The 57,671-nt window shown below is 42.8% G+C and carries 52 protein-coding genes and 1 other RNA gene (2 of these 53 cut by a window edge); 26 read left to right on the top strand and 27 right to left on the bottom strand.

All coding sequences use genetic code 11. The features are described from left to right. The 3 genes from I6E61_RS06485 to I6E61_RS06475 form a co-directional block, all read right to left on the bottom strand. On the bottom strand, positions 1-1,490 hold the beginning of the coding sequence (locus I6E61_RS06485) for an efflux RND transporter permease subunit (protein WP_197131762.1). The gene continues 1,759 nt to the left of window position 1, outside the view; the window shows 1,490 of its 3,249 coding nt (coding positions 1-1,490); it begins with the start codon at positions 1,488-1,490; its stop codon lies beyond the left edge, outside the window. A gap of 35 nt (positions 1,491-1,525) precedes the next feature. Beyond that, positions 1,526-2,926, bottom strand: coding sequence for an efflux RND transporter periplasmic adaptor subunit (locus I6E61_RS06480; RefSeq protein WP_197131759.1), 1,401 nt, complete (start codon positions 2,924-2,926; stop codon positions 1,526-1,528). An 850-nt stretch (positions 2,927-3,776) separates the two neighbouring features. Beyond that, on the bottom strand, positions 3,777-4,802 hold the full coding sequence (locus I6E61_RS06475; RefSeq protein WP_197131756.1) for a polyprenyl synthetase family protein: 1,026 nt from the start codon (positions 4,800-4,802) through the stop codon (positions 3,777-3,779). A gap of 570 nt (positions 4,803-5,372) precedes the next feature. On the opposite strand from I6E61_RS06475, the gene rplU reads away from it, so the two are divergent. The 3 genes from rplU (at position 5,373) to lolA (ending at position 7,104) form a co-directional block, all read left to right on the top strand. Beyond that, positions 5,373-5,684, top strand: a complete 312-nt coding sequence (gene rplU / locus I6E61_RS06470) for a 50S ribosomal protein L21 (protein WP_057761012.1) — start codon at positions 5,373-5,375, stop codon at positions 5,682-5,684. Positions 5,685-5,775: 91 nt separating this feature from the next. Continuing rightward, a complete protein-coding gene (gene rpmA / locus I6E61_RS06465) occupies positions 5,776-6,033 on the top strand; it encodes a 50S ribosomal protein L27 (RefSeq protein ID WP_021813611.1) in 258 nt (85 codons plus the stop codon). Between the two features lie 387 nt (positions 6,034-6,420). Next, complete coding sequence (gene lolA, locus I6E61_RS06460; protein ID WP_227685707.1) at positions 6,421-7,104, top strand: outer membrane lipoprotein chaperone LolA; 684 nt, start codon at positions 6,421-6,423, stop codon at positions 7,102-7,104. Positions 7,105-7,242: 138 nt separating this feature from the next. Here lolA and scpB read toward each other — a convergent pair whose 3' ends face one another. From scpB to mrdA, 8 genes are all read right to left on the bottom strand, one after another. Further along, complete coding sequence (scpB, locus tag I6E61_RS06455; protein WP_227685706.1) at positions 7,243-7,890, bottom strand: SMC-Scp complex subunit ScpB; 648 nt, start codon at positions 7,888-7,890, stop codon at positions 7,243-7,245. A 153-nt stretch (positions 7,891-8,043) separates the two neighbouring features. After that, positions 8,044-8,883, bottom strand: a complete 840-nt coding sequence (locus I6E61_RS06450; protein ID WP_197132078.1) for a ScpA family protein — start codon at positions 8,881-8,883, stop codon at positions 8,044-8,046. Positions 8,884-8,911: 28 nt separating this feature from the next. After that, positions 8,912-9,997, bottom strand: coding sequence for a tryptophan--tRNA ligase (locus I6E61_RS06445; RefSeq protein WP_197131739.1), 1,086 nt, complete (start codon positions 9,995-9,997; stop codon positions 8,912-8,914). A 124-nt stretch (positions 9,998-10,121) separates the two neighbouring features. Next, on the bottom strand, positions 10,122-11,162 hold the full coding sequence (locus I6E61_RS06440) for a lipid A biosynthesis acyltransferase (RefSeq protein WP_227685720.1): 1,041 nt from the start codon (positions 11,160-11,162) through the stop codon (positions 10,122-10,124). 373 nt (positions 11,163-11,535) lie between these two features. After that, the gene (gene rpsI / locus I6E61_RS06435) at positions 11,536-11,922 is read right to left on the bottom strand and encodes a 30S ribosomal protein S9 (protein ID WP_110922597.1); all 387 of its coding nucleotides are present in this window, start codon (positions 11,920-11,922) and stop codon (positions 11,536-11,538) included. 10 nt (positions 11,923-11,932) lie between these two features. Beyond that, positions 11,933-12,361: a 50S ribosomal protein L13 gene (gene rplM, locus I6E61_RS06430; RefSeq protein WP_010199223.1), complete on the bottom strand. Its 429-nt coding sequence runs from the start codon at positions 12,359-12,361 to the stop codon at positions 11,933-11,935. Between the two features lie 253 nt (positions 12,362-12,614). Next, a complete protein-coding gene (gene rsmD, locus I6E61_RS06425) occupies positions 12,615-13,304 on the bottom strand; it encodes a 16S rRNA (guanine(966)-N(2))-methyltransferase RsmD (RefSeq protein WP_197131734.1) in 690 nt (229 codons plus the stop codon). A gap of 24 nt (positions 13,305-13,328) precedes the next feature. Further along, a complete protein-coding gene (mrdA, locus tag I6E61_RS06420) occupies positions 13,329-15,302 on the bottom strand; it encodes a penicillin-binding protein 2 (RefSeq protein WP_197131717.1) in 1,974 nt (657 codons plus the stop codon). 479 nt (positions 15,303-15,781) lie between these two features. Between mrdA and I6E61_RS06415 the strand changes: the two genes are divergently transcribed. The 6 genes from I6E61_RS06415 to adk all read left to right on the top strand — a co-directional run bounded on the left by I6E61_RS06415 (position 15,782) and on the right by adk (position 22,747). Continuing rightward, positions 15,782-17,113: a hypothetical protein gene (locus I6E61_RS06415; RefSeq protein WP_197131697.1), complete on the top strand. Its 1,332-nt coding sequence runs from the start codon at positions 15,782-15,784 to the stop codon at positions 17,111-17,113. Positions 17,114-17,346: 233 nt separating this feature from the next. Further along, entirely contained in the window at positions 17,347-19,377 is a 2,031-nt protein-coding gene (locus I6E61_RS06410; RefSeq protein WP_197131694.1) for a heme lyase CcmF/NrfE family subunit, read from the top strand. Continuing rightward, the gene (locus I6E61_RS06405; protein ID WP_197131691.1) at positions 19,377-20,036 is read left to right on the top strand and encodes a DsbE family thiol:disulfide interchange protein; all 660 of its coding nucleotides are present in this window, start codon (positions 19,377-19,379) and stop codon (positions 20,034-20,036) included. Before I6E61_RS06410 ends, I6E61_RS06405 begins: the two co-directional genes overlap by 1 nt. Beyond that, the gene (locus tag I6E61_RS06400; protein WP_197131688.1) at positions 20,033-20,596 is read left to right on the top strand and encodes a cytochrome c-type biogenesis protein; all 564 of its coding nucleotides are present in this window, start codon (positions 20,033-20,035) and stop codon (positions 20,594-20,596) included. Before I6E61_RS06405 ends, I6E61_RS06400 begins: the two co-directional genes overlap by 4 nt. Beyond that, positions 20,593-21,873 (top strand): c-type cytochrome biogenesis protein CcmI, encoded by a 1,281-nt coding sequence (ccmI, locus tag I6E61_RS06395; RefSeq protein WP_197131685.1) that lies wholly within the window; start codon positions 20,593-20,595, stop codon positions 21,871-21,873. Before I6E61_RS06400 ends, ccmI begins: the two co-directional genes overlap by 4 nt. Before the next feature lie 217 nt (positions 21,874-22,090). Further along, complete coding sequence (adk, locus tag I6E61_RS06390; protein WP_194197188.1) at positions 22,091-22,747, top strand: adenylate kinase; 657 nt, start codon at positions 22,091-22,093, stop codon at positions 22,745-22,747. Between the two features lie 196 nt (positions 22,748-22,943). Here the strand turns inward: adk and secB are convergent, their stop codons facing one another. The 4 genes from secB to rsgA form a co-directional block, all read right to left on the bottom strand. Continuing rightward, a complete protein-coding gene (gene secB, locus I6E61_RS06385; protein WP_197131660.1) occupies positions 22,944-23,396 on the bottom strand; it encodes a protein-export chaperone SecB in 453 nt (150 codons plus the stop codon). Positions 23,397-23,578: 182 nt separating this feature from the next. After that, positions 23,579-23,842: a glutaredoxin 3 gene (gene grxC / locus I6E61_RS06380; protein ID WP_197131657.1), complete on the bottom strand. Its 264-nt coding sequence runs from the start codon at positions 23,840-23,842 to the stop codon at positions 23,579-23,581. Between the two features lie 272 nt (positions 23,843-24,114). Next, positions 24,115-24,570: a rhodanese-like domain-containing protein gene (locus tag I6E61_RS06375; protein WP_197131638.1), complete on the bottom strand. Its 456-nt coding sequence runs from the start codon at positions 24,568-24,570 to the stop codon at positions 24,115-24,117. A 142-nt stretch (positions 24,571-24,712) separates the two neighbouring features. Continuing rightward, entirely contained in the window at positions 24,713-25,816 is a 1,104-nt protein-coding gene (gene rsgA / locus I6E61_RS06370; RefSeq protein ID WP_197131635.1) for a ribosome small subunit-dependent GTPase A, read from the bottom strand. A 227-nt stretch (positions 25,817-26,043) separates the two neighbouring features. Between rsgA and orn the strand changes: the two genes are divergently transcribed. Further along, positions 26,044-26,631, top strand: a complete 588-nt coding sequence (gene orn / locus I6E61_RS06365; protein ID WP_197099964.1) for an oligoribonuclease — start codon at positions 26,044-26,046, stop codon at positions 26,629-26,631. 106 nt (positions 26,632-26,737) lie between these two features. Here the strand turns inward: orn and I6E61_RS06360 are convergent, their stop codons facing one another. Both I6E61_RS06360 and I6E61_RS06355 read right to left on the bottom strand, forming a co-directional pair. Continuing rightward, positions 26,738-27,592: a UDP-2,3-diacylglucosamine diphosphatase gene (locus I6E61_RS06360; protein WP_197131610.1), complete on the bottom strand. Its 855-nt coding sequence runs from the start codon at positions 27,590-27,592 to the stop codon at positions 26,738-26,740. A gap of 102 nt (positions 27,593-27,694) precedes the next feature. After that, positions 27,695-28,210, bottom strand: coding sequence for a peptidylprolyl isomerase (locus I6E61_RS06355; protein WP_110922612.1), 516 nt, complete (start codon positions 28,208-28,210; stop codon positions 27,695-27,697). Between the two features lie 273 nt (positions 28,211-28,483). Between I6E61_RS06355 and I6E61_RS06350 the strand changes: the two genes are divergently transcribed. From I6E61_RS06350 to I6E61_RS06330, 5 genes are all read left to right on the top strand, one after another. Next, positions 28,484-30,223, top strand: a complete 1,740-nt coding sequence (locus I6E61_RS06350; protein ID WP_197131607.1) for a glutamine--tRNA ligase/YqeY domain fusion protein — start codon at positions 28,484-28,486, stop codon at positions 30,221-30,223. Between the two features lie 145 nt (positions 30,224-30,368). Further along, on the top strand, positions 30,369-31,139 hold the full coding sequence (locus I6E61_RS06345) for a phospholipase D family protein (RefSeq protein WP_197131604.1): 771 nt from the start codon (positions 30,369-30,371) through the stop codon (positions 31,137-31,139). A gap of 240 nt (positions 31,140-31,379) precedes the next feature. Next, positions 31,380-32,018, top strand: coding sequence for a peroxiredoxin (locus I6E61_RS06340; RefSeq protein ID WP_197131602.1), 639 nt, complete (start codon positions 31,380-31,382; stop codon positions 32,016-32,018). Positions 32,019-32,355: 337 nt separating this feature from the next. Beyond that, complete coding sequence (locus tag I6E61_RS06335; RefSeq protein ID WP_197131599.1) at positions 32,356-33,018, top strand: glutathione S-transferase family protein; 663 nt, start codon at positions 32,356-32,358, stop codon at positions 33,016-33,018. Between the two features lie 333 nt (positions 33,019-33,351). Then, complete coding sequence (locus I6E61_RS06330; protein WP_197131596.1) at positions 33,352-34,335, top strand: META domain-containing protein; 984 nt, start codon at positions 33,352-33,354, stop codon at positions 34,333-34,335. A gap of 99 nt (positions 34,336-34,434) precedes the next feature. Here the strand turns inward: I6E61_RS06330 and ruvC are convergent, their stop codons facing one another. Further along, entirely contained in the window at positions 34,435-35,019 is a 585-nt protein-coding gene (ruvC, locus tag I6E61_RS06325; protein ID WP_045446965.1) for a crossover junction endodeoxyribonuclease RuvC, read from the bottom strand. 259 nt (positions 35,020-35,278) lie between these two features. Between ruvC and I6E61_RS06320 the strand changes: the two genes are divergently transcribed. Continuing rightward, positions 35,279-35,902 carry an FxsA family protein gene (locus tag I6E61_RS06320; RefSeq protein ID WP_194197198.1) on the top strand — a complete coding sequence of 208 codons (624 nt, stop codon included), beginning with the start codon at positions 35,279-35,281 and terminating at the stop codon, positions 35,900-35,902. A 124-nt stretch (positions 35,903-36,026) separates the two neighbouring features. On the opposite strand, the gene ssrS is transcribed toward I6E61_RS06320, so the two are convergent. Then, a non-coding RNA gene (gene ssrS / locus I6E61_RS06315) (6S RNA) lies at positions 36,027-36,222 on the bottom strand. 244 nt (positions 36,223-36,466) lie between these two features. Here ssrS and gpmI point away from each other — a divergent pair. Together gpmI and I6E61_RS06305 are read left to right on the top strand one after the other, a co-directional pair. Next, entirely contained in the window at positions 36,467-38,125 is a 1,659-nt protein-coding gene (gene gpmI, locus I6E61_RS06310; protein ID WP_197131593.1) for a 2,3-bisphosphoglycerate-independent phosphoglycerate mutase, read from the top strand. 201 nt (positions 38,126-38,326) lie between these two features. After that, positions 38,327-39,823, top strand: a complete 1,497-nt coding sequence (locus I6E61_RS06305) for a S41 family peptidase (protein WP_197131590.1) — start codon at positions 38,327-38,329, stop codon at positions 39,821-39,823. Positions 39,824-39,993: 170 nt separating this feature from the next. Here I6E61_RS06305 and I6E61_RS06300 read toward each other — a convergent pair whose 3' ends face one another. The 3 genes from I6E61_RS06300 to I6E61_RS06290 all read right to left on the bottom strand — a co-directional run bounded on the left by I6E61_RS06300 (position 39,994) and on the right by I6E61_RS06290 (position 44,312). Further along, positions 39,994-41,658 (bottom strand): sigma-54 dependent transcriptional regulator, encoded by a 1,665-nt coding sequence (locus I6E61_RS06300; RefSeq protein ID WP_197131587.1) that lies wholly within the window; start codon positions 41,656-41,658, stop codon positions 39,994-39,996. 263 nt (positions 41,659-41,921) lie between these two features. Beyond that, positions 41,922-43,640 carry a PAS domain-containing sensor histidine kinase gene (locus I6E61_RS06295; protein WP_197131584.1) on the bottom strand — a complete coding sequence of 573 codons (1,719 nt, stop codon included), beginning with the start codon at positions 43,638-43,640 and terminating at the stop codon, positions 41,922-41,924. Positions 43,641-43,676: 36 nt separating this feature from the next. Further along, positions 43,677-44,312: a response regulator gene (locus tag I6E61_RS06290; RefSeq protein ID WP_197131581.1), complete on the bottom strand. Its 636-nt coding sequence runs from the start codon at positions 44,310-44,312 to the stop codon at positions 43,677-43,679. A gap of 412 nt (positions 44,313-44,724) precedes the next feature. Between I6E61_RS06290 and I6E61_RS06285 the strand changes: the two genes are divergently transcribed. Continuing rightward, positions 44,725-45,786, top strand: a complete 1,062-nt coding sequence (locus I6E61_RS06285) for a serine hydrolase (protein WP_194197204.1) — start codon at positions 44,725-44,727, stop codon at positions 45,784-45,786. An 81-nt stretch (positions 45,787-45,867) separates the two neighbouring features. Next, on the top strand, positions 45,868-46,536 hold the full coding sequence (locus I6E61_RS06280; RefSeq protein WP_197131577.1) for a thiamine phosphate synthase: 669 nt from the start codon (positions 45,868-45,870) through the stop codon (positions 46,534-46,536). Positions 46,537-46,564: 28 nt separating this feature from the next. Here the strand turns inward: I6E61_RS06280 and I6E61_RS06275 are convergent, their stop codons facing one another. After that, positions 46,565-46,894 (bottom strand): TraR/DksA C4-type zinc finger protein, encoded by a 330-nt coding sequence (locus I6E61_RS06275; RefSeq protein WP_197131575.1) that lies wholly within the window; start codon positions 46,892-46,894, stop codon positions 46,565-46,567. 392 nt (positions 46,895-47,286) lie between these two features. On the opposite strand from I6E61_RS06275, the gene I6E61_RS06270 reads away from it, so the two are divergent. The 5 genes from I6E61_RS06270 (at position 47,287) to ruvB (ending at position 52,485) form a co-directional block, all read left to right on the top strand. Further along, positions 47,287-48,489 carry a phosphoglycerate kinase gene (locus tag I6E61_RS06270; protein ID WP_197131572.1) on the top strand — a complete coding sequence of 401 codons (1,203 nt, stop codon included), beginning with the start codon at positions 47,287-47,289 and terminating at the stop codon, positions 48,487-48,489. A 256-nt stretch (positions 48,490-48,745) separates the two neighbouring features. After that, entirely contained in the window at positions 48,746-49,111 is a 366-nt protein-coding gene (locus I6E61_RS06265; RefSeq protein WP_197131570.1) for a hypothetical protein, read from the top strand. A gap of 458 nt (positions 49,112-49,569) precedes the next feature. Further along, positions 49,570-50,607, top strand: a complete 1,038-nt coding sequence (fba, locus tag I6E61_RS06260; RefSeq protein ID WP_197131567.1) for a class II fructose-bisphosphate aldolase — start codon at positions 49,570-49,572, stop codon at positions 50,605-50,607. Positions 50,608-50,705: 98 nt separating this feature from the next. Continuing rightward, positions 50,706-51,329, top strand: coding sequence for a Holliday junction branch migration protein RuvA (ruvA, locus tag I6E61_RS06255; protein WP_197132064.1), 624 nt, complete (start codon positions 50,706-50,708; stop codon positions 51,327-51,329). 175 nt (positions 51,330-51,504) lie between these two features. Beyond that, a complete protein-coding gene (gene ruvB, locus I6E61_RS06250) occupies positions 51,505-52,485 on the top strand; it encodes a Holliday junction branch migration DNA helicase RuvB (RefSeq protein WP_197132062.1) in 981 nt (326 codons plus the stop codon). Between the two features lie 114 nt (positions 52,486-52,599). On the opposite strand, the gene I6E61_RS06245 is transcribed toward ruvB, so the two are convergent. The 4 genes from I6E61_RS06245 to I6E61_RS06230 all read right to left on the bottom strand — a co-directional run bounded on the left by I6E61_RS06245 (position 52,600) and on the right by I6E61_RS06230 (position 57,046). Beyond that, positions 52,600-54,261, bottom strand: coding sequence for an AarF/ABC1/UbiB kinase family protein (locus tag I6E61_RS06245; protein ID WP_197131564.1), 1,662 nt, complete (start codon positions 54,259-54,261; stop codon positions 52,600-52,602). 52 nt (positions 54,262-54,313) lie between these two features. After that, entirely contained in the window at positions 54,314-55,018 is a 705-nt protein-coding gene (locus I6E61_RS06240; protein WP_197131561.1) for an SCP2 domain-containing protein, read from the bottom strand. A 101-nt stretch (positions 55,019-55,119) separates the two neighbouring features. Further along, positions 55,120-55,995, bottom strand: a complete 876-nt coding sequence (ubiE, locus tag I6E61_RS06235; RefSeq protein ID WP_197132060.1) for a bifunctional demethylmenaquinone methyltransferase/2-methoxy-6-polyprenyl-1,4-benzoquinol methylase UbiE — start codon at positions 55,993-55,995, stop codon at positions 55,120-55,122. A gap of 337 nt (positions 55,996-56,332) precedes the next feature. Then, positions 56,333-57,046, bottom strand: coding sequence for a hypothetical protein (locus I6E61_RS06230; protein ID WP_197131558.1), 714 nt, complete (start codon positions 57,044-57,046; stop codon positions 56,333-56,335). Between the two features lie 237 nt (positions 57,047-57,283). Here I6E61_RS06230 and I6E61_RS06225 point away from each other — a divergent pair, with 237 nt between their 5' ends. After that, positions 57,284-57,671: the 5' portion of an ATPase gene (locus I6E61_RS06225; RefSeq protein ID WP_197131556.1), read on the top strand. The gene runs 1,295 nt beyond the window's last position; 388 of the gene's 1,683 nt are visible here — the first part of the coding sequence; its start codon is at positions 57,284-57,286; its stop codon lies off the right edge, out of view.

The following is a 57,671-nucleotide window of genomic DNA, read 5'->3' as shown; positions in this document are numbered from 1 at the left end:
GTCACACACAAGGCAGGGGTAAAGATAAGGGCAACTAAAGCCGATAGTACCATGCTGGTAATCAAGGTAATGGAGAACTGACGATAGATAGCACCAGTGGAGCCACTAAAGAACGCCATAGGTACAAATACTGCTGATAGAATCAGAGCAATACCGACAACAATCTTACTAATTTCACCCATCGATTGAACGGTAGCATCTTTGACAGAAATGTCAGGATCTTCTTCCATAATCCGTTCGACGTTCTCTACGACTACGATGGCATCATCGACCAGTAGTCCGATAGACAGTACCATCGCAAACATGGTCAGAACGTTAATACTAAAACCTGCGATATACAGCACACACAAGGTACCGAGAAGTACCACAGGTACTGCCAGTGTCGGAATAATCGTTGCACGCCAGTTCTGTAAGAAAATGAACATGACGATAAATACAAGCACAATAGCTTCGATGAGCGTATGTACTACTTGTTCAATAGACAACCGAACGAATGGTGTCGTGTCATAAGGAGTAACTGTGGTTAGGCCAGCAGGAAAGTTTTGTTCCAACTCAGCCATACGAGCACCAAGTGCTTCGCGCGTATCAAGTGCGTTAGCGCCACCTGCCAAGGATATACCCATACCAGCGGCTTCTTGACCGTTAAATAGTGAGTTAACACTGTAGTCTTGACTTCCAATCTCAACATCTGCCACATCGCTTAAGCGTACTTGCGCGCCTGAGGTATCCGTTTTCAATAATATGTTTCTAAACTCATCAGGGGTCTGTAGGTAGCTTTGTACCGTTACAGTGGCGTTGATAACCTGTTGCTCAGTGTCAGCGGGCGCTTGACCTAACTGGCCTGCAGAGACTTGCGCATTTTGCGCACCGACGGCAGTAATGACATCAGAAGGCATCAAGTTATAGCTACGTAAGCGTGCAGGGTCTAGCCAGATACGCATCGCGTAAGTAGAACCAAATACACGAACTTCACCAACACCTTCGACACGGCTGATCTGATCAACGATGTTTGAGTTAATGTAATCGGCGATATCACGGCGATCCATACTGCCATCTTCAGAGATGAATGCTTGCACCATCAAAAAGCTGCTAGAGGATTTGTTGACCGTGACACCTTGACGCTGAACGGATTCAGGTAGTGAGCTTGTTGCCGCTTGAAGCTTGTTCTGTACCTGTACCTGAGCGGTATCAGAGTCAGTACCAGTTTCAAAGGTGAGCGTCACTGATGCGCTACCGTTTGACGAGCTGGTTGATGACATATACATCAAACCATCAAGACCTTTCATTTTTTGTTCAATGATCTGAACCACTGAGTCTTCAACGGTTTGTGCACTGGCACCAGGGTAACTGGTGCTAACTGTAACAGTCGGCGGTGCAATACGTGGGTACTGTTCGATCGGTAGATTAATGACCGATATCACCCCGATGAGCATGACTAAAATAGCCAATACCCATGCAAAAATAGGGCGATTAATAAAAAAACGTGACATAGTATATCCCTAAGTCTTCCTATCTTTGAATGGAATTAGTTAGCTGCATCTTCCGCAGGTTTCTTGGCCGTGTTGCTCTCAGCAGGTTTCTTAGTTTCTGTTGCTGCTTGCTGTGGTGTCTTGGCCGAAGTACTAGCAGGAGTGCTATTTCCAGTCGGTGCTGGCGTAGCGTTTTCTAAAGGCTTGGCAACGACTTCTTGATCAGGCTTGACTTTTGAGCCACCGATCACCACCAGTTTTTCACCTTCTTTAAGACCATCAGTCACTACCCAGTTGCCGTTATAAGTACCATTAACTGTGATAGGGCGTACTTTGATTTTGTTGTTTTCATCAACGATATAAACCTGGGTCTCACCTTTAACAGAGCGTGTGACAGCACTTTGAGGTACCAGTACCGCATTGTTGATCACACTCTGGGTCAAGCGCGCGCTGACATACATGCCTGGTAGCAGAATATTGTTACTATTCGGGAATATAGCACGTAGGGTGACAGCACCTGTTGACTCATCAACTTTTGCTTCAGACAAGGCCAACTCGCCACTGACGGGATAAACCGTACCATCTTCTAATACCAACTCAACTGTATTCAGTCCAGTTTGGGCCTTGCCAGCAGAAATCTGTTGACGCAGTTTAAGTAGCTCAGATGAAGACTGACTGATATCAACATAGATAGGATCTAGGCGTGACACTGTTACTAAAGGATCAGTTTGACTTGCACTGACCAATGCACCAGCAGTAAAGCTTGAGCGATCGCTACGACCTGATATGGGCGAACGTACTATCGTACGACTATAGTCTAGAGCACTGGCTTCTAGACCTGCTTTTGCACTGGAGATACTTGCCTTTGAGCTTGCTGCACTGGCCTTGGATTGCGCGATAGCAGCCCGTGAACTATTTACCGATGCTTCGGCTGTACGTACGGCTGTTACTGCTTGATCATATTCCTGCTTAGAGATAGCATTGATATCAATCAAACCTTGCAATCGCTGTAAGTCGCTTTGTGCCTGTGCCAACGATGCTTGGCTACTAACTAAGGCAGCTTCACTGCTGGCCGTATTTGCCAACGCTGTTTGATAGTTGGCCTCTGCTTGTTGTACAGCTGCTCGACCACTCGTCACAGAAGACGCATAGTTGTCTGTATTGATACGATAAAGTGGCTGACCTTTTTTGACGGTACTTCCTTCACGGAACAGTATTTCGTCAATGACTCCATTAACCTGTGGACGGACATCTGCAGTCTGATAGGCTGAAGTGCGACCAGAAAAGGTTTGTACTTGTGGTACGGTTTCAAAGGTTACAGTCTGTACGTTGACGACGGAGGGTGGCATTTGCTGCTGAGCGGCATCACCAGCGGCATCCTCGTTACTGTTACAGCCCACCAGTACAGCTCCAGATAGTACAGCTGCTATTACAAGCGCAAGATAAGAGTGCTTCATCAATGTCCTCGTCAATAATATAATTGCGGTATAAATAAAAGAGTAATAATCAGTAGTAGCGTTCGAGATATTGTTGTTTGTTCTATAGTCATTCCACTATAAAAGTATTACAGCATTAACCTCGCTTAAAATATCACGTATACACCTACGCTCGGTTGCCTTGTACTACTTTTAAATTGAATCGACTGTATGACAGTCAATGCTAAGCGTTGTGAATAATAGACATAGGTTTCACAACATTGATTGTTTAATAAATATAAAGATGGCTACTGCTATTAAATATATAATTAAATAGTTAGATTTAGCCAATAAACATAGTCTGCTATTATAAACTAAAGGGTTAACCCTACAGTCAAGCTAATAAAAATAGATCTTTTACAAAAGAAAGCTACATTTGTTCTTATGAACTTTATAAACATTGAAGGGGTAAGCATCACAAGAGATAACGTTTATCAAAGCGTAACGTTGTGACAGCGCAAGACAGTGTTGTTTTTTTGTTATAGAGGCTGCTTTTATATACATATCTGAGATTATGCTTAAAAAATGTTGCGCAGACAGCAAAAAGGTGGTTTTAGCAATACCTAAAAACATCTTTAACCTGAGCGAAGGTGCATGAGGCGTCACTCAAAGTTTTTTGACCAAACGTTGTCCAACCATCAACACAATTCTTACACGATTATAGTACTGCGAGGATTTATAAAACTTAAAGAAAGGTAACGATTTAGCTGAGATATTGGTTATTAAGCGACAGCTTTTTGGGTCGTTAGCTTCCTATTTATTAGTCACTAAAAAATGCTGCTCAAAAATGAGTCGTCTTAACACCTTGATAGTGCAGACGACTCACATTTGATTATACTAATCGTGCGCTCGCGAGTTCTGTCAATTGATACAATCCTGTACGATAGCGATTGTCAGGCAGCGTACTTAGAGCGTCTTGAGCCAGTTTGGTTTCTTCCAGCGCGCGCTGCTTGCAGTAGTCTAGAGCGCCTGAACGACGTACCAATTCAATAAGTTGCTCAGCGTTCGGTGTCTTACCTGTCTGCACAGCAATACGCAGCTGCTCATAGCCTTCAGCGTCGCTATTTTTTAGCAGTTCAAGCGCTTTGATAGTTGGTAGAGTTGGTTTGCCTTCAGCAAGATCATCGCCGAGGTTTTTGCCCATCACTTCACTATCACCACTGTAATCAAGCACGTCATCGATGATTTGGAACGCATTGCCGAAGTGCTGACCAAAATCACCCAATGCCTGCATATATTCTGTCTTGTCTTGCAAGATAGCAGCACCTTGGGTCGCCATCATAAACAGACGCGAGGTTTTACCGTCGATAATACGCAAGTAGTCATCTTCTGTAGCGGCAGGGTTGTGCTGATGTTGTAACTGCAACACTTCTCCTTCAGCGATATCACATGTGCCGTCTGAGAACACTTGCAACAATGGTAAGCTTTGAAAGCCGACCAACAGGTTAAAGGCACGGGCAATCAGATAGTCGCCGACCAGTACGGCTGTGGCATTATCCCATGTGGCATTGGCGGTTGGCTTGCCACGACGCTGACCTGACTCATCAATGACATCATCATGAACGAGCGTAGCGGTGTGCAGCATCTCGGTGATGGCTGCTAAATGCATGGCTTTTTCTGATGGATTGTCATTGAACATGCGTGCACACAACAACGTAATCAGCGGGCGCATACGTTTACCGCCAGCATTAATCACGTGCTGCGAGACGCTCATTACCAATTGAACTTTGGAATTAAGACTACCGAATACTTGCTTGTCCATAATCTCAAAATCATCAGCCACGATACTTTGGATATCAGCATAGTTAGGTGTTGATTGAGCCATTGAATCTGTATTATTTGAAGGGGTGATGGTCATAATAAATAGTCATATTAATAAGAGTAGAAAGAGTTTTTAGCCTTGATGCTTTTTAACCTTGAGCCTATAGCAGGCAAGGCATTTTTCTATAATAGCATAGCTGTGTCTTTAAATTGTTGGTTAAAGCATTTAGGGCATAGAGCGATTATATTTTATACAATACTTATGGTATATAGCTATTAGCATAAAATGCTAGAACCAGTCTAAATGATACCTATATAAAGTCGCCTGTCTTTGCTGTGCTTTTATAGGCAAGCATGAGTGATAAAGGGCTATAAGTAACTGATTATATAAGTTATAATAGCGCCTGTTAGGCATAAACTGTTATCCATCATTGTTATGTTAGCTGTTTTTTATTGAGTAGCCTCTCAGATGCGTTCACAATCAACAGCTTATATAGTAATAACGGATAGGGTTATTAGTGTAACCACCTTACAAAAACAAGATGAGCGGCTTGCTTTTATGAGCAAAAAGCCGTAAAATCTTGCCTTTAATTTTTCCCTGTCGTGTTCGTCGTAAAAGCGTTGGTATAACATCAGCCACGGCACACGGGTTAAACGGAGTCATACAATGTACGCAGTAATCAAAACTGGTGGTAAACAGCACCGTGTAGTCGTCGATGAATTGCTTAAAGTTGAATTGCTAAAAGCAGAAAAAGGCGAAACAATCAAATTTGAAGACGTGTTAATGGTTGTTGACGGCGATAACGTCAAAATCGGTCAGCCTGTCGTTGACGGCGCTAGCGTAGAAGTTGAAGTTGTTGAGCATGGTCGCGGCGAAAAAATCCGTATCATCAAGCACAACCGTCGTAAGCATTATCACAAAGAACAAGGTCACCGCCAATGGTACACCTTGTTAAAAATCAAAGCCATTAATGCCTAATTACCCATTTAGCAATTATTGCTAAACAGCGCACTAAATGCTTAAGAGTTATCGCATCAGCGGTAAGTCAAATTAACAAGGAGATTTTCTCATGGCACATAAAAAAGCTGCCGGTTCGAGCCGTAACGGTCGTGATTCAAACCCAAAAATGCTAGGCGTAAAAATCTTTGGTGGCCAAGCTATCACAGCTGGTAACATCATCGTTCGTCAACGTGGTACAGAATTCCACGCAGGCGAAGGCGTTGGCATGGGTCGTGACCATACTTTATTTGCACTGAATGACGGTGTTGTAAAGTTTGCGACCAAAGGTAAATTTAACCGTCGTTATGTGACGGTTGAAAACGCATAATTTGCGTATCTAAGTTATTTCATTTTTGAATGAAATAACTAGATGACTAAAAAGCTCCTATTGCCTTATGGTAATAGGGGCTTTTTTTTATACGTATTCATTGTGATTAAAGCTTGCTAGAAGTAGTAAAAAACAATAAAAAAAACCGCTCATATTATTAAATAGTGTGAAATCAATGTAGTTACAAGCGTGTATGGCAGGCGTAGTAATGATTGCAAATCATGACTAGGCGCGCAATAAAAAAACTGGCACACTGTTGTCATTGTTTATGGGCACCAGTTCTATATTGGTCAGATAAGCACTTATAGAAAACAAAAATTTTAATGAGATGTTTTATTTTAAAGCGACAATTTTAAAGCGATTATGCTTTTTTAGAGAGGATTAATGATGAATTTATCAATGAACAAATCAATCAAACAAAAAATGATGAACGGTGCTCTAGCGGGTGTATTAACGACATCACTTGGCGTGGCAGCTCCTATGATTGCGATGACCCAAACTGCGACGGCAGCACCTGCAGATAACTTAACTGCTGCTAAGCGTTTGAACACCCTGTTGACCAATACTAAGAGTATGACGGCCAACTTTACTCAAACGACTAAAGGCGCAAACAGTGGTACGTTTAGCGGCTCTATGAGCGTTCAACGTCCGAACAATTTCCGCTGGGAAACGAAGTCACCATCACAGCAGATAATTGTTGCCAACGGTAGTTCAATGTGGGTTTATGACAAAGATTTGGAGCAAGCGACCAAGCAAAACGTCGATAGCCAAGTAGGTAACACTCCAGCACTATTGCTATCAGGTGATCCGAGCAAAATTGATCAGAACTTCAAAATCACTCAGCCATACTCTAATAAAAACTACTATGTGCTCTATCCAAAATCAGACAGTGCTAGCTTCAAGAGCTTATCAATGAGCTTTAGCGGTGGTAAGCCAGTGATGATGGTACTGAATGATAGCCTTGGTCAGACCACATCGATTAAGTTCAGCAATATTAAACTGAATCCAAGCATCAGTAGCAGTCAGTTTAAATTCACACCACCAGCAGGTGTTGATGTTATCAATCAGTAACAATCAATCACGAAACTATAGTTAGTGATTCAATAAAAAAGGACAAATCTTAAATGATTTGTCCTTTTTTGTGGCAGCGAGTATGGCTATAAGGTTATACCAATATTGTACTTTGAATATCTTTAAAGGTTTGAGGGTCTAAGACATTGCTTTGATAGCATCCATATCTGGCATCGGTGGTAATTCATCTAAATCACTCAATCCAAAGGCATCTAAAAATTGCGGTGTGGTATGTAGCAATGCAGGACGACCTAAAGTCTCTTTATAACCGTCTTCCTTGACCCAACCTTTATCAAAGAGCTGTCTAAGTATGTTGCTCGATAGCGTCACACCGCGTACATACTCGATGTCACTACGGGTGACGGGTTGTTTGTAAGCAATGACACTTAGCGTCTCTAATAACGCTTGGCTGAGGCGCTCCTGACGCTGCGGAAAAACAGTCTGAATGAGGGTGCTATAGTTATCTGCTATTTGTAATCGATAGCCACTAGCAGTCTCGTGTAAGCTGAGCACGCCTGTATCCAATCGTGTTTGTAATAATGCGAGCGCTTGTTTTAGCTCTTTGGTAGACAAAGCCAGATGCTTCTTTAATACAGTGGCAGTTAGAGGCGTTTCTGAAGCATGTAATAGCACTTCGACATCTTTGCTGATACTTTCAAATCTTTGTAGCTGATCATCAGGTAGTGATGAGCGTTCGGCTGCTGATATCGATTGTTGTGTCTTATCGTTTAGTGCCATGTCGTTTGGTACTGTGTCATTTAGTGTTATGTCGTCAATATCTACCATCGAGAGTATGCTCTTTTATAAGTATTGTATTTTTAATATAGGGCAGGTTAAATATAGTTGGTTCAATAGCATCTAGATATAAGGAAAGCGAGTGAAAGTACGACAAGCAGTAGACTAACACCGTAACCAGTTTATAGAGGATTGAATATATTGCTAAGCCAACCACTGCAAGGTCAATGGCCCAATGTGTGAGTCGTTTTCAGAACCACTATCAGCAGTGGGGTTGCTTGCTAAATCAATATCCACGACACCGACCAACTGCCGTTTTATTAGCTCTAATACCGCGACGAAACTGACCACCACACCTATCTTGCCTTGTGCTTTATCCAATAACTCATAAAAAGAGCGTGCACCGTCGGTACTGAGCTGCCGACTGATACTCGCGATACGATCAGCAAGCGGTACAGCATCGACCTTAATATTGTGCATCTGATAGTCGGGCTGTAGTTGCATCTTAAACAAACTATCAATCAATAAATTTGGTGAGTAGTTTGGCAGCTCGGTATTCATGATCTCTTGACTGGGCATACTCACCATGGCCAAAAATACATCGCGCTCAAGACGAACCAAATTGTCTAGGCATTGACTGGCTACCTTAATCTGAGCGTAGGCTTCGAGGCGTTCAATCAATTCTGCCTTTGGGTCGCGCTCATCGGTAGGTGCTTCTGGTTTGGGCAGTAATAGCTCTGTTTTGATGGCAATCAACGTCGATGCCATCAGTAGATAATCACCTGCCAATTCAAAATGCTCAGTATCCAACTCACCAATGTATGCCAGATACTGCTCAGTGATGGGCAGTATTGGCATTTGGGTCAGGTCAACATTGTTCTTTTTGACCAAATACAACAGAAAATCCAATGGTCCAGCAAACTGCTCTAGCCAAATGGCAAAGGCTTGTGGTGGCACGTATAAATCTTCTGGCAAATGTTGTACTGGCGTCTGATAAATACGCAACGACATATCATGAGCATTGCCAGCAGATACCGGTATCATTTCTGGTACGTGGTCTGTATTCAATGTATTACTTAAGCTTGGCAAGTGGACGAATACCAATGGCACGGCGAGTCTTGTCTAGTTGCTTACGGCTATGACGACGTGCTTTTTCTGCGCCCATTTGTAAGATTTCTTCAAGCTCTTTCGGATTGGCCATCAGTTCTTGATAACGCTCACGGAATGGTGCGATTTCATCGTTTATTTTTTCAAACAAGGCTTTTTTTGCATCGCCCCAACCAATACCAGCTGCAAACTTCTCACGCATGTCAGCAATTTCTTCAGGCGTCGCAAAAGCTTTATAAATCTCAAAAATAGCAGAGTCATCAGGATCTTTTGGCTCTTCAGGCAGCTGCGAGTTGGTGACGATTTTCATGATGGCTTTATGCATCTGTTTTTCGGCGCTGACTTGCGGATTAGAGTCACCAAATAGAGGAATGGTATTGCCATAGCTCTTACTCATTTTACGGCCATCAAGTCCAGTCAATAACGGGATATTGTCATCAACGACAGCTGATGGTAGCGTGAATAAGGTTTTGTAACGATGATTAAAAGTACCAGCAATATCACGCGCCATTTCGATATGCTGTATTTGGTCGCGGCCAACAGGCACATGAGTAGCATTGAACATCAATATATCAGCTGCCATGAGCACAGGATAGCCGAATAGCCCCATGTTGATACCTTGATCAGGATCGACGTCTTCTTTGTCCATATTGATATCGACCGCCGCTTTATAAGCGTGAGCACGGTTCATCAAACCTTTGGCACATGAGCAGTTCAATACCCATGCTAGCTCTGGAATTTCAGGCACGTCTGACTGGCGATAGAAGGTCACACGCTCTGGGTCTAGACCACAGGCAATCCAAGTCGCGGCAATCGCTTTGGTTGACTCATGAATGATAGCGGGATCGTAACAGCCAATAATGCCGTGATAATCTGCCAAAAAGAAAAATGCTTCATCGTCACTGTTTTGAATAGCTTGGATGGCTGGACGAATCGCACCAACATAATTACCCAAATGTAGAGTGCCAGTCGGCTTAATACCAGTCAAAACACGCTTTGCAGCTGCTGCCTCAGTAGAGGTTTGATTGTTAGATGTACTATTACTAGTCATAGGAAATCCGTTATTTTGTTCATCAAATTATTATAAATGCGTTGTTATTTATGAGTCGATCATATTGAAAATATTGGCCACAAAGTATAACAAACTTTTCGACTATTTTTCTTTGGAATAACGGCTACTTATAGATATCCGTGCGACCTGTCGGACCGTGTTTGAAGCGCCGATGAAACCACATCCACTGGGTGGGATCGATACGAATGAGTCCTTCTAAGACTTCATTGATCTGAGTGGCATCAGCGACCTCATCATTACTTGGATAGTTATTTATCTCAGGCGTAATCGTCAGATGATAATGCGGGCGTTTACCACTGGGTAAATTGTCCGGCGTTTGACGATAGGTATGTAGTGCCATGAACACTGGCGGATAGGTCTTATCGCCCAATTTAGCCATACGTCGTGAGGCAGTAATAGTGGCTGCTGGTACACCGAAAAATGGCGCCATAACGCCTTGTTTAAGACCATAGTCTTGATCAGGAGAGTACCAGATAACGTGTTTTTCTTTGATAGAGCTGACCAAACTCCGCATATCTCGACTGGAGATTTGCTTACCAAATATATTGGTACGACCGTTATAAATGAACCAATCTAATAAAGGATTGTTTTGCGTACGATACATACAGTCTAAGGCAAAAAACTGGGCACAAAATAAGCCACCCAAATCAAGCATAGTGTAGTGGGCACCAAGCAAGATAACCGGACGGCCCTCATTTTGGGCATTAATGAGATGTTGGAGTCCAGAAATAGAAACCGTACGAGTAAAGACGTTGGGACGAAACCAAGCGCACAAGGTTTCAAACACTCCGATACCCTGATTGACAAAAACTTGCTTGGCCATCAGTTCACGTTCAACTTCTGGCTTTTCTGGAAAGGCCAGCTTGAGGTTAATCAATGTATCCCGCCTGCGTGAGCCTGCTATTTTATAAAGCAAAACACCCAGTTTACGACCTAGCCAAAACTGATAGCGCAATGGTAAGTAAATCAGTGGCAACACCAAAGCGAGCAATAACCAGATACCCCAATATTTAGGCGATAAAAACTGCCATTGAAAGGGTTTCTTATCGGCTTGCGCTGTACGCTTATGGGTTTGCGTAATCGTTGGCGTACCAGCAGGTAGTGCTGGTGACTTAGCCGACGGCTGTATGCTCGGTGAAGGCATGCTGTCTTTTGAAGGTTGCTTACTGGGGTCGTATTGTTCGGGCGCTTTCATAATATCCTTTTGCAGCACTTTTATGGCATCGGGTTATAGCATCTTATAGCATTGTCGCTATTGATGAAAAGTTATTATGATAATGGGGTAGTGGCAACGGGTTTACAAGTTGCTCTTTGGTAAAGTAACTCTATAAAAGTGCTATAGATTGGCGTATCTATAAAATATATAAGATAAAGTTCTATCTAATAAATAGCCATAAAAAAACCTTACAAGCTGCGAACAGCTTGTAAGGTTTTGCAAATCTACTCTTTCATTTAATGCGAATACTGTTGCTCTGAGATAAAGACAACAGTCGCAAAAAAATAAGAGATAGCTTTGATTAACGTTTTGAGAATTGTGGACGTTTACGTGCTTTACGTAGACCCAATTTCTTACGTTCAACTTGACGTGAGTCACGAGTAACAAAGCCAGCTGCTTTTAAAGCAGGTTTCAAAGCTTCGTCAGCTTCGATTAGCGCACGAGTGATGCCGTGGCGGATTGCGCCAGCTTGACCACTAATACCACCGCCTGCAACAGTTACATATAAGTCATATGCGTTAGCAGAGTCTAGTAGCTCTAATGGTTGACGTACTACCATGCGTGAAGTTTCACGGCTGAAGTATTCGTCAAGTGGCTTGCCGTTAACGACAATGCTACCAGTACCTTTTGATAAAAAGACACGAGCAGTAGAAGTCTTACGACGACCAGTTCCGTAATTGCGTTCCATAAGTGTATCCTTAGATGTCTAGTGCTTTAGGTTGCTGTGCTTCATGTGGATGTTCAGTACCCGCATATAGTTTCAGCTTCTTGATCATCGCATAGCCAAGAGGGCCTTTTGGAAGCATACCCTTAACTGCTTTGTGTAGAACATCTTCAGGCTTATGTGCAAGCAATTTACTGAAGTTAGTTTCTTTGATACCACCTGGGTAGCCACTGTGACGATAGTATTTTTTATCTTGTGCTTTTTTACCCGTTACCGTGATTTTGTCAGCATTGATGACAACAATAAAGTCACCAGTATCAACGTGCGGTGTAAAAGAAGGCTTATGCTTGCCACGTAAGCGAGTAGCAATTTGAGTGGCTAAGCGACCAAGGGTTTTGCCGTCAGCATCTACGACATACCAGTCATGGGTCACTTCAGCTGGTTTTGCACTAAGTGTTTTCATGATAAAACCTTAAAATTAGAATTCGTTGAGAGTTTAGCTGGGAACGGGGCTCTCAAAAAACAGACTGCACATTATAAGCAGTAGAGCCTACGCTTGCAAGCTGCATTAGGGTTTATTTTTGCCTTATATACATTTAACTGCAGCGTTTGGCCAGTTTTAAGCGGTTTTAGACATTTTTAGTGGGTATTAAATGATTTCTCAAACAAGACAAATTACATAACCGTAAATGTTATGTTTGGTAATCACCGTGCAATTATGACGATGATAGCCGATAAAGTCCAGCGACAACTTGTCCGACTTTGGTTTGTTTCAAGCATTCAAACGCCACGACCTCTGGGGTTGTCTGCGCTTGAGCGGTTAAATTGTCATTCAAAGTATTTGCCAATTGCTGCAGTTGGCTCTCTAAATCTTTGTCAGCTTCCAAATAAATCAGCGTGTCAGTATTAATTAACGATTGAGTAATTAGCGCGGTCAAAATCGGTTGCCACAGATCTTGAGCATAAGGCGGGTCAATGAACACAATATCAAAAGTTTGCGGGACCACTTGCTGCTGTGTTAAGACTTTCTCTGCTATGCCAGTGATGATTTGATGGCTGTCAGCATCAATGCGCAGTTGTAAAGAACTTTGGCATAGCATGTTGCTTTGCGCAGCATTCATTTCAATGAAAGTGCAATGTGCAGCGCCACGAGATAAAGCTTCGAAGCCTAACACACCACTACCTGCACAGCTATCAAGCACATAAGCGCCATGAATATCAGCCAGTAGCCAATTAAACAATGTCTCGCGTAGGCGATCAGGCGTTGGACGTAAACCCTCTGCATCGATAAAGCTTACAGTGCGGCGTTTAAATTGACCACCAATGATACGCACATCGCCACCAATAGATGCCTTTTTTGCTTTGTGGTTTTTTTTAGTATCGCGGTTACTCATAGACTTTTTCATTCTGTTTTCTCGCTGATCCTCTTTTTATTCAGGCGTTGCTACTTCAGTTTCAGTTTGCTCTTTTAGAGCCTGCTCTTCTTTATCACGCAGGGCATCGCGCAGCGCTTTATCAAATGCCTTTTGACGTTTGATGGCTTTTAACTCATCAGCTGTAGGCGGCAGTATAGGATTGCTTTTGCGTTGTAAGACCCAATAATCAAATAGGGCACGACCGATAGGTGCAGCGACGGTACTACCACCACCACCGTTTTCGACCAATACAGCAAGGGCAATTTGAGGGTCTTCTACTGGTGCAAAGCCGTTAAACCAAGCATGATCCCAGTAGCGTTTGTCTATGGCGGACTTGTCGTAACGTTTGCCTTGTGCAATGGACTTTACCTGCGCGGTACCAGTTTTGCCTGCGATACGGTAACGCGGGGTATAAATACCATGGGCCGTACCGTTTTTTACAGTATTTTCCATTGCATCGTGCATACGAAGCCAATCAGAAGGCTGGCCATTGTATTCAATTTTGCCATCAGGTTTCGTGATGACATTAACGGGGGCTTCACCTTCACTATTTTTTAGTAAGTGCGGCGTAATATGATAGCCCTTATTGGCCGTCATGGCTGTGGCATTGGCTACTTGTAGAGGGGTGGCTAGAAAATACCCTTGACCGATACTGACTGAAATAGTTTCACCGGGTAACCAGCGTCTGTCATAAGTGTCTTTTTTCCATTTTGGCGATGGCATGATACCTGGCTTTTCATTGGGTAAATCGATACCCGTTTGCTCACCAAAACCAAAACGTATCATCCAATCATGTAAGCGCTGTATGCCCATCTCGTAGGCCAGTTTGTAGTAATAAGTATCCACAGACATCATGATTGATTTTTTAAGATCTACCGTGCCATGACCGCCTCGTTTCCAATCACGAAAACGATGTGAGTCACCTGGTAAGCTAAAGTAACCGGGGTCATAAATAGTGGTGTTCCAGTTGCGCAGACCATAATGAATACCGCCCAAGCCTTCAAAAGGTTTAATGGTAGAGCCGGGTGGATACATACCTTGTAAGGCACGATTGTATAATGGCTGATCAAGGTCGTCGCGCAAATCACCATAGTCTCTGAAGGAGATACCTGAGATAAAAGGGTTGGGGTCATAGCTTGGGTTACTGACAAAAGCCAATACATCGCCATTTTTTGGATCGATTGCGACAATCGCGCCACGACGACCATCCAGCTGCTGTTGGGCGATCGTTTGTAGGCCATAGTCCAAGCTCAACGTAATGTCGTTACCTGCTATAGGCGGCTTGGTATCTAACTGACGGACAATATTGCCAAGGGCATCCGTTTCGACTGATTGATAGCCCGGCTGTCCGAGTAAAATATCTTCATAGTAATTTTCGATGCCAATCTTGCCGATGAGGTCAGTACCAGCGTAGCGCTCTTTATCAATACGTTTGCTTTCTTTGTCATTGATACGACCGACATAGCCAATGACGTGTGCGAATAGCTCGTCATAAGGGTAAGAGCGCGTTAGCTTACTCTGAATGCTGACACCACGAAAAAATGGCTTACGCTCACTAAATTGTGCCAATTGTGCGTCAGTCACGTCGATTTTGATCGTGACAGGGTCATTCTTATTTTTGCTCAGGCGCGCCAAGATATCAGTGATGTCTTTTTCTGTTAGATCAAAAATAGGCGCGAGTAGCTGTAATGTACGTTCTGGGTTTTCGACTTCGTTAGGACTTAACATCGCCGTAAATACTGGTTGATTGTCTGCCAATATGACCCCGTTACGATCGTAAATATAACCGCGGCTAGGCGGTGCAGATATCAGCTTGATTCGATTATTATCAGCTTGCGTTGTGTACTTGTCGTGGGCGTAGACTTGTAGGTATCCATAACGCATTATCAATCCGCCCAAGCCAATGAATATTAAAAATCCAAAGACAATAATACGACTGGTAAAAATTCGATTGACCTGATCAGTGTTGGGAGTTATCGGTTTATTCATATAAAGTCAGAGCCCAAACGGTCAGTAAGTCAATTAAAGAGAAATAGATAGGCGGGGTCGTTAACCAAAGTGCGGTGAGCAAAAAGGATAATACAAAGGATTTCAAACACATAAGCGATATGATTTGAAACGATGACACACATAGTCTGTCTATAGATATTCGTTGTCACTTAATCACAAATTATAACAGAACAAATGAGATGACGCAGTACTTCGCTGTTTGTTTTGTCTTTATTATTGCCATATCAATGATAGCTTATACTTCTGTGTTTTTCGTCTGAAGTGAACGATAAAACGTGTCATGTCTAGTCACAACTTGGCTAGGGTCTACGTGTGCTAATGGATAGCAAGTATGCTAAAATCAGGCGGTTTATTTGATAGTTATTATTATGGGTAGAGCGTGTGTTTGTGCAGCGTTCTAATGTGCTAACGGTATGTTATTAGCAACGACAATCAACCTGTCAGGGACAAGATAAGTCATGGACACAACTTCATTGTGGCAGGCGATAGCTGAGCACCCAGAGTTCTTTGCCATGCTAACCATTCCACCGGTAACCGCATTCGTTACCTGGATACATGTGTGGATGGCGCTCAAAATGCTATTTTATCCGGTTAAGTTTTGGGGTATTCGTATTCCTAACTTTCCATTTTTTGGGTTGCCAGGTATTGGCTGGCAAGGTATCGTACCGCGCAAAGCTGGCAAGATATCTGGTGTCATCGTTGATCAGACACTGTCAAAGCTGGGCTCGCTTGATGAGTTTTTTCAGGCGATGGAACCTGAGCAGATGGCAGTATTTATCACCGATACGGTTGATAAAAACCTTGAGGCATTGATTGATGAAATTATGCTGGATCATTCGCCTGCGCTGTGGGGTAATCTGCCTTATGCGTTAAAACGTCGCGTCTATGCCCAAGCACACCAAGAGCTGCCCAATATTATGCAGTCGTTGGTGACAGACTTGACCCATAATGTCGAAGATTTGGTTGATATGCGTAAGATGATCGTCAACACGATGGAGAATGATCGTCGGTTGATGGTCAATATGTTTTTAAAGGTAGGTCAAAAAGAGATCGATTTTATTTGGCATATCAGTGCCTTGATTGGTTTGATTTTCGGTCTTATCCAAATGTTCATATTTTTGGTAGTGCCGCAACATTGGACAGTACCGTTTTTTGCAGCGATTTGGGGCTTTCTCACCAATTGGATTGCTATTTGGATGGTGTTCAATCCGGTCGAGCCACACTATATTCCCTATGTTAAGTTTTTTACTGTACAGAGCCATTTCCCATTTATAAAACCACAGATACCGCGTATTGATCGATACCGTCTACAAGGTGGCTTTATGAAACGTCAGGAGGAAGTCTCTGAGGTTTTTGCTGAGATTGTGGTAAAGGATTTGGTGACGCTTGAAAATATCATGAATGAGATGATGTATGGCGACCGTGCTGTGCAAACGCGTGAGCTGATGAAGTCACATTTATATAAAGTATTAGAGTCACCAGTAATTAGTACGACGTTGCGCGTAGGATTAGGTCGCCGTGAGTATGGTCAACTGAAAAACACGATTATTGATAAGTCCATTGTCGCAACGATGGTGCCGTTGCGCGATCCTGAACTGAATGAGAGCCGAGCCAGTAAGATATTTGGACTGTTTCGTGACCGTATCCGTGCACTGACACCAAATGAGTTTCAAAATCTATTACGTCCTGCTTTTCGTGAAGACGAGATGACGCTAATTGTATTGGGTGGTTTGACGGGATTTTTGGCTGGTTGGCTGCACCTTATCTTAGTATTTTTTCCATCGACTTAACAATAGATTAACTTTTATGTGCTTTATACACATCGCATACAGAGTGGATACAAAAACGTGACAAGTTGGCGCTAATGTACCATGCTGTAAGCGTCTCAAGCTGCAAGGGCTGGTTACGCCAATCATCGCAATCATAAATATAGCAGTCACAAATACTGGATGCTTATAACGTCTTAACATTCTAATCCCTCAAATAAACTATGACCGTATTAAGGTAAACAAGGTTAGACCGTATGTTAATCACAGAATTGGGTTATTTTGCCTTGCTCGCCGCCTTTATGTTGGCGATTTTACAGGTAGTATTACCGACCATCGGCATCATGCGTGACCACGTTGCATGGCAGCGTCTAGCGCCAAGTTTGGCATGGGCACAGTTTGCTGCAATGATCACCTCATTTGCCGCGCTGATGGCAGGCTTTTATTACAATGACTTTAGCCTCGTCTATGTCACTCAACATTCGAATACTCTATTGCCTTGGTACTATAAGTTATCAGCAACGTGGGGTGGGCACGAGGGTTCATTGCTGCTTTGGATGACCATTATGGCCACTTGGTGTGCGCTGGTCTCTTATTTCAGCCGTGGTCTACCATTGTCTATGCGTGCGCGAGTATTGGTGATATTAGCTGGCGTGCAGATGATGATGCTAGCGATGCTTATCTTTACCTCATCGCCGTTTGACCGTACATTGCCTAACTTACCTGTTGATGGTGCAGATCTAAATCCTGTGCTACAAGATTTTGGTTTGATTATTCATCCACCGATGCTTTATATGGGCTATGTGGGTTTAGTCGTGCCATTTGCTTTTTGTATGGCGGCATTGTGGGAAGGTCGTTTAGATGCGGTATGGACACGCTGGTCGCGTCCATGGGCGCTAGCTGCTTGGGGTTTTTTGACCGTTGGTATCGCACTAGGCTCATGGTGGGCTTATTATGAGCTTGGCTGGGGTGGTTGGTGGTTCTGGGATCCAGTAGAGAATGCCTCACTGATGCCATGGTTGGCAGGCACGGCTTTGCTACATTCGCTTGCTGTTACCGAAAAACGCGGTGTGTTCAAAGCATGGACTATCATGCTGGCGATTTTTGCCTTTGCACTTAGTTTACTAGGTACATTCCTTGTACGCTCAGGCGTGATTACCTCCGTGCATTCGTTTGCCGCTGATCCAACTCGTGGTCTTGTCATCTTAGTGATTCTTGGTGTGATTATCGGTGGTGGCTTATTGATGTTTGCTGTACGCGGCTGGCGCTTGACGGTCGAAAGTCAGTATCAGTTAGTTTCACGTGAGTCGTTCTTAGTTATTAATAACGTCATCCTTTTGATTTCAACTTTGGTCGTACTGCTCGGTACGCTATATCCTATTATCGCTGATTCCTTCAATTTAGGACAAGTCTCTGTCGGTCCTCCGTATTTCAATGCGCTATTTGTCCCACTAACTTGGTTGATATTAGTCGCGATGGGTATGGGCTCCAATATTCGCTGGAAAAAAGACAGCCGTCCGTTATTGGGCGCCGGCATGGTGATTGCGGCGAGTAGTGTTGTATTGGCAGCAGTTATTGCATATTTCACTAGCCCGTCTGCGATGCTCAATATTGGCGTCACGTTGGCAGTCAGTTTTTGGGTGCTGTTCTGGATGGTGGTGGATTTCAAAGACAAAACCAAAAATGCCCCGAGCTTTCTTAAGGGACTACGTCAATTACGTCTGAGCTATTGGGGTCAACAGACCGCTCACGTCGGTGTGATTGTGGCGGTGATTGGTATTGCATTTACCAGCACATTAAGTATCGAGCGGGATGTCGCGCTTGGACCAAATGACAGCGTTCATGTCCAAGGTTATGACTTTACCGTCAAAGGCTTCAGTGAAGTAAAAGGCAGTAACTTTGATGCCACACAAGCTGAAGTTGAGATAACCAAAGACGGTCAGGCGGTGACGACATTATATCCTGACAAACGTAATTACATCATCAGCATGATGCCTATGACAGAAGCGGCTATTGATGCCAGTCTAATGCGTGATGTGTACGTAGCACTTGGCGAACCTATCGCAGAGGATAGTAACGAGTGGGCCTTCCGTATTTACGTTAAACCGCTTATCCGTTGGATATGGCTTGGTGCTTTGATTATGGCATTTGGTGCATTGCTCAGCATGTTGGATCACCGTTATCGTATTAAGAAAGCCAAGACGCCTGCGCAAATTGCGGCAAGCAAATCTGGCTTTACGACAGTGGCTGATTTGGATTCGCCAGCAATAAAGATGGGGGATAAGTAATGAGTACATCAAACCATTCCTCTGATCCAAGTCCGAAAAAAGATAAAGCAAGCAGCACAAAAACCATGAACAAAAAACAGCTTAAATTATGGTTTGTTATTCCGTTAATTGTATTCCTTGGTTTTGTCGTCATGCTATATATGCGTTTGGGCAAACCAACGGATATCGTTACCAATACGGCACTTGAGCGCCCAGTACCAACGTTTGAGCTGCCACTGTTATCAGACACTAGCCGCATCATGACCAATGAAAATCTGCCTGACAAGCCGTTTTTGATGAACATTTGGGGCTCTTGGTGTCCAACCTGTATCATTGAGCACCCGTTCTTAATGCAATTAGAAGAGCGCGGTGTCAATCTGGTCGGTGTCAATTACAAAGATGATATTGGCGATGCGTTAGGGTACTTAAACCGAGGTGGTGATCCGTTCTCGATGTCTATTCAAGATTTGTCTGGTCAGTTTGCATTGGACTTGGGCTTGACGGGTGCGCCTGAGACTTTCATCGTCGATGGCGAGGGTATTATTCGTCAGCATATCATTGGTGAGATCAATGAAAGCAATTGGCAAAGTCGTATCACGCCTTGCTTGATGGTACTCAATGAAGCCAATGATAAAAACGTCAGTCCAGAGCTGAGCCAGGTTCAGGAGGCGTGCAAATGATTGCTTATCAAATAAAGAAGGCGACGCTACAGTTAGCAGGTTTTATCATTGCTTGTCTCTTAAGTATGAGCAGTTATGCGGCAATTGAGGTCTATGACTTTGATTCTCCGCAGCAAGAAGCTCAGTATCGTGGTCTCATTGAAGAGTTTCGTTGCCCCAAATGTCAAAACCAGAATCTTGCAGGCTCTGACGCACCGATTGCTCAAGATTTGAAGCAAAAAACCTATGATTTGATAAAAGACGGTCGTAGTGATGGTGAAATTCGCGCTTATATGCAGGAGCGTTATGGCGATTTTATTAGTTATAAGCCGCCTGTACGTCCATCAACGTGGATTTTATGGTTTTTTCCGCCATTATTGCTCATCATTTTGGTCGCAGGTTGGTTCTGGCAAAGCAAACGGCGTCAGCTTGTGGCGAGCGGGGAGAGTGGGGTGACAGTAAATAGTACTGCCACAGCGCTATCTTCTGCCGAAAAAGCTGAACTTGATCGCTTGTTATCACGTGCTGAGAGCAATGATAAGAAAGATCATGACATCACAAGTCTCGAGGACAAAAAATGACCATATTCTCTACTGTGGGCTTATTTATTGCTCTAAGCTTACTTACAGCCTTAATACTTGCTGTGATTACTATCATACCGTGGTTAAGATCGCCTCGTTCACAAGAAAAACAAGTAGACAATCAGCTATTAGATATCAACGTTGCGGTGTTCCGTGAGCGTTTAGCAGAATTAAAAACCGATAAAGATAGTGGCACTATTGACGACAGTCACTATCAGAATCAAAAGCTTGAGCTTGAGCGTCAGCTGTTAGATGCTCAGCGTGAAGTCACACCGATGGTCACACCTGGCATTAAGAGTCGCCTAATTATTATCGTTTGGGTACCTGTGTTGTCGGCTATGGCGTATGTTATGGTCGGCGATCGTACCCCTGTGTTCGAGCTGTGGGCAGCCGAAGACAAGGTCAGCCAAGTGGCTGATGACTTACTAACTGGTAAGATTGATCAGCCACCAGCTTGGGCGATCGAAGATGGTCAGCAGCTCATTAGTGCTATGCAGACCAATGTCTATCGTCATGCCGATGATCCCAATCGCTGGATGCGCCTATCAGAGCTGTTTTTATCATTAGAAGCGACCGATTCGGCACTAGAGGCTTTATCACGTGCTTATCGTTTAACACCGGACAATGAAGAAATCGCGACTACCTATGCACAGATTAGCTTTTTTGCTAATAAAGGCCAGTTAGATGCTAATACTCGTCGAGTGCTAGAAGGCGTATTGGCTAAAAATCCTGCGCACGAAGGTGCGCAAATGCTCATGGCAATGGGTGAGGCACGCAGTAGTAACTTTGATCAAGCACAAGGCTGGATTAGACGTCTACGTGAGAGCATTTCTGCCAAGCCTGGCGACCATACCCAAGCGCTATCGAGTTTGGATGAGTTAAGTGCCAGTGTGAGTGCTCAGAAGCAGCAAGCGTCTGAAGGCGTTGAAGTCAATGTGAAGATCAATGCAAGTCTGTTGCCATTGGTTAAGGCTGACGATGTGCTATTTGTGGCAATACGTGACGTGAATGGTGGTCCGCCATTTGCAGCTAAGCGTTTACCGATTAGTGTCATTAAGCAAGGTGAAGCCAATATTAGCCTAAGTGATTTGGATGCTATGATGCCTGAACGTACGTTGAAGTCTGCTCGAGACGAAAAGGTGCAATTAGCAGTCATCGCACGCATTAGTCATAGCGGCACTGCTAGTGCTGAATCAGGTGACTTGTCAGGCAATCCAGTCGTGATTGGCGCTGAACAAACTGAGGTCAATGTAGACATTAATCAGCAAATACCTTAGTCTGTTTATCTGTTGCTAGCACTTATGATATAAGCGCTGCTGTCCGATATAGCAGCGTGCAACAGTATTATATGAACAGGTAAGTCATCGCAACTTATCACCCCAAATAATTAAAATACTTGAGCTTTGCAGGGCCACAATGTAAGGTAGCCTTGCAAACAACCAATCCCAACGTTGTATTAGTCCCAAAATCCTATTTATTAAGGAGAATCGTATAATGATGCGTATTATTTTGCTAGGTCCACCAGGCGCCGGTAAAGGTACCCAAGCCCAGTTCATTTCGAAAGAATATGATATCCCGCAAATCTCAACTGGCGATATGCTGCGTGCAGCAATTAAAGAGGGTAGCGAGCTCGGCAAAAAAGCCAAAGATATCATGAATGCTGGTGGCTTGGTTTCTGATGACCTTATCATTAACCTAGTGAAAGAACGTATCGCTAAGCCTGATTGTGTCAACGGTTGTATCTTTGATGGTTTCCCACGTACGATTCCACAAGCTCAAGCGCTTGCAGATGCTGACGTTGCGATTAACCATGTGGTTGAAATCAGCGTTCCTGATGATGAAATCGTCAACCGTCTGTCTGGCCGCCGCCAGCATCCAGGCTCAGGTCGCGTTTATCACGTTCATCACAATCCACCTAAGCAAGACGGTCTTGATGATGTGACTGGCGAAGCGTTAATCCAGCGTGAAGATGATAAAGAATCTACGATTCGTGATCGTCTAGCGACTTATCATGAGCAGACATCTGCACTTGTTGGTTTTTATCAAGACAAAGCCAAAGAAGGTGCTGATGCACCTAAGTATGATAAGTTCGATGGTACTCAAGGTATCGATGATGTGAAGCAACAAATCTTATCAGCTCTAAAAGGCTAATCGCTTATTATAGATTGTTGATAGCACTATCTAAGACCCTGCTAATCATTCATTAGTAGGGTCTTTTTTGTGCCTCACTATAAAGAAAAGTATTTTTACAAAGATAGGTGACCAATAGGGCATAAAAAAGCCGCTTACCTATAGAAAGTAAACGGCTTTTAAATACTGCTATATCAATACGTCATCAAGCTAAAGCTTATGCATTACCTTGAGCATCAACTTGCGCTTGCTGCTGGCTTTGCGCGTAAGCTTGATCAAAGTTTACTGGTGCTAGTAATAACTGTGGGAAGCTACCACGGGTCACGATGTCACTGATGACTTCACGAGCATATGGGAATAGCACGTTAGGGCAGTATGCACCCAAGATTTGACCGATTTGGTCTTCTGGAATGTCTTTTAATAAGAAAATACCCGCTTGATGCACTTCAGCGATAAAGGCTGCTTCATCAGCATTTTTAGCCGTAACACTCACGGTCAAAATGATTTGATAATGATCATCATCAAGCTTTTCAGCATTGCTAGATAGGTTGATATCAAGCTCTGGGTTCCACTCTTTGGTGAATACACTAGCGCCTGGCACTTCAAGTGACATGTCTTTTACGTAAATGCGCTCTAGTGCCAATTGTGGTTGTGCTTGTTCGTCAGCCATGGTAATTCCTCTAAAATTAGATCAAATAATTGGGAAAAAGGTCATTTTAATCAAAGTTCATTGTAATATAAATCGAGACTGAATCTCGACATTTTTATCAATACTTTTTATTACTAGTCTTGAACCTACCTCTTTCTCTATCTTTGTATAAGTAGAGGTGGGTTCAAAAAACAGGCAGCAGATTAACCCGCTAATAGCTCGTCAAGTTTACCTTGTTGGTTCATTTGATTAAGCTCATCGAAACCACCGACAAAGGTATCACCAACGAAGATTTGTGGCACGGTGCGATAGTTATTGGTTTTTTTCATCAATGCTTGGCGCTCTTCGCTACTGATGTCGTGCATGCCAATCTCTTCATAAGCAACGCCTTTGGTTTTTAGCAGTTGTTTGGCGTTTGAGCAGTATGGGCAGATAGGGGTCGTGTAGACTTTAACAGGTACGGTCATGATGAATCCTTATTTATTGATTTAGAAGGTAAACGTTTTATTGTAATCCGTTACCAGCACATAAATTGATATTAAAAATATATTTGGTGATGCTCATTATTAAAGTGGGGATGAGCATATCAAATTCAAGATGCTGGCGCATAAAAGCGCTGAGGGTAGCATAAATGCCACAAACAAAAAGACACCTATCGATAAGGTGTCTTTTTTTGAGCGTATCAATCAGATATTAATTGTTGCCCGTTGAGCATTTATCTAAATAGTAATACGACTTGCTATTTATGCAAACTCGGCTTGGCTTTGCCTTTGTTCTTTGGCTTAACATCTTTTACACCAACCAACGGCATGCCTGCGCCTTGCCAGCCGCCAACACCACCTTCTAAACGGTAGACATCATCTTTACCGATCATCTGAATCGCAGCGCCAGCTTGCACACCCATATCACAGATAATAATGACTGGTTGCTCAATGGCACGAATTTCTTCTATGCGGTCTTTGAGATCAGTGAAAGGTATGTTGCGGCTGCCTTGGATATAACCTGACTCAAACTTCTTTTTGGCACGAATATCGATCAGCTGCGCATTTTGCGAGTTAACCATCATACCAAGGGTATTAGGCGATATTTTTCTGCCGCTACGTTTGTTTTCAATAGCAAAAAACAGTATGGCAAGTACGGCCAATATACCAAATAAAAACGGGTGGTTGCCCACAAAATCCAGCGCACGATCCAAACCATACCTCCAAAAAATAAGTGTTCTATTAAGCCGAGAAGCCAGCCCAACGATATTGAACAAGGCGCTATTATACCGATTAGACCATCCATAGTAAACGTGTGATGGTCAACCTAGTAATGAACGATTAATAAGGCAGCAATTAATAAGGTTTAGTATCAGCCTCTTCTCTAAGGGTCACAAGGTTTTCGACACGGCGCTGCAACACTTCACCATCAGCCACGGCTTGCCATAATGCGCAGCCTTTGCTGTTGTGAGTGTGACGACAGTCACGGAACTGACAGTAACCAGCCAGTGGTGCTAGCTCAACGAAGCCCGAGATTATGTCATCTGGACTCAAATGCCAAATACCATATTCACGGATACCGGGCGTGTCGACGATGCCACCTTGGGTCAAGTCATCTGGATTAAATGGTAATAAGCGGCTAGTGGTGGTGGTGTGTTGACCGAGCTTCGAGTTTTCAGAGATGATGTTTACCACTTGACCAGATTCTGGCAGTAGTGCATTGATTAAGCTACTTTTACCAACACCAGACTGTCCAGCAAAGATAACCAGTTTCTTATCTATGTAGCGTTTTAGCTCATCCAGTCCTTCTTGCTCATCGCTATCAGCGACGTTTTCAGGGCAGTCGACTGAGGTTAAGACGCTCTCATACCCAAGTGCTGCATATTGTGCCAATAACTCATTGGTATCGACGCCGTTTTCTTGCGCCAGTAAATCGGCTTTATTAAGCACCAATAATGGCTTTACGTCAGCAAGATGACAAACCACTAGGTAGCGATCAATCAGTGTGGGTGCAGCAGCAGGTAGTGGTGCAAATACAATGGCCAAGATATCGATGTTGGCAGCGACAGGTTTGAGCTTGTGATAACGATCAGGGCGTGAGACGAGCGAGGTACGCGGTTTGACAGACTCGATACGGCCAAACCCTGTATTGGAGTCGGCATTCCAACGTACTTGGTCACCAGCGGCTAGCATTGGCAAATTGGTACGTACATGGCAGCGCCAGATATCACCCAACTCGAGCGTTTGCCAAAATGGCTCAGGGTCATCAGGCCCAATCTCTGGCTGCACCGGTATCACAGCAGGCAAGCTGGTGACTTGTACTTCTAGTTGCTTACCGTAATGCGCCATGACCACGCCATCCATCAAACTGTCATCGATGCTGTCTTGACTTAACAATTGCTGCTTATCGATGCGACGAATCTGCTGTTTGGTCAGTTTGCGTTGCCGGATTAATGCCATGGGTTTGAACCTATTAAAAAATATTGCTAAGTGTAGCGTGAAAATTTGCTAACATACAGCCTAAAGCGCCTATACCAGACGGTGATTTTGTAATGTTTTAAGTTTTTGAGACGTTATGAGTCCGTCAGCGCAACATAATATCATTTGAGCATGACCATTTATATGTGGTTTATTTAGTTCACATTGCCCCAAAGTTGTTCCAAGCTTTATTGACCATAGGACAAAATATGAGTACCGATGACCATCCCAATAAAATCAAAATCAGAAACCAAGGCAAAAAAGGGCTGGTATGGATTGACCTAGAAATGACAGGTCTTGATACCGTCAATGACGAGATTATCGAGATTGCCACTGTCGTCACGGACGAAGATTTGAATGTTCTCGCAGAAGGGCCGGTGTTTGCCATTAAGGTATCTGATCAAGTCTTAAATAAAATGGATGATTGGAATACTAAGCAACATGGTCAATCAGGATTGGTCGACCGTGTGCGTCGTAGTACCGTGACATTGGCAGAAGCCGAAGCTGAGACCATTAAGTTTTTGAACAAATGGGTCGATAGTGGCAAGTCTCCAATGTGTGGCAACTCAATCTGTCAAGATCGTCGCTTTATGGCACGCCAAATGCCAGAGCTTGAGCGCTTCTTCCATTATCGTAATCTAGATGTGTCGTCTATCAAAGAGCTTTGCTTCCGCTGGCGCCCTGACATCTTAAGAAACTTTGAAAAAGGTGGCAGTCATTTAGCCTTAGACGATATTCGTGACTCTATCCGTGAGCTCAAGCACTATCGTCAGCATTTCTTTAAGTTGATCCCTTAAAGCGGAAGGTGCTCTAGATATAAGCGAGCAGTTGCGAGATAGTAAAAAGGGTCTGTTGTATTATCAACAGACCCTTTTTATTTTCAAGATATATGCAAAAACTATATCAAACGAGTGCTTTAAACTCAAACAATCCAAACTCAGTATTATTACTACTAAAACTATCATTTGAATGTTCGGAACCTGTCACTGCACCAATAACGGCACTGACTTTTGGCTGGCGTGTCTCTGTATCTAGTAGTCGCCAATCACCTAAGACATAACGTATTTTGTCATTGGCAGTTTGATGAATGTCTGGACGATGTGTGTGCCCATGTAATAAGGCATCACTATCAGCCATCACTGTACTGACCGCGTCTGCATTGACATCCATGATATGAGTGGCTTTATTGGCGTTATTTCTCTGACTCTTCTGTCGCATTTTATCAGCGATCGCCAAGCGTTTTTCTAGCGATTTATTAAGTAAATACCACTGAGTTAAACGGTTGCGCATTATTTTGCGAAAAAACTGATACTTTTTATCATCGGTACAGAGCGCATCGCCATGCTCTAATCGGTAGTTTTTCTGCCCAACGTTTAGGGTGTATGGCTCATAAATAAGCTCACCACCGAATAAATTACAAAATGGTTGATCTAAGAGAAAATCACGATTGCCATGCATCACCAAAATCTCACAGCCAGCCACTCGCAGTTTTTTTAACTTTACGATAAGCGGGGTGAGCCAATGGGTTTGGCGCTCATCTTCTGATAACGATAAATAAACATCATCACCCAGCCATACTTCGAACCAATCACCCAAGATAAACAGGCGTTTGAGAGCAGGTAAGGCAAGGCAATCATCAAGCAGCGCCAAAAAAGCCTGCACTAAGGCAGGCTCTTCAGGCGATAAATGCAAATCGCTAATCAAAACTTGCCGCACCTCATGAGGGCGGGTCGTGATTAAATGATTAAAAGTTTGCATTTATCTTTATCCTCGTGACTTATCAGAATGCTTTTTTGAAAGGCTATTCTAACAAGTGCTTATTGAGTAAATATGACTACTTAGACTGCTACTGAGAAACAATTACTGAGTAATGATGGTCGCTGAGTTGATAACGACTGGCTCTTTTGGCACATCAGCATGCATGCCGAAACGACCAGTAGGAACGCTTTTCATTTTTTCAATAACATCCATACCGCTTGTGACTTTACCAAATACAGTATAGCCCCAACCTTGCATGTTTTTGCCAGTGTGGTTTAGGAAATCATTGTCTTTTACGTTTACGAAGAACTGGCTGGTCGCTGAATGCGGATCTTGCGTACGCGCCATCGCAATCGTACCTTTGTCATTCTTTAGACCGTTGTCTGCTTCGTTTTCAACGGGAGCATTGGTTGGCTTTTCATTCATTTCAGCGTCCATTCCGCCACCTTGAATCATGAAACCATCAATGATGCGATGAAAAATCGTACCGTCATATTGACCAGATTTTACATAGTTCAAAAAGTTTTCTACGGTTTTTGGTGCTTTTTCTTCATTGAGTTCGATAACGATCGCACCCATACTGGTGTCTAGTTCTACTACTGGTGGCATGTCTACCATGTGATATTCCTCTTTGATTGCAGCGCCTTAAATGACGCTGTCAAGTGGTGGGTAAAAAGTTGGTTAATAAAAAGTCATGGGTAGTCTAACGGCTTTTTTAGTCTGTGTCATGTATCAGGCTGTTAATGCGTTCGCAAAAGCTGATAGAATAACGCAACTTTAACTTTTTATTATCATTTTTGATAACCTGTTTTTAATAGTTTGGTTTGAATTTTCCATGATGTGTGATGGCATGCATCGTGAACTGACAATTTGCGTTAGGAGCAATACCCGATGAGTGAGAACTCAAGCAATAATGCACAAAAAGACGAACACAAAAACGACTTTATCCGTAATATTATTCGTGACGATATCAAAGCGCAAAAACAGCAACAGATTGTGACGCGTTTTCCGCCTGAGCCAAACGGCTACCTACATTTGGGTCATGTAAAATCTATCTGTTTAAACTTTGGTGTGGCTAAAGAATTCGACGGCGTGTGCAACCTGCGTTTTGATGACACCAATCCAACGGCAGAAAAGCAAGATTTCATCGACAATATCGAAAACGATGTGAAATGGCTAGGATTTGAGTGGTCAGGTGAAGCGCACCATGCGTCAGGCTACTTTGACCAGTTGCATGCATGGGCAATACAGTTGATTGAACAAGGTGATGCGTATGTTGATTTGCAAACGCCTGAGCAGATGAAAGAAAACCGTGGCTCATTCAATGAGGCAGGCACGCCGTCTCCGCAGCGTGATGCCAGTGTTGAAGAAAACCTAGCGCTATTCAATGATATGAAAGACGGCAAGTATACTGAAGGCAAAGCCGTGTTGCGTGCCAAGATTGATATGGCAAGCCCAAATATGAACATGCGTGACCCTGTCATCTACCGCGTCATGCATCAAGCGCATCATCAAACAGGGGATAAATGGTGCATCTATCCTATGTATGATTTTGCCCATCCGCTCTCTGATGCGCTCGAAGGGATTACTCACTCACTATGTACGCTAGAGTTTGAAGACCATCGCCCGTTCTATGATTGGGTCATCGAAAAAGTTGGCTTTGCCACGCCGCCGCACCAGTACGAGTTCAGCCGCTTGAATGTGGATCATACATTGACCAGTAAACGTAAACTTAAGCAGTTGGTTGATGAAAGTATCGTTAGTGGTTGGGATGATCCGCGTATGCCAACCGTCGCTGGTATGCGTCGTCGTGGTTATACGCCAGAGGGTTTACGTGACTTCTGTGAACGTGTGGGCGTGACGAAAGTAGACAGCGTGGTTGATTTCCGCTTATTAGAGTTTAGTATCCGTCAATCGTTAGAGACGACGACTGCACGTGGCATGGCGGTGCTCAAGCCATTAAAAGTGACCATCACTAACTTTGCAGAAGCGATTAGCAGCTGGGAATCTCTAAAAGCGGATAGCGTCAACGCGCGTTTTGATGATGCCGCTCAAACCTTATGGTTGACTCAGCCGAACCATCCTAATGTCGATATGGGCGAGCGTGAAATCCCATTCACTGAGACGATATATATCGATCAAGGCGATTACGAGATTGTACCGCCAGCAGGCTATAAGCGCTTGTCACCAGAAAAGCCAGAAATTCGTCTGCGTAATACCTATGTGTTGGCAGTGACTGAGCATATTACGGATGAAGCGGGCAATGTGGTCGAGCTAAAAGCCACCATTGATCCGACTACTTTGGGTCAAAATCCCGAAGGCCGTAAGGTCAAGGGTGTTATTCATTGGGTATCGGCCAGTCAAGGCGTTCCAGCAACCGTGCGTATGTATGAACAGCTATTTAGTGTTGAAGACCCAAGCAGCGTTGCTGATGTCCATCAAGCACTGAATCCTAACTCGTTGACTGAACTCAATGCTGTGGTTGAGCCATCACTTGCCAATGCTTATGCTAGCACGCGTTTTCAGTTTGAGCGTGAAGGTTACTTTATCTCTGATAGCGAAGACCACAGCACGGATAAACCAGTCTTTAACCAAATCGTTAGCTTACGTGATAGCTATAAACCTGCTTAATACATAACGAGCAATGCAAACAACGTTTGTTTTGAGACGATACTGAACAATAGTAGTTTGCAAGCCAGCCCATTTCTAGTACGCTAGGGATGGGCTTTTTTGTGCATCTGTAAAGTTGAGTATCGTAATATTTAAGGAAATGAGAATGGCAAAGTTTTTGAACAGTAGTGGTACGACTTATCATTTAGAAGAATTAATTAAAAATGCCTCTGATAGGCTGATTATTATTAGTCCGTATTTAAAGCTTAATGAGCGTATTAAAGAATTATTAGAAGACCGTAATCGTCTCAAAATTGATATTAGAATCGTTTATGGTAAAAATGACCTGCATCCTGAAGAGATAAATTGGCTCAAAAATTTAACATTTATACGTACCAGTTTTTGCAAAAACTTACATGCGAAATGCTATCTGAATGAAAATGAGTGCATCATTACCAGTCTGAACCTTTATGAGTTTAGCCAAGTCAATAATAATGAAATGGGTGTGCTGATTTATCGTAATGAAGACAGTAAGCTTTATGCCGATACTTATGAAGAAGCACAGCGCATCATCCGAATCAGTGACGAAGTGAGAATGTCACTTGAAAAAGTGACTGAAATTGAATCCGGAGTCGATGCTAAAACGGATAATAAAGCAGCGCCTAGTCATACTGCGGTGAACACTAACGCTAATACAACGGTAAAATCTACGACAGAAGCGGCGACGCCGAATTACTCTAGATTGACGACTGCCAAGCTTGCTAAAGAGCTGGGGTTCAAAACTCAGGCATTAAATGATAAGCTGCTTGCAGCCGGTTATTTAGAAGCGCAAGATGGTGAATTGATATTGACTGATGCTGGACGTGCAGCTGGCGGCACTAGCAAAAAGGGCAAGTTTGGTGAATTTTGCTTGTGGGATGCAGGGATGGTCATCTAATTAACCCTCTAGGAATATACGGGTTTATTTATTGCCAAATGGAATAACCGCATTACAATCGTTCACAAGACATTCATAACCAGTTTGCTAAGATAAGATAGAATTTCTGCTGACGTGCTTTGCGTTATTGTGTAGTATCTGACTGAGTATGTTGATAATAAGAAGTACGTTGATAATAATAGAGAGTGTGGATATCTTTGGATACTAGCACTCATCACTAACAAAGCTAAGGAATCAAGCATGGCACATTTACGTTTAGGCGATACCGCACCGAATTTTGATGCAGCAACCACAGAGGGTGATATCAATTTCCACGAGTGGGCAGGCGATCATTGGGTGGTGTTTTTTTCGCATCCAGCCGATTTTACCCCAGTATGTACCACTGAGCTTGGTCGCGCCGCTGCCCTTAATGGCGAGTTCCAAAAGCGCAATGTCAAGCCGATTTGTATCTCTGTCGATAGCTTAGAAGACCACAAAGCATGGGCGAGTGATATCGGTGAGACCCAAGGGACCGAGCTGAATTTCCCAATCATCGCTGACCCGAATAAAGAAGTCGCTGAGCTGTACGACATGATGCATCCAAATGCCGATAGCACGCATACCGTACGTAGTGTCTTTATCATTGATCCAAGCAAAAAAATCCGTTTAACTTTAACGTATCCTGCGAGCTGTGGTCGTAACTTTGACGAGATTCTTCGCGTTATCGATGCTCTGCAACTGTCTGACGAATATAGTATCGCGACGCCAGTAGACTGGAAAGATGGTGATGACGTGATCATTCCACCAAGTGTGAAAAATGAAGATATTGCTGCTAAATACCCTAAAGGTTATACAGAGGTTAAGCCTTATCTACGTACCACACCTGCACCAAATAAGTAAGTTGAGCGTACTTGCCCTGTGATAATAGATATTAAGCCCTATAGCGTTACGTTATGGGGCTTTTTGCTGTTCGTATAACAACTAGCGTTAGGTTTTACTATAGTTAAAGAATTCTAAAATGGCTACAAGGCGGCTGATTTCAGATTGTACAAGTAGGACATCTAGGGACGATAATGTTGTAGCGGTTTAGCCGTTCGCTGACTATATGATGGCAAAAGAACCATAGATTATGTCTAGGTAATAGCGTCTTTGAATGATATATTTTTAATGAGCGTTATCTACTATAAAAACCAATAGTACCCATTTGCTTTTCAACCCATATTTTAAGGAGTTTGCCATGAAAAAACTATACGTCACCCGTACTGCACCGAATCCGCGCAAAGCACTTATTTTATTAGCATCAAAAGGCATCGATGTTGATGACATGGACGATATTGATGTCATTGATATTGACTTTGCTGCTAATGAGCAGAATTCAGATGAATTCACTGCAATGAACCCGATGCGTACTGTTCCAGTCTTAACCTTGTCTGATGGTACCGTACTAAATGACTCACAGGCCGTTTGTGAATACCTCGACCGTGTCTATGGCGAGCGCTCAGTGATGGGTAATGACGTCATACAACGCGCACAAGTTTGTTCCATGCGCCGAATCGCTGAGTTTGAAGTATTGTACAACTTCATGTTGGCATTCCAACACAGCAATCCCGCGAAAGCCCAACGTGTGGAACAAGTGCCAGAGTTTGTTGCTCCATCTATCGCACGAGGGGTCAAAACACTCGCTTATTTTGAAAACATACTAGAAGGCCGTGAGTATTTGGTCGGTGAGCAATTGAGTTTTGCTGATATTGTTCTATACATAGGTTTAGACTTTGGTAAAGTGCTCAAAGTTGATCCCAATGAGCAAGGTGAAAATCTTGCCCGTTTTTATCACATGATGAATGAGCGGTTTAGTATCAAAAATATGGCAAAAGCCAAACCTGCTCATAAAGAGGACTGAGGCAAACACTAAAAATTAAAAATCATCTATAATCAGCGGTCTTAAGTAGTTGATAGTACTGTCAACTACTTAAGACCGTTTTTATGGATGGATGGCACGTAAGAATAATCTGCAAATAGCAGTTACTATGACTACATAAAATTAAACACTTCGTTACAACTACCGTAGGCATCAGCGCTATAGTGGTGAAATCGTTACGATTTTTGTGCTAGATATGGTGTGTTATATGACTCTAAAATTCGTAATTTAGTCTCAAAGAATTGATGGTTTAAAGCTTAGTTTTGCAAAAAGGATAATCACGATGCATGTGAGTAGCCAAAAGGTACGATTGTTATGACATCGTTTATTAAAAAACAGCCTGTTCGTTTGGTGTTGCTACTAAGTATGCTAGCCACCAGTTTGGCATTAAGTGCTTGTCATGGGCCTTCTGACGAAAATGAAGGACCAGATGATACGGATGTAGCGGCTAATGAAGTAGGTGATACAGCTGTTGATAGTGATACTGTTAATCAAGATGCTATTAATACCGATGCGATGGACAAAGAGTTGATAGCCGATAAAATGAGTGTTGAAGATGCAATGATTAGCAATCTTTCACGTTATCGTTGGACACTGATATCTGCAACGGACAGTCATGATCAGCCATTAGATATGTTGATGCAAATCACAGACCAAGTGCGACTGTCACTCAACGAGTATCAGGGTCAGAATACCTTAAACTATAGTGTTGGCTGTAATACCATCAGTGCGACTTATCAGTTGCAAGGTGCCGCTTTGACCGTTGAAGATAGCATGAGCACTAAAATGTCTTGCGGTGATCTTAATAAGGCTGAAGACAACTTAAGTACGTTGATGCAAGGTGATAGCAAACTGGTATTGGCAATGGCTAACGATGCTAGTGTTGATAGTCTTAAAAGTGATACACCAATATTGACACAGACTACCAGTGATGATGATACTTTAGTTTGGCAAGGAAAGCTGACTCCACAAGCCAGATATAATAGTAAGGGCGAGGCTGTATTCTGGGCTGTAAGTGCAGACATGGTAACGTGTTCAGATAATAGCTCACAGATGTGTTTGCGAGTTAAGCCCATTACTTATAACAGCCAAGGCATTAAAACCAATGAAGGTAAGTGGAGCACATTTACTGGTGAAATCGATGGTTATCAGCATGATGGCCAACATGAAGAGGTATTACGTCTACAGCGCTATCGATTAGACGGCAGCGGTACGGCAGAAGAAGATAATTCAAACTCGTCAGATGAAGAATATGCTTATGTGTTGGATGCAGTCATTGAAAGTTCAGTAGTAGAATAGATTCTTTTATTATCGTTATGAATATATTGAGTCAATGATTCAAAAAACACGCGTCCAGATGGTGCGTGTTTTTTTATGGTTGTATAACAGACTCTGTATTTAACGCAAATTGCCTAAGTCTTCTTCCGTTAGACGCCAACGGCCTTTCTTTTTAGAAGCACCACGTCCACGCATAGCGCTATTCAATATCAGTTTGTTCATAGAGTGGCTTGAGTGAGCGTGACAGATGGCGCAGGCGAGTCCATCAGCAGCATCCTGTTGTGGTACCACATCTAGAGACAAGATACGGCAGACCATCTCTTGCACCTGCTCTTTTGCCGCAGCACCATAGCCGCAGACGGCTTGCTTGATTTGGCGAGCAGTATATTCTGATACTTCTAGGTCCAGTGCTACCATAGCAGCAATCGCTGCACCTCGCGCCTGACCAAGCTTAAGCGCAGAGTCTGGATTTTCAGCCATAAACACCTGCTCAATAGCCGTATAAATAGGCTCGTCTGCATATTTCAAATGATGTTGGGTAATCCGTGTTAAACCATTAAAAATACGCTTAAGTCGTTCAGGCATCTCCTTGGTATCCGTACGAATAGTACCTGCATCGATATAAGTCAGTTTGTCGCCGGTTTGTTGAACAATTCCATAACCCGTCATGCGTGAGCCTGGGTCAATCCCGATAATAATGGCCATAATATCCCGTCTTGCTTACATTTTATTTTATATTCAATCCTATATAAATCGGATACGGTGTCAGACTCGCTCAGTCTACTACTCGTAGTACTTTCACTCAAATTCCTTGTATCCAAATTATATTGTACCGACTATATGGCTTAAAAATTAGCCGTAAGTTTGATAGTATAGCAATCAATCCCCATATACATCATATGTTAGCCATCTTAATTTGCATGGCGCTCAATTTATTGGTTTTTATTTTATAGGACGACACTTTATGGGTCAGATAGTTGGTATTGCCATCGTTTGGTTTATTATCGAGATGCTGCTTTGGTATTTGCTTGCTCAGTTTATGAGTGGTTGGTGGGTGTTTATGTGGTTTATCATTGCCGCCGTCATCGGTATCTCATTGCTGCGTAAAGGAATGGCAGCACTCAATCCAATGGCACAGCAGATGAAAGCTGGTGGCATGACGAACCCGTCGATGCGTCCGCAAGAGTCGACCATGATTAAAAGTGTGGCGATGGCAGCAGCGGGTATTTTACTGCTTATACCAGGAGTACTCAGTGATTTGCTCGCGTTATTGGTCGTATTACCACCTGTACAGAAAAAGCTTAAAGACTTTGCCAATAACTATGTTATGAACAATCAGCAAAAAATGATGGAAATGATGGCAAAGCAGATGGGTGGTCAAATGGGCGGCGGTCAAAATCCCTTTGGTGGTATGGGTGGTCAAAACCCATTCGGCGGAGCAGGCGGCACGAATGGCCAAAATCCATTTGGTCAGCAACAACAAAACCCGTTTGGTGATGTGTTCAAACAGCATACAACCGTTGATGGTACTGCTAAAAACATCCCTAAAGATGTAAAGAAAATCACAAAGTCTGCTAACGATGAGTAATAAATAAAATAAATAGCAGGCATAAAAAAAGCCCCTTTCGTCGATGACAAAAGGGGCTTTTTGTTGGTTGTAACCGTATTATCGTAAACTTATTTGTTGTAAATGAAACGGTCAATAACCGAATGAAACAACCGAAGTGCCGCTGTAAGATGGTGACCCATGAACCGTGAAGTTCAGGGCGGATGCGTCATCATCTCTGCAGGTTTCCTGATACACCGCAAGCGGTGCAGGCATACACAATGAGACGATAGGTACCACATCCTGGTAAAGCATTATCGGCTCAGGGAATAAACATCTACTAGCCAACACTTCAGAATATAATTATCTTAACCAATGGATTGAATGATTGCAAGTACGATTTACAGATTGATACGTAGGATTAATGATTACGTGATTCATGTCGAGTTTTAACCATTTTTGAATGATTTAGGATCATATTAGGCGCTTAATTACTAGTTAAAAATAGCGATTTTTCAGCTATTTTGAGATGTGTGTTAATATAGAGGGCTTTAAACTTCCTAGTACAGCATCATAGGCGTTCATTCACTTGAGGAGCGGTAATTCATGACCCATAATCAGCAACAATCAGAATTTATCAACGATAGTCAGGCTCAACTCAATAATAAAAGCGACAGCGATAACAATAAAAAAATACCGCATGTTTTAATGATATTAGATGGTTTTGGGCATCGTGAAGACGATAAGGACAACGCAATTGCTGCTGCCGATATGCCAAATCTAGATAAGATTTATCAGCAGTATTCACACGGATTGATATCTGCTTCAGGAGAAGACGTTGGTTTGCCAGATGGTCAATTTGGTAACTCCGAAGTTGGACATATGAACTTGGGTGCTGGCCGTGTTCTTTATCAAGACTCGACTCGTATCTCTAGTGAAGTGAATAATCGTGAGTTTTATAAAAACGAAGCATTGGTAAATGCTGTAAAAGCGGCAAATGAGCTTGGTGGCAACGTGCACATTATGGGGCTGTTGTCGGACGGTGGAGTGCATTCTCATCAAGATCATATCGAAGCGATGTGCCATTCAGCACTTGTCCATGGCGCCAAAAACGTCTTTGTCCATTGCTTTTTAGATGGCCGTGATACACCGCCAAAATCTGCTGATAAATACATCAATCGTTTGCGTACACATATCGGCAAGCTCAATGAGCACTACGAAGGTGGTCGAGTACAGATTGCGAGTATTATCGGACGTTATTATGCGATGGATCGTGACAACCGTTGGGACCGAGTGCAAAAAGCCTATGAGCTTATCACTGAAGGTAAGGCTGACCGCTTGTCGACCCGAGCCGATGGTGCTGTACAAGCCGCTTATAAAGCACGTGAGACAGATGAATTTATCAGTCCTACTACCGTAATCGGGCGTGATGAAGTGCCATACACGGTTGATGATAATGATGCTTTGATTTTTATGAATTTCCGTTCTGACCGTGCTCGTGAACTTGCACAAGCTTTTGTACTGCCAGATCATGAGTTTTCTGGATTTGCGCGAAATAAGCAACCTAAACTGGCCGCTTTTGTGATGCTGACCAAGTACTCAGACGTTTTGGCGGATAACTCAAAAACCAGTATCGCGTATTATCCAACGTCATTGACCAATACACTTGGTGAATATCTGCAAGATCAAGGCAAGACGCAGCTACGTATCGCAGAAACCGAAAAATATGCTCATGTAACATTTTTCTTTAGTGGTGGACGTGAGGATGAGTACAACGGTGAGACACGTATTTTAGTACCTTCTCCAAATGTGGCTACTTATGATTTGCAGCCTGAAATGAGTGCGCCTGAAGTAACAAATAAGTTGGTAGAAGCGATTGAATCTGGTAAATATGACGTGTTGGTCGTGAACTATGCCAATGGTGATATGGTTGGTCACACGGGTATATTTAATGCTGCTGTACAAGCGGTAGAGGCGTTAGACGTATGTGTGGGTCGTGTGGCGACTGCAGTGCGAGCCGCTGGAGGCGACATGCTAATCACGGCTGATCATGGTAACTGTGAGCAGATGCAGGATTATGACAGCGGTCAAGTACATACTCAACATACCACTGAACTAGTACCTTTTATTTATGTTGGTGGCAAAAGTTTAAAAGTGCGTCATGGCGGTAAGTTAAGTGATATCGCACCAACTATTTTGGCATTGATGGACATCGAAGCACCAGTTGAAATGACGGGTGATAGCTTATTGTTGCCAGCCTCATAATTGGTGACAGATTGTCGTTGTTAGAAACTAAAAAAAGGAAGGATATCTATTATCTTTCCTTTTTTTGATACATTTTGCCTAAGATATTTGCAATACTATTCTAGTTTTAAACATACGCTTGGTGTTATGTTATCAGGCATGTTTGATAAATATATCTATAATAATGATGTTGTACATTCTATTATTTAAACGAGTTGTCCTATGCATTCTATCTATTCTGTGCGACTGTCTCTTTCTAAGCGATTGGGTAAACCAGCGCCGAATTTATCTATCATACCGACTTTTTTTAAGCCTGTATTGATGATAGGTTTACTAGGATTGAGTGCTTTTACTATACAGGCACAGGCAGCAATATTGCCTGAGAACGATGCACGTAACCCTACAGCCAACCTACAACTTATCAGTTTAAACGATGATGAGATAGCTGCCGAAAATGACACTCATAATTTATCAGATATTGCTGATATGCTTGAAGCTGCAGACGATGCTGATGACTCAATAGACAGTGTGCCAGATGAAAGTGCTTTAACTGACGATACGGATGATATCGATACCAGTATTCCGTCTGACGTTGCACAAGTATCACTGAATGCCATTTCTCCAGAGACGCTTAAGACGTTTGTCGCAGTAGTGGATTTGGTGCGCCGCGAATATGTAAATACAGTGAATGATGAAGAGCTATTTAGTAATGCGATGAGTGGTATGCTGACCAAGCTTGACAGTCATGCTGAGTTTTTAGATGCTGAGGCGTACGAAAATCTACGCGCTTTTACGGAAGGTGATGTCGGTGACGTCGGTATCAAGGTCACTTATCAGCCTGTAGTTGGCTACTGGGTAATTACAGACGTTGATGAGGATTCACCTGCTGATAAAAAAGACATCGCTGTTGGTGATTATTTGCATCAAATTGGCGATCTCAAACTGGATGCTAGTAAAGAAAGTAATGATATCAAGCAACTCCTGACTGGGATTGCTGGTACGCAAGTAGATATTGTGACCTCAAGAGCTGGACGCCGCAAACATAGCACTACCTTACAGCGTAATAACAGTCATCCTCAAGTCGTTGAGGCAAAGCTGGTAAATGGCATAGCAGTTATTAAGTTACCTGCTTTTCAAAACAACAGCCGTGAAAAAATGATAGAAAGTTTGATTGACTTAGAGGCACCTGTAACCGGTATTCTGCTAGACATGCGTGACAATCCGGGTGGCGTATTAACATCAGCGGTGAGCGTTGCCAGTCTATTTATGACTGATACTGATGTGGTACAAGTAAAAGCTCGTCAAAGTGACACACGGACTCTATCGACTCAAGGTGCAGCATTATTTGAATCACTGCCAGTTGTTGTTTTACAAAATAGATATTCGGCATCAGCAGCAGAGGTACTGGCCAGTAGCTTACAAACGCAAAAGCGAGCCACGATTGCCGGTGAAGTAAGTTATGGTAAGGGGTCAGTGCAGTCAGTCATCCCGCTCAATGATGAACAAGCCGTCAAACTGACGGTTGCTAACTATATGACAGCATCAGGCAAAAAGATAGATGGTATCGGTGTAAAGCCTGACGTCACATTGTCAGGCAATGAGAGTACATGGGAGCAGCAGGCACTCAAGTTACTACAAGCACAAAAGTTAGGTTCAGGTATTCGTTTTGTTCGAAAGCCTACTCAAAATGATAAGGCCTTAGAGGCCGAAGGTAGCTGATTAAGTAGCCGTTATTCATTATAGATTATGGATAGGCTATAGAGTCGAATCATCACTATAGTCAATTTTCTATAAAAGAGTTGCAACGTTAACCTCGCTTGAAGTATTACAGTTACATCTGCACTCGGTTGCCTTATATACCTCTTAAACTGACTCAACTATATAAAGGTTTATGATTCAGACTCATCCTCAGATATTTCTAACTTTTTCATGCGGTAGCGTAAAGAGCGAAAAGTCGTACCTAATAGTTCAGCAGCCTGAGTTTTATTCCATCCAGTTTTTTTAAGCGCAGTAATAATCAGTTGCTTTTCTTGCTCTTGTAAGTAGGTTTCTAACCCTTGAACGGGCAATTGGCCATCAGATAACTCGCTTAGATTGACCTTTATATTACTTTCTTGCTGAGTAGAATCAGGATTGATGGATGCTTCATCATTATCAGATGTTGTATGGTTTAACATTTCTGTTTGATTGACTGATGAACGCTGTCTCATAGCAGGGAAGTGCTGAGTAGTAGTGCGATAAGGGTGCAGGTTGGTTGGTACTCGTTGTATCTGCGGTGCTATTGCTTCATGTGTTGGTTGGATGGTTTTTTCACCCGCTTCTAGCGTTCCACCCACTACCTTATCTTTTAACTCAGTTTCTGGTATTTGCGCATTACTGATATCAATATCTGTAAGACCTAAGTGATTGACGTCAATGTGTGAGCTCTCTGCTAGAGTCACGGCTCGCTCAAGGATATTGCGTAGCTCACGGACGTTGCCAGCAAAGTCATGATGTTGCAAGCGCTCGCAAGCCTCATTGGTCAATGATGGCGGCGTCTCTAACTGCCATTCATTAGTAATCATGGCCAAAAAATGCTCAGCTAAAACAGGTATGTCGTCACGACGTGCATTTAGAGTAGGGAGTTTTAGTTCAATCACATTAATACGGTAGTACAAATCTTGTCGAAATGCGCCATCTTGTACCAATTGACTTAAGTCTTTATGAGTGGCAGACAAGATGCGAATGTCTACTGGCACTTCCTTAGTATCACCAATGGCTCTTACTGTTTTTTCCTGAATGGCACGTAATAGTTTTACTTGCATTGCGAGCGGTAAGTCTGCTACCTCGTCTAAAAATAGCGTGCCACCGTTTGCTTGTTGGAACAGTCCTTGTTTGTCAGCGACAGCACCAGTAAAGCTGCCTTTTTTGTGACCAAAAAATTCTGACTCCATGAGCTCTGAAGGTATTGCACCGCAGTTAACTGGTACAAAGCTACCATCTCTACGTGGGCTTAAGTCGTGAATCAGTCTGGCAACCACTTCTTTACCTGTACCTGATGCGCCTGATAAAAAAACGGGTGCTTGTGAGCGAGCTAATTTTAAAATAGTTTGTTTCAGAGGATGCATCACGGCAGAATCGCCGATAAGCCTACTGTCTAATATTTTTTGCTCAGGTGAGGATTCAGGTGTAGCACTTGCTGCATGGTCTTGGTGGATAACTTTTAAGGCATTTTCGACCAGTTGGCGTAAGCGCGGTAGCTCAAGGGGTTTATTAACGAAATCAAAAGCACCAAGTTTGAGTGCCTCAATGGCTAAGTCCATACTACCATAAGCAGTAATAACAGCTATGGGGGTGCTAGAGCTATTACTTATTTCTTTTACCAACTCTAGCCCTGACCCATCAGGGAGCTTTAAGTCGGTCAAGCAAAAATCATAGTCATTGTCTTTCCAGAATGATCTTGCTTGTGACAATGTATAGGCCACATCACTTTTGATGCCCATTTTGGTCAAAGTAATTTGCATTAATCGGCACAAATCTACTTCATCATCGACGACTAGCGCGGTTGTTGTCATACATTATCTCATTGTGTTCAATAGCTATAGCCTGTCCTATACAATTCAGTTACGGTGTCAGGAGCGTTCAGTCTACTGTTTGTAGTACTTTCTCTCGCCTTTCTTGTATTTGAATTATCTTAGACCAACTATATAAAATTAAAAAAATAGTACACCTTAAAATCAACATAACTCAGTGGTAAAAATTTTGCCACAGGATAAGACTGCTACTTACAGAACGCTTTTATTCACGTTGTTTTGTTCATCGTGCCATACGTATTAGCCTAGACAGAAGGTGCTATCAAACGAAAGCATGTTTTCTTATGCTCAGGTATATAAAGTAAACGAGTCTGATTGGCCTCACAAAAGGCTTGCGATAAATATAATCCCAAGCCTGTTCCCGCTTGATCTGTAGTAAAAAACGGATTAAATAAATGCTCTAAAATTTCGGCGCTCACGCCAGCACCCTCGTCTAAAACATCGATTATAACATCGTTGTCGGCACAATAAATCTCGATTTCTACATAAGCATGAGGGTGAGCATAGCTACTATAGCGTAGGCCATTATTGATTAAATTGATCAAAACTTGCTCTAACTGATGAGTGTCGAATGATATGGTAGGTTGCGTTTTTACTCGTAAAAAAACGTCATGTCCTTGGAAGTAGTTTTCTAAAAATGTTGGCATCCACTCAGCTAATACGATTGACTGCTGACTTGCTGTTTGCTGGCGTGACAGTTTTAGGACATCCTCTATAATACGATTGACGCGTTTTGTTTGCGCAAATATCATTTTATAAAGCTCATAATTACCGGACAGGTCGACATTTGAGTTACCAACCACTATATTCTCATCTGTGGCATTTCTTTCCTCAATTTCTATCACATCTTCCATTAACAGCTGACTGGCTTGAGAAATAGCCGCTAAAGGATTTCTTATTTCGTGGGCAATACTGGCAGTTAACTGTCCTAGAGATGCTAGCTTTAACTGTTGAGCGCTGGCTTGCTCACGGCGTAAATCTTCTAGCATTATTAGTTTGCTACCATCCTTTAATGGAATGATATATACGCGTAGTTTGCCGAATATAGAGGCATTTGCTACTGCAGGTAGGTCGTAAGTAAAGGTACAAGATTGTCCTGCTGAGACGGACAAACAGGCATGCAAGAGTTGCGTATGTTGTTTGCTAAGCTGTTGCTCAAAGTTGGTTAATAGTTCAGTGTAGCTCTCATGTCGTGTACTATCTAACTCGTCAGATGCGCTTGGCAATGGTACCGATGAATTGTAGGGGAGGCTGAGTAATTGATGCGCTGCAAGGTTGGCTAAAACGACATGCTGCTTGTCGATGACGATGACACCATTAGCCATCTGCGTGATAACTTCTTGATTGATAACGTTCAGTCGTTCTACTTCTTTAGCATGACTCGCGGCTACTTTTTCTAGCTGTACTAAGCGATAGGAGATCGACCAACTTAATCCACCAACTGCCAAAAAACTGGCGGACATTAGTAAAGCATTGCCTAAATTAGCCAAGTTCATACTATTGGCAATGGCATAAAAAAATTGCTGATAAATGACGAAAATAATAGCAAGTAGCGTAATAACTAAGGCTTGTGAGCTGTGTAACAGCATAAAGCTAGCTGCTACTACTACCATATATAGCATGGTCAGCTGTAAATCAGGTGCGCCAGCTGAATAAAGCAATAAGCTCAATATAGTAACGTCTAAGACCAAGCCAAAGGCCAGCTGACGTCGCATCTTTTTATGCACTACATAAAATAGCCCAAGCAAGATTAGACTCAGTAAAATATAAAAACTTAGGACAGTTTGTTGCAAAAAGCTTGGTAGAGAGGCGATATTGCCAGTCTGAGCAGTGATATACACCATCAACATAGAAAATAGGCCAACGATGAAGCGGTAACTGCTATAGATTAGCCCTAATCTGCGTAACTGTATTAGCGGAAGGGTTTCATCTTGATGTAAATAATCAGTAATAGCAGACTTCATAAATTGACCATAGTAAAGAAGAGGTGGCTAAACGATTTATGGTTGAATAAGACCGTGACGAATGGCCAAATGAGTCAATTTGACATCACTATCAACACCGACTTTTTCGTAAATACGATAGCGATAAGTGTTAATGGTTTTCACACTGACGAATAGCTGATCAGCTATCTGTTGAGGGCTTTGACAGTTAACCACCATCATGGCCACTTGTTTTTCACGGTCACTTAATAGATCAAATGGTGAGTTAGCATTATCTGATAACAGCACATCGGCCAATTGTTCGGCAACATCTTGGCTAAAATAGCGTCCGCCTTGATAAATCTTCTTAACAGCTCTTATCATCTCATCAAGAGGTGTGCCTTTAGTAATATAACCATTCACACCTGCTTTGATAAGCATCGACGGATAAGGCTGTGCGGACATGCTACTGACGGCTAATATTTTGACACCTATATCAAGCTGAATTAAGCGTTTGGTTGCTTCTAGTCCACCGATATTGGGCATGTTGACATCAAGCAAGACCACATCAGGACGCAGCTGTTTAGCCAACCTAATAGCCATATCACCACTGTCAGCTTCGCCGACAACTTCGATGTCGATACTGTCTGATAGCATGCGGCTAATACCCATTCTGACCAAATCATGATCATCTACTACCAATACTTTAATCATAACGATACTCTTTATTTTTTGTCAAAATGAAGGTTTAACTGATGCTGAATGAAAAGTAATTTCAAGTCATCTTAGCCATTTTCTAATCTTGGAACGCAATATACTGCTAACATATTATGTCGTTATTGCTACGTAATATAACAAAATATGAATGGTTGCTTTGTTAACAGTCAACCTATGTTTCTAAAATGTGAAGCAATGTTTCTATAGTATAAAGTGGTTGTAGCGAAATTTGAATTAGGTCAAAATAAACTACTAAATCAGTTTGATAGATTAAACTTAAATGCAAACCATGATACACTAAAAATACAAAAACTCTATATGAGTACTTACAAACACATCCATAAAGGCTACGTACGTTTATGACGTCAGGCAGGGCATAACTGACGTGATAACGACAGCAGGGGGCATAATGAAGCAACTACCATTAACCAAACAGCAATTAATCGCTGCTATGATTTCATTGAGTTTGGGCAGTGCTGCACAAGCTGCACTTACAATTAATGGTAGCACTGATACTGGATCTAGTGCTCGCATGAGTTGGGGCGGTGCCGACAGTCTATCTGAAGCACGTAACATCATGTACAAGTCTAACAGCTCTACTATCAAAAAAATTGATAACGGCTCTGGCACGACTACTTCTAACAGTTTTGGTAGTAGTAACAATAGTTACAATACCACCTACCGCGGTGCATTCGGTAGTAGTGATATGATCCCTATTAGTACTGATTCTCGCAGTGTCGCTGTCATTGACGCTGAGACTGGTGAGTCTATTTATGAAAAAGATGCCGATGTTGCGCGCCCGATGGCCAGTATTACTAAAGTAATGACGGCTATGGTGGTACTTGATGCTGGTCTCGATATGCGTGAAGAGATTACTCTTGATCCAGAAGACTTCGTCGGTCCTAAGCGTGCAAGCTCGAACCTAAAATCTGGCGATCGTATGAATCGTGCTGAAATTTTATTAATGGCATTGATGAAATCAGAAAACCCTGCTGCAAAAAGTCTAGCCCGTAACTATCCAGGTGGCTATAATGCCTTTATGCGTGCGATGAACCGTAAGGCTCAAGACTTAGGCATGACGACCGCTTTCTTTGGTGACCCAACTGGTCTTGATAAGCGCAACGTTGCTTCGCCAAAAGATCTTGTGAAAATGGTACGTGCTGCTGGTAATTATGATGTGATTCGCCGTTTCTCTACTACTAAGAGCTATGACTTCTTTGTCTCAAACTACTCAAGTGGCAACCGCACTTATAAAGCCAATAATACCAGTAGCTTGGTTAGAGACGGCAGTTATCCAATTGGTATCTCAAAAACAGGGTTTATCAATGAAGCGGGTCGTTGCGTCGTGATGGAAACGCGCGTGAATAACCGTCCAGCGATTATCGTGATCTTAGGGGCGAACAGCTCAGCCACGCGTTGGGGTGATGCCAAAAATATTCTTAACAGTTTAGCGACACGTCGCACAGTGTAAGCTTATTGGTTTGGTACTTATAAAGAGGCTGTTATGTGATATAACAGCTTTTTTATTGTGTGGAAATTACGGACAAATTATATGATTCAGTCATCAAATTTTTTAACGCCAAAGCTATACTTATTGACCAATGATGATGAGTTTTCACTTCTCTATCAAAAGTTAGAAGCAGCATTAGCAACTGGCTTAATTGCGCTACTACAGATCAGGCGCAAGAAGATACTTGCGTTACCTAATGGCGAGTCGCAACTGTACGAAGAGGCGCTACAGATAGTTGATTTGGCAAATACGTATAACGTTCCCGTTGTTATAAATGATGATATTAACTTGGCAGCGAAGCTTGGTGTCGGTGTACATCTAGGTCAAAAAGATGGCAGTGTTCGTGATGCACAAAAGTATTTAGCACCGAACCAGATTATTGGTCGCACTTGTCATTGTGAGTCAGCGTTAGTCGAAGAAGCAAAAAGCGATGGCGCAAGTTATGCTGCAATGGGCGCAGTCTTTACTTCTACAACCAAACCAAATGCCGATATCGTTTCACATGAGCAGCTTGTTACCGGTTGTCAGCAAGGCATAGACATGTGCGTGATAGGTGGTCTGACGGCTGAAAATGTCTCGACTCTAGCAGGATTACCTATTAAATATGTCGCAGTAGTAGGCGATATCATGGATTTACCAGTAGTGCAAATCGCTAAACGTTGCCAACAGTGGCAGCAGGCATTTTCTGAGTGGGAAAAACCTGCTCTATAGTCTATTTATTGAAAATAGAACCTAAACGTTATTCAGCATGTTCCATACATAGTGTGGCGTAGGGTAGGGCTTCTAAGCGTTGTACTTCGATTTGCTTGCCACATACCTCACACTCGCCATATGTGCCTTTTTCGATACGGCTTAAGGCATTGTCGACATAAATTAAGCTTTGGCGTGCTTCGCCCATGAGGTTCTTGCGCATGTCATTTTGACGATATGAGATGGCTTGATCTTCCCAGTGCTCGTTTAGAGAATCTTGTGGGTGTTGAATATGGTCTTCAATTTTATCGATTCGAGTCTCATACTCGTTTTTTAGTGCTAATAGGTTTTGTTTGGTAGTCTCTAAATTGATGCTCATTATATTCTCCTAAGGATGGGTTGTTTTTATTATCTACAATTCTATCGTAGAGACGCTGACGGTTGAGTGCCACCACAAAATGTTACTGGGCCTTTAATAAGAGCCAAATAACAAGGTTCAAAGAATAAGGGTTGAGTTTTTGGTAGGTTCCGTATGAGCTTTAGATAGAAAACTGGTAGAATACACGGCCGTTAATTTTTGCATAAACAGATATGTTGATAATCGAATAATAAACATAAAGAATTATCACAAAGGTAGCGCTTGGTTTAAGAAAATAAAGATCAACATAGATAACAGTTGGTCGCCCCTCTTTTATAAAAAATATGTAATAACACATGTTATAGCAATAGCAACCGTAAATTAACCAACAGATTGATGTATAGGAGCAGGTAATGAATTTTTTGCGTATGAGTGAGCTGAACTTAACGGATAAAGTCGTGTTAGTCCGAGAAGATCTAAACGTACCTATCAAAAATGGTAAAGTTACGAGTGCTGCTCGTCTGCAAGCAAGCCTACCTACTATAAAAATGGCACTAGAAAAAGGGGCAGCTGTTATTGTTTGCTCACATCTAGGACGTCCGACTGAAGGCAGTCCTGAAGCAATATATTCATTAGCACCTGTTGCTGACTATTTAAGCGAAAAATTAGCAGCGCCAGTGAGCTTGAATCGTGATTATTTGACGCAAGGCGCTTCTATCAAAGCTGGTGAAGTCGTACTACTAGAAAACGTGCGTTTCAATGAAGGCGAAAAGAAAAACGATGCCACTTTAGCAAAAAAATACGCAGATTTATGCGATGTGTTTGTGATGGATGCTTTTGGTACGGCACATCGTGCGCAAGCATCAACAGAAGGCGTTACTCAAGCCATGCGTCAAGCGGGCAAAACAGTTTGCGCAGGCCCTTTGTTAGCTGCTGAACTTGATGCACTGAGCCTAGCACTTGAAACGCCAGCTCAGCCTATGTTGGCTATTGTTGGTGGATCGAAAGTATCGACAAAATTAGAAGTTTTGCATAGTTTGGCAGAAGTATGCACACAGATTATTGTTGGGGGCGGTATTGCTAATACTTTCTTGGCCGCTCAAGGTCATAGTGTTGGTGCGTCATTGTATGAAGCAGATTTAGTAGATACGGCTCGTGACATCATGAGTAAAACTGAAATTTTACTACCTGAGTATGTCGTCGTTGCTGATAAAAACGACATCGACTTTGCTGACTTTACTGGCTCGTTACAACAAGCCACGGCGACGATTAAGTCTGTCGATGCAATTGGTGACAATGACATGATATTGGACATCGCACCAGAGAGCGCAAAACAGCTTGCCGATGCGATTATCAATGCGAAGACTATTTTATGGAACGGCCCAGTGGGTGTGTTTGAAGTAGATGCTTTCGGCCAAGGTACGCATATAGTGGCGAATGCTGTTAAAGATAGCCAAGGTTTTTCAATTGCTGGCGGCGGCGATACGTTGGCAGCAATCGATAAATATCAAATTGCTGATGATGTCAGCTATATGTCAACGGGTGGCGGTGCATTCTTAGAATTTGTAGAAGGTAAAGTGCTTCCGGCAGTTGCAGCGCTGCAAATTGATGCTTAATTAAGTCTATGCTACCGAGCCGTTTAGTAACATTAGACGTACAACTAATGTTAAGCATCTAAGGTAGGCTATCGACATAATGTGATGGCTAGTGCTTTTTTAGTCTGTCTTCAGACCAATTATAAGCAATAGTCATTGATTATTAAGTCATTATTATTTGTATCTATACTGAAAATTATTATTGCATGTGTTATTTGCACTCTATAAAATAGTGCCACCATGTATTTTGACATGTTTTATTTACGAGAGGTTTATTATGTTAAAACGTCATTTGTTACTTGCTAGCGTACTTGCTGGTACTTTTGCAGTTACTGCATGTAGCCAACAGACAGAAGAAAACGCTGAAGCGACTACTGAGTCTGCTGCTGACGACATCTCTGCTGAAACTGAAGCGACTGCTGCTGACGCTGAAGCGGCTGCTCAAGACGCTGGTACTGAAGTTGCCGAAGGCGCAGAAACTGCTGGTGCTGCTGCTACAGATGCATTGCAAAACACTGGTGATGCTATCGCTGAAGGTACTAGCACTGTCGTTGAAGGTACTGCTTCTGCGGTATCTGAAGGCGCTACTGCTGTTGCTGAAGGTGCGGACGATATCGCTGTTGACGCTGAGCAACAGTACTAAGTTAAGTAGTAAGCTAAGTAATAAGTCACTTCATTACTGATTTATTGACCTGCTATTGATTGATAGAATAAATTAATAGGTTAGTAACGAACATAGATTTCTGTATTATAAGCCTCATGATATATTAGAAAAGCCTTGGTGATTGCCAAGGCTTTTTGCGTTTCTTATTTTTAATTTGAAGCTTTATATGAACTAACTTATTAGCTGATTATTTACAGAATGAGCCAAAACGAAGCATAGAGTAAACATATAAACAAATAGTCAGGCAACGACTACGAAGACAGAGCAATTTTTGTTATAATCATCGCGTATTCATTGTCCTGAAATGATTCACTATTATGCTGATTGACAGTGCTATTACTGTTATCAAGCAAAGTTTTTTGCTAATGGCTTTAAAAGCCGTCATTTCAAGAGCTATTTTTTAAAATACTATTCAAAACTCAATCAGAGAGCGTTTTATGGCCTTAATATCTTTACGTCAACTTCTAGATCATGCCGCTGAACACAGCTATGGTGTTCCTGCCTTCAACGTCAATAACCTAGAGCAGATGCGTGCAATTATGATGGCTGCAGATGCCTGTGACTCACCTGTTATTGTCCAAGCTAGCGCTGGCGCACGTAGTTATGCAGGGTCAGCATTTTTGCGTCACTTGATTATTGCTGCTATCGAAGAATGGCCACATATTCCAGTCGTTATGCATCAAGATCATGGCATGTCACCAGCGATTTGCCAACGTTCAATCCAGCTTGGCTTTTCATCAGTGATGATGGACGGCTCACTTGGCGAAGATGGTAAGACGCCAATGGATTATGATTATAATGCTAGCGTGACTCGTGAAGTTGTCAAAATGGCCCACGCTTGCGGTGTTTCTGTAGAAGGCGAGATCGGTTGCTTGGGTAGTCTTGAGACTGGTATGGCAGGCGAAGAAGATGGTTCTGGTGCAGAAGGTGTATTGGATCATGAGCAACTATTGACCAGTGCTGACGAAGCTGAGCAGTTTGTTAAAGACACCAATGTCGATGCGCTAGCTATTGCTATCGGTACGAGCCACGGTGCGTATAAATTCACGCGTCCACCGACAGGCGACATCCTGTCTATTGAACGCGTAAAAGAGATTCATGCCCGTATTCCTAACACGCATTTGGTCATGCATGGTTCGTCATCAGTACCGCAAGAGTGGCTAAAAGTCATCAATGAAAATGGCGGCAATATTGGTGAAACTTATGGCGTACCTGTTGAGCAAATCGTTGAAGCGATCAAGCATGGTGTCCGTAAGGTTAATATCGATACAGATTTACGCTTGGCCTCAACAGGTGCTATTCGTAAATTTCTTGCAGAAAACCCGAGCGAGTTTGATCCACGTAAATACTTCAAAGCATCTATGGTCGCAATGTCAGATATTTGCACCAATCGTTTTGAAGCTTTCGGTTCTGCAGGTCAAGCGCATAAAATTCGTCCAACCAGCCTTGAAGGTATGGTAAATTTTTACCAGTAAAATTTGTCTGGTAAAAAAATAGCGGACAATGAAGTGGCAGCTGATGTTATTTATGCTGATGTCGTTTATACAATAACCTATATAAGAGGTAGTAAGTGATGATCGGATTGATTACCGGACAAGTGCAATACTTAATGGCACCAACCGCCTGTATCATGACTACCTCTGGTGTTGGTTATGATATTGAGCTGCCATTGCCCTCATTTTGTCAGCTACATCTCAATGAGCAGGCGAGTATTTGGACGCATTTTCATGTGCGTGAAGATGCGCAGCTGCTATATGGATTTATCGATCGCAAAGAGCGTGACGTCTTTCGTCAGTTGATTAAAATCAATGGCGTTGGTGCAAAAATGGCCTTGGCTATGTTGTCTGCGATGTCAGCAGCTGAGCTCAAAATGCACGTTGAGCAGGATTCAGAGATAGCCTTGACTCGTATTCCAGGTATCGGTAAAAAAACGGCACAACGTTTGCTGATTGAACTAAAAGACAAACTGAAAAATATTGAAGTGGATAATAGCAATTTAGAGTTCGCTATTCAGCCTGCTGAGGTTTCTGCCGAAGACAATATCATCGCTGAAGTAGAAGGCGCTTTGATTAGCTTGGGCTATAAAGAAAAAGAAGCTCAGCAAGCCATTAAAGCTGCTAAGAGTAACGGTGATGTCTTTGCAGATACGCAAGGGTTGTTAAAAGCCACGTTACAGCAGCTATCAACGTTTAAGTAATTTTAGCTGCTGTTGCTATTAATAGTTGTATCAGAAAGTATTAAACAAATAAGCGACATTAATTGTCGCTTATTTTCGTTTTGGCAGATAACTTTTGATGTTTTGCATGACTTATAGGTGGCGTTTGGTTATGCTATTTATTACCTAATTTTTTAATATAATGATAAAAACTATGATGCAAGATCGTTTGATTAATCCACTAGAAGGTGCAGGGGATGCTCCTGATTCCAATATTCGACCAGCATTATTGGCCGAATATATTGGTCAACCAGTCGTACGTGAGCAGATGGAAGTGTTTATTGGTGCAGCGCGAGGCCGTAATGAAGCGTTAGATCATACCCTTATTTTTGGCCCGCCAGGTTTAGGTAAAACCACGCTTGCTAATATTATTGCTCGTGAAATGGGTGGTAATCTACGCTCGACCTCAGGACCAGTGCTTGAGCGTCCAGGTGATTTGGCAGCCATGCTGACCAATTTAGAAGAGGGTGATGTACTCTTTATTGATGAGATTCATCGATTGAGCTCAGTCATTGAGGAAATACTATATCCAGCAATGGAAGATTTTCAGCTGGATATTATGATTGGTGAAGGGCCTGCTGCACGTTCTATTAAGCTTGATTTGCCACCGTTTACCTTAGTGGCAGCGACCACTAGAGCAGGGCTATTGACCTCACCGTTACGTGATCGCTTTGGTATTGTACAACGATTAGAGTTCTATAATATCGCTGACCTCACGACGATTGTCAGTCGAGCAGCACGTTTGATGCGTGTACCTATGAGTGAAGATGGCGCGGTAGAGATTGCCCGTAGGGCGCGTGGTACACCAAGGATAGCCAATCGCCTATTGCGCCGTGTACGTGATTATGCTGAAGTCAGGGGCGATGGTAGTATCAATGGTGCGATTGCTGGCAGTGCGCTAGATATGCTAGCCGTTGATAGACGTGGTCTTGACCATTTAGACAGACGTTATATCGAAATATTACACGAGCGCTTTGATGGTGGTCCTGCTGGAGTAGAAGCGGTGGCCGCAGCTATGGCAGAGGATCGCGGCACGCTTGAAGACGTTATTGAGCCGTATCTGATTCAACAAGGTTACGTACTTCGTACGGCACGTGGTCGGGTATTGACCCAAATGGCTATTGATCAAATGCTATAGTATTCAGTATAAGAAATGCGCCTGATTCTCATGAGAAGCAGGCGCATTTCTTTGTTTAAGTCTAAAGTTACGAGGCTTTTTCTGAACTAAGTAAATAAAAGATAAAGCTGGTCTTTAAGCTAAAATTCGCCAAACAACTACTAAGACAGCCAGTATATAAAATATAGGTGATAGCCAGCCGATGACTTGCGTAGCAATAGCAATAAATATAGCAAACCCTGCCAGTGCTAACCAGTCACGGCGACGGTCATTGAGCATGTCAGCACGAATTTGCTGTATTTCACGTAGTTGACTGTCTTGACGCGATCCTTGTGAAGCAAGACTTTGTAAGCCTTGATCCAACAATTTTGGAATATCAGTGGTAGACAGTAATATCTCAGGTAATTGCTGGCGTAGCTGTTGTAAGTTACGCATAGGGTCTAGCTGCTCTTTGATCCAGCTGCTTAAAATTGGCTTGGCAAGTGACCAGATATCAAGATCAGGATATAAGTCGCGACCCAATCCTTCAACATGTACCAATGTTTTCAGTAATAGCATGAGTTGCGGTGGAATGCTCATATGATGGCGGCGTGCAATATCTAGAATCTGCATCAGAACACCAGCAAAGTCGATATCATTAATGGATTTTTTTAGCATTGGCCCAACGGTGCGCTTCATATCGCGCATCAAGGCGTGTTTGTCAGTATTTGGCGGTATCCAACCTGCTCGGCTCACAATATCAACCATTGCCGTAAAGTTGTCATTCATGACTGCCAACAGCATACGCGCGACGATGAGTTGATCGTCCTTCGATAAAGTGCCCATGATGGCACAATCTAGTCCGATATAACGTGGCTCATGACCTAAATCGACCGCTGCCATACCTGCATGTAGTGTTTGAACTGGCGGCGTCTCTACGAATACATTACCCGGATGCATATCAGCATGAAAGAAGTTATCACGGAAAACTTGGGTAAAAAATATCGTTAAGCCTTTTTTTGCCAGTGCCGCACGGTCATAACCCAGCTGATCAAAAACCTCAACCTGCGAGATGGGAACGCCTTGAATACGCTCCATCACCATCACATTTTTGGCCGCATCATAGACTTCAGGTACATACATCAATGCTGAACCTAAGAAGTTATTGCGCATTTGGGTAGTATTGTCTGCTTCAAGGGTTAAATCTAGCTCGTTAAGCATGACTTGCCGATAGTCTTCGACAATATCAATAATATGTACAGCACGTGCCGCTTCGATACGAGCAGACGCCCAGTTGGCTAATTCACGTAGTAGCTCAAAGTCAGCAACAATGGTGGTACGGATATCGGGACGAACCACCTTTACGACGACTTCACGGCCATCATGTAGGGCAGCAGTATGAACTTGAGCGATAGAAGCGGCTGCCAGTGGTTTGATGTCAAAGCGTGCAAACAAGGTTTGGATAGATTGTCCAAGACCGTTTTTATTATCTTGAATTTGTGCAATAGCAATCTCAGCATCAAACGGTTTGACTTTGTCTTGTAGCTGAACCAGTTGCTCAATAATCTCAGGTGGCACCAAATCACGACGCGTAGAGAGCAGCTGTCCAAGTTTTAAAAACAGCGTGCCCATATCTTCAAGCGCATATTTAATCGCATTTGGTTGATGTTTTTTACCCCAAGCAGCTGGATGCATACGGATTAGACGTGCTAAAGGTTGCAGCTGCGGTGCTTCTTCGACCGAAAAATGGGTATCAATGCGATACGTAGCGGCAATACGCCAAAGCTCAAATAAACGGGCGCGATGAGATAATAGCATGTGATATATGTACTCTAAATAAAGTCAGAAATAGGGTAGGCGTAGTGATTGTCTATTGATGAAATGAGTTATTAAGGAAGCGTACTTGTTCATCCTTGATAGCCGCGAGTTTGGCCTCTTCACGTTCGACATCAGCACGTAGCTTTAGGAGTTGTTGCTTGAGGTCATTTACTTCTGCCGTCTCAGCAGGATTAGGAGCGCTATTGCCCGCTACATCATTTGCCCAATCACTGACATCGTTAAAAGCACGCTTAGCACCATGACGCCAGCTACCTTTGAGCTGCGAGATAAGCAGATGCAACTGACTCGCCATAGGTCTACCAATGAATGGTTCAAGTTGTCCGGCAACATCAGGATCAAAGCCTGCAACCAGCTGTTTGAGCTGCATCAGCACTTTATAATCACCAGCGATAGGCAGATTGCCCTCAGTGCCACGCATCAGGTTGAGCAGTTGAGCGGGGTTTTCTACGGTAATGGTACACTCTGGCTGACTATGACCCAGACGTGCTCGTTCCATACTGGCTTTTTGGCGTTCATTCATCTGACCACTTGGCTCAAATATGCTATCGGTCGTGACAGGCTCAAAGCGTAAACGCTCGTGAGTAAACAGCACATCTAGATTGATTTCAGGCATGCCCATATTCAGTCGTAACACTTTGCCAGCCAGTGGTGCTAGACCTGCTTTGGTAATCTCATCACTAGCAATGGCAAGGTTGATCAGCTTTTCGGCACCAGCTAATAGGAGGACAGTCAGCATAAGGCTCTCGCATTGTTAAATGAGCGCCTCTGCATTAGCTGCATCAGCGCATAGTATGTTCGTGTCAGGCTCAATAAGGTCTGACTAATCGTACTTTATCGTTATGCTTTAAAGCCACGATGTACAGCAACGATACCAGCAGTTAGGTTATGATAATCACAATTTTCAAAGCCCGCTTGTTGCATCATTTGTTTCAGGGTTTGCTGATCAGGGTGCATGCGAATCGATTCTGCTAAATACTTATAGCTTTCTGAATCGTTGGCGATGATTTTACCCATCAATGGTAGCGCGGTAAAAGAGTATAGGTCATAGGCTTTCGATAATGGTTCAAAGACAGGCTTCGAAAACTCTAGTATTAATAAACGACCGCCCGGCTTCAACACACGGTACATGGCTTTTAGCGCAGCATCTTTGTCTGTGACATTACGCAGACCAAAGCTAATGGTTACTAAATCAAAGCTTTCATCATCAAAAGGCGCAAGTGTCTCAGCATTGGCCAATACGAAATCAACGTTATTACAGCCAGCATTGATCAGGCGCTCACGACCCACTTCCAACATGGCAGCGTTGATATCGGATAATACCACGTGCCCGTTTCTACCAACTTCACGGCTAAAGACTTTAGCCAAATCTCCAGTACCGCCCGCGATATCAAGCACATGCTGACCTGAACGTACACCTGATAAGCTTATTGCATAACGCTTCCACAGACGATGGATACCGAAAGACATTAGGTCATTCATAATGTCATATTTTTTGGCAACAGAGGTAAAGACATCAGCCACGCGCGCCTGCTTTTCTGCTTTGTTAACTGTTGTATAACCAAAATGCGTTTCTTCTTCGCCATCAGTGTCAGACGTATGCGGGTTATTGATGTCATCACGCTGATTGAAAAGCGTTTGTTTGGCCGCTTCTACCTTTGCAGAGACATTTTCTAAGGTGCTATTGGTATTATTAATGGTGTCATTGGTTGGCATAGTGGTTTGTTGGCCTTGTGGTGTTCCGGTTGGTAAGTCTTGGACTTGCGTGAAGTCATTGCTCTTTACACTATTATTGTGGTTTTTTACATCTGTTATTGGCACTGTTTCTACGTTCGCAGTTTGTGCTGCTAGTACTTGGGCTGTGATATTTTGATTGTTGGCGATACTATTTTTTACCAGCTGATCTTGTAAATGACCGTTGGTTGTCGTTGGTTGGTCGAGATGTGTGTTTTTATTATTTGTAGTATTGGTCATGGTATTGTCCTATCGTTCATTTTTATGATTGTATTTCTAAGAGATATAAGATGGCGATGAGTCAGGTGTAATATGTATTCTATGATACACCAAACGTCATTGGCTTACCGCCATTATCCGTATCATGGACTTGGTCAATAATTGTCAGCTCACGCTCACAAAAAGGCTCAATAAAATCACTCACACTTTTGAGTGGCTTCATGGCTTTAAACCCTGTATCAATAAAGTCGTAAAGTGGCTGAAAATTATAGCGATACGCAGTGCCTTTAGCTAGGGCAAAGGCTTTTTTGAGCATAAACGAGTTCAAGTGCTTATCAGTGCGGTAGCAGACATCTTTCAGGTTACGAATCTGTACTCGGCGCTCATCAGCTTCATCGACAGCACGATATGCAGCAAGCATATTGTCTTCGTTGACTGGTAACGCTTCAGCAAGCAACCACTGCGCCAAATGCAAATCTAGCTCAATCGCTAAAATTGCTGCTTGGATGCCCATACTGCCCGCTTCTAGCGCAGACTCTTTAGCTAAGCGCTCAAGTTTTTGAGCTTTGGGTAGAATGCGTGCTAACTGCTTAGCCAGTAATTTGAATTCGTCACCACCATACAACTGCGTCAGAAAATAATCTGCCATCAGCTGGTTTTTTGGCTGTTCAAAGAGGTCGCTGTGCGTGTGTTTAATCCGTGTTTGTTGCCATGACTGTACGTCTTTGAGCTTGGCATCTAACGCCAAATCTTCATGATAGGGCAGCGCCCAAAAACGTGTTAAATGCTGTTGTAAATCGGCTAAAGCGGCCATAGTACGTAAACCTACAAATAAGTAAAAGTGGTAAAAAATATAATCAAACTGATAATTTATACTTAGTGTCTTACACTGATAGACAGTTATTAAACCATGTATCCAAGATTGTGTTCACAATAAAAGAAAATAAAGTAGAATACAAATGTCAAACTGTTACATAGCATCGTTATTTACTCGATTAATCGAATGCTATGATTAAAAAAATGCGTTTTAAATCATAGGATGATTTTGGTTATGAGTAAAAAAAGTAATACGACTGAACCAACCGCACTAGAGTCAGTCAGTGCGCAATTTAGTGAGCAGGTTGTCGATCAGCGTCTGACGCCAAACCCTCTCAGTCAGTTTTCTATGGATACAGATTCGCTGAGACTGGCCTTGGTTACCGCTCAATACGCTCTACGAGCAACGCGGCAACAAACACCGCCCACTCTCAATAAGCCAACAGGTTTATTAGTATTGGTTAATGGGATGGAGCAGGCAGGCAAAGGAACTGCGGTGAAGCAGCTGCGAGAATGGGTTGATCCTAGGCTACTCAAGGTTGAGGCTACGATTGGTTCTTGTCCATTACCGTCTCAGCCTATTTGGCAAGCGCATACCAAAGTGATGCCACGTCATGGTGACG

The sequence above is a fragment of the Psychrobacter sp. NZS113 genome, assembly GCF_015864825.1.
Classification (GTDB): domain Bacteria; phylum Pseudomonadota; class Gammaproteobacteria; order Pseudomonadales; family Moraxellaceae; genus Psychrobacter.
The sequence above is the reverse complement of the archived record's forward strand: the minus strand, read 5'-3'. Positions and strand labels throughout refer to the sequence as shown.

Excerpts from the sequence above, each read along its gene's own strand:
- I6E61_RS06480 (WP_197131759.1), bottom strand. The coding sequence starts at position 2,926 with ATGAAGCACTCTTATCTTGCGCTTGTAATAGCAGCTGTACTATCTGGA.
- I6E61_RS06475 (WP_197131756.1), bottom strand. The coding sequence starts at position 4,802 with ATGACCATCACCCCTTCAAATAATACAGATTCAATGGCTCAATCAACA.
- rplU (WP_057761012.1), top strand. The coding sequence starts at position 5,373 with ATGTACGCAGTAATCAAAACTGGTGGTAAACAGCACCGTGTAGTCGTC.
- rpmA (WP_021813611.1), top strand. The coding sequence starts at position 5,776 with ATGGCACATAAAAAAGCTGCCGGTTCGAGCCGTAACGGTCGTGATTCA.
- lolA (WP_227685707.1), top strand. The coding sequence starts at position 6,421 with ATGAATTTATCAATGAACAAATCAATCAAACAAAAAATGATGAACGGT.
- scpB (WP_227685706.1), bottom strand. The coding sequence starts at position 7,890 with ATGGTAGATATTGACGACATAACACTAAATGACACAGTACCAAACGAC.
- I6E61_RS06450 (WP_197132078.1), bottom strand. The coding sequence starts at position 8,883 with ATGATACCGGTATCTGCTGGCAATGCTCATGATATGTCGTTGCGTATT.
- I6E61_RS06445 (WP_197131739.1), bottom strand. The coding sequence starts at position 9,997 with ATGACTAGTAATAGTACATCTAACAATCAAACCTCTACTGAGGCAGCA.
- I6E61_RS06440 (WP_227685720.1), bottom strand. The coding sequence starts at position 11,162 with ATGCCTTCACCGAGCATACAGCCGTCGGCTAAGTCACCAGCACTACCT.
- rpsI (WP_110922597.1), bottom strand. The coding sequence starts at position 11,922 with ATGGAACGCAATTACGGAACTGGTCGTCGTAAGACTTCTACTGCTCGT.
- rplM (WP_010199223.1), bottom strand. The coding sequence starts at position 12,361 with ATGAAAACACTTAGTGCAAAACCAGCTGAAGTGACCCATGACTGGTAT.
- rsmD (WP_197131734.1), bottom strand. The coding sequence starts at position 13,304 with ATGAAAAAGTCTATGAGTAACCGCGATACTAAAAAAAACCACAAAGCA.
- mrdA (WP_197131717.1), bottom strand. The coding sequence starts at position 15,302 with ATGAATAAACCGATAACTCCCAACACTGATCAGGTCAATCGAATTTTT.
- I6E61_RS06415 (WP_197131697.1), top strand. The coding sequence starts at position 15,782 with ATGGACACAACTTCATTGTGGCAGGCGATAGCTGAGCACCCAGAGTTC.
- I6E61_RS06410 (WP_197131694.1), top strand. The coding sequence starts at position 17,347 with ATGTTAATCACAGAATTGGGTTATTTTGCCTTGCTCGCCGCCTTTATG.
- I6E61_RS06405 (WP_197131691.1), top strand. The coding sequence starts at position 19,377 with ATGAGTACATCAAACCATTCCTCTGATCCAAGTCCGAAAAAAGATAAA.
- I6E61_RS06400 (WP_197131688.1), top strand. The coding sequence starts at position 20,033 with ATGATTGCTTATCAAATAAAGAAGGCGACGCTACAGTTAGCAGGTTTT.
- ccmI (WP_197131685.1), top strand. The coding sequence starts at position 20,593 with ATGACCATATTCTCTACTGTGGGCTTATTTATTGCTCTAAGCTTACTT.
- adk (WP_194197188.1), top strand. The coding sequence starts at position 22,091 with ATGATGCGTATTATTTTGCTAGGTCCACCAGGCGCCGGTAAAGGTACC.
- secB (WP_197131660.1), bottom strand. The coding sequence starts at position 23,396 with ATGGCTGACGAACAAGCACAACCACAATTGGCACTAGAGCGCATTTAC.
- grxC (WP_197131657.1), bottom strand. The coding sequence starts at position 23,842 with ATGACCGTACCTGTTAAAGTCTACACGACCCCTATCTGCCCATACTGC.
- rsgA (WP_197131635.1), bottom strand. The coding sequence starts at position 25,816 with ATGGCATTAATCCGGCAACGCAAACTGACCAAACAGCAGATTCGTCGC.
- orn (WP_197099964.1), top strand. The coding sequence starts at position 26,044 with ATGAGTACCGATGACCATCCCAATAAAATCAAAATCAGAAACCAAGGC.
- I6E61_RS06360 (WP_197131610.1), bottom strand. The coding sequence starts at position 27,592 with ATGCAAACTTTTAATCATTTAATCACGACCCGCCCTCATGAGGTGCGG.
- I6E61_RS06355 (WP_110922612.1), bottom strand. The coding sequence starts at position 28,210 with ATGGTAGACATGCCACCAGTAGTAGAACTAGACACCAGTATGGGTGCG.
- I6E61_RS06350 (WP_197131607.1), top strand. The coding sequence starts at position 28,484 with ATGAGTGAGAACTCAAGCAATAATGCACAAAAAGACGAACACAAAAAC.
- I6E61_RS06345 (WP_197131604.1), top strand. The coding sequence starts at position 30,369 with ATGGCAAAGTTTTTGAACAGTAGTGGTACGACTTATCATTTAGAAGAA.
- I6E61_RS06340 (WP_197131602.1), top strand. The coding sequence starts at position 31,380 with ATGGCACATTTACGTTTAGGCGATACCGCACCGAATTTTGATGCAGCA.
- I6E61_RS06335 (WP_197131599.1), top strand. The coding sequence starts at position 32,356 with ATGAAAAAACTATACGTCACCCGTACTGCACCGAATCCGCGCAAAGCA.
- I6E61_RS06330 (WP_197131596.1), top strand. The coding sequence starts at position 33,352 with ATGACATCGTTTATTAAAAAACAGCCTGTTCGTTTGGTGTTGCTACTA.
- ruvC (WP_045446965.1), bottom strand. The coding sequence starts at position 35,019 with ATGGCCATTATTATCGGGATTGACCCAGGCTCACGCATGACGGGTTAT.
- I6E61_RS06320 (WP_194197198.1), top strand. The coding sequence starts at position 35,279 with ATGGGTCAGATAGTTGGTATTGCCATCGTTTGGTTTATTATCGAGATG.
- gpmI (WP_197131593.1), top strand. The coding sequence starts at position 36,467 with ATGACCCATAATCAGCAACAATCAGAATTTATCAACGATAGTCAGGCT.
- I6E61_RS06305 (WP_197131590.1), top strand. The coding sequence starts at position 38,327 with ATGCATTCTATCTATTCTGTGCGACTGTCTCTTTCTAAGCGATTGGGT.
- I6E61_RS06300 (WP_197131587.1), bottom strand. The coding sequence starts at position 41,658 with ATGACAACAACCGCGCTAGTCGTCGATGATGAAGTAGATTTGTGCCGA.
- I6E61_RS06295 (WP_197131584.1), bottom strand. The coding sequence starts at position 43,640 with ATGAAGTCTGCTATTACTGATTATTTACATCAAGATGAAACCCTTCCG.
- I6E61_RS06290 (WP_197131581.1), bottom strand. The coding sequence starts at position 44,312 with ATGATTAAAGTATTGGTAGTAGATGATCATGATTTGGTCAGAATGGGT.
- I6E61_RS06285 (WP_194197204.1), top strand. The coding sequence starts at position 44,725 with ATGAAGCAACTACCATTAACCAAACAGCAATTAATCGCTGCTATGATT.
- I6E61_RS06280 (WP_197131577.1), top strand. The coding sequence starts at position 45,868 with ATGATTCAGTCATCAAATTTTTTAACGCCAAAGCTATACTTATTGACC.
- I6E61_RS06275 (WP_197131575.1), bottom strand. The coding sequence starts at position 46,894 with ATGAGCATCAATTTAGAGACTACCAAACAAAACCTATTAGCACTAAAA.
- I6E61_RS06270 (WP_197131572.1), top strand. The coding sequence starts at position 47,287 with ATGAATTTTTTGCGTATGAGTGAGCTGAACTTAACGGATAAAGTCGTG.
- I6E61_RS06265 (WP_197131570.1), top strand. The coding sequence starts at position 48,746 with ATGTTAAAACGTCATTTGTTACTTGCTAGCGTACTTGCTGGTACTTTT.
- fba (WP_197131567.1), top strand. The coding sequence starts at position 49,570 with ATGGCCTTAATATCTTTACGTCAACTTCTAGATCATGCCGCTGAACAC.
- ruvA (WP_197132064.1), top strand. The coding sequence starts at position 50,706 with ATGATCGGATTGATTACCGGACAAGTGCAATACTTAATGGCACCAACC.
- ruvB (WP_197132062.1), top strand. The coding sequence starts at position 51,505 with ATGCAAGATCGTTTGATTAATCCACTAGAAGGTGCAGGGGATGCTCCT.
- I6E61_RS06245 (WP_197131564.1), bottom strand. The coding sequence starts at position 54,261 with ATGCTATTATCTCATCGCGCCCGTTTATTTGAGCTTTGGCGTATTGCC.
- I6E61_RS06240 (WP_197131561.1), bottom strand. The coding sequence starts at position 55,018 with ATGCTGACTGTCCTCCTATTAGCTGGTGCCGAAAAGCTGATCAACCTT.
- ubiE (WP_197132060.1), bottom strand. The coding sequence starts at position 55,995 with ATGCCAACCAATGACACCATTAATAATACCAATAGCACCTTAGAAAAT.
- I6E61_RS06230 (WP_197131558.1), bottom strand. The coding sequence starts at position 57,046 with ATGGCCGCTTTAGCCGATTTACAACAGCATTTAACACGTTTTTGGGCG.